The organism is Kineococcus esterisolvens, from assembly GCF_050871405.1.
Taxonomy (GTDB): Bacteria; Actinomycetota; Actinomycetes; order Actinomycetales; family Kineococcaceae; genus Kineococcus.
The window spans coordinates 1-49,397 of the sequence record NZ_JBJLRI010000027.1 but is presented as its reverse complement, the minus strand read 5'-3'; the positions used below and the strand labels follow the sequence as shown (position 1 = coordinate 49,397).

The window sequence follows — 49,397 nt, the reverse complement described above, 5'->3', positions numbered from 1 at the left end:
CCCAGCGCCCGCGTCGCGCGGCGCGCCCCCCGCGGCCCGCGGGGGTGGGGGGCCGGCGAGCGGTGGGTGCGGTGCGGCCGCCGGGGACGGCGCCGCCGCCCGCTCGGCCGCGCCGGCCACCCGCACGGCGGCTCCCACCACGCCGGCGCCCGCGGCCACGCCCGCGGCCACGCCCGCGGCGACGTCCGCGGGGGCCGGAGCTCCCGCCCCGGCGGCGACCGCCCCGGTGACCGCGGCCGCCTCCCCGGCTCCCCGCGCCGGGGAGGCGGCGGTCGTCGCGCCCGTGCCGCTGGGCACCACGGAGGACCTGGAGGTCGCCGTGCGGCTGAGGTCGGACGCCCTCCTGACCGCAGACGTCGCCACGGCGCAGCGGCTGCTGTCGGCGCGCTGCCGGTCCGCCGTGCCCGACGGCGCGTTGCGCGAGGCCGCCGGCGCGGGGTTCGCCGCCGTCACCGCGGTGACCAGCCGCGCCACGGGTGGCACCGCCGAGGTCGACTACTCCTACTCCGTCCCCGGCCGCGACGTCACCGGCGAGCGCTGGAGCGCCGAGGACGGCCAGTGGCGCTGGGACGCCTGCTGAGGCCCTGACTCCGGGAGCCGGGGCGGATCAGCCGTGGTCGCAGACGTACCGGTAGGCCGTCAGGTCGCCGTCCTTGAGCATCGAGGAGAACCCCGGGCGGTGCGCGACGCGGCAGAACCGCTCCGGGGTCAGGTCGTACTCGACGTGCAGCACCGCCTTGCCGGCGTCCACGAACGGCTGCAGCAGGTCGCACTCCTCGTAGCGGGCGCAGGACTCGTTGACGGCGAAGTCGAAGTCGCCGACGAGGTCGCGGACCTGGTCGAGGTCGTTCTTCAGCGCCACGCCCATGCCGCGCTCGTGCGCGGCGGCGGCGAGCCACCGGTTGAAGCGCAGCTGGTCGGCGGCGGTGAGGTCGAAGCCGCTGTCGTTGGCCCAGGCGTCGACGTTGTCGGGTTCGACGGCGTCGAACCCCTTGTCGCGGCACTCGTCGAGGCGGTCCAGCAGGACGGGCCCGATCACGTCCAGGCGCCGCACGTCGAGCCAGCGCTCGTCGGGCCAGTCGGCCAGCGGCCGGCCGACGACCTCGTCGGGGAACCGGCCGGCGTCGTCGCGGTACGACTCCACGGTCCCGGCGCTGACGTAGCAGATGACGCGGCGGCCGTCGGCGTGCAGCCGGTCGACGACCTCCGCGGGGACCTGGTGGTCGACGTCGTACACCGGCACGTCCACGGTGAGGTCCAGGTCGCCGGAGAGCTGCCACTGCCAGGCGGTTCCCTGCTCGGGGCTCCACCAGCCGGACGGTTCCTGCGTGCGGGTCACGGGGTCCTCCTCGTTCGGGGTTCCGGCGGGGGCGGCCGTCCCGCCCGCGGTGGGGCCGGGGGCCGTGCAGCCGGCGGCCAGGGCCAGCAGCAGGGCGGCGGTGCACGTCGCGGCGAGTCGCGGTACCTGCGTGCTCACCCGGCCGCCCCGCCGATGGCCCGGTGGTGGCGGATCACTTCGGCGATGACGAACGCCAGGAACTTCTCGGCGAACACGGGGTCGAGGCCGGAGTCCACGGCCAGCCGGCGCAGGCGCGCGGTCTGCTCCTGCTCCCTGGCCGGGTCCGCGGGCGGCAGCCGGTGCGCGGCCTTGAGGTGACCCACGGCCTCGGTCAGCTTGAACCGCTCGGCCAGCAGGTGGACCAGCGCGGCGTCCAGGTTGTCGATGCTGTGCCGCAGCCGGGACAGTTCCGCCCCGACGTCGGCGTGCTGCGGTTCTCCGGTCACAGCCACCCCCTCCTCTTGAACACCACGTACAGCACGATGCAGCTGCTGAGCATCAGCAGCAGTGCCAGCGGGTACCCGTACGTCCAGTCCAGCTCCGGCATGTGCTCGAAGTTCATCCCGTAGATGCCGCCCACCAGGGTCGGGGCGAAGAGGATCGCCGCCCAGGAGGAGATCTTCTTGACCTCCTCGCTCTGCGCGTAGCTGGCCTCCGTCAGCGAGCGCATCTCCTCGTTCTGCCGCTGCGCCACGAGGGTGGAGTTCACGGTGAGGATGTCGCGCAGCTGGTTGCGGAAGTTCTCGATGCGCTCGGCCGCCACGGTGACGTGGTCGGTGACGTCGCGCAGGTAGCGCTGCAGCTCCTCGTCGACGCGGTACTTCTCGAAGCCGTCGCTGAGGCCGCCCAGCACGGCGGTCAGCGGGACGACGGCGCGCTGGAAGTTCGTCACCTCCCGGGACAGCTCGTAGATGCGCCGCGACACCGACGGGTCGCCGTCGAAGACCTGCACCTCGATCTCGTCGATGTCGTTCTCCAGCCCGCGCAGCACGGGCGCGTACCCGTCGACGACCGCGTCGAGGATCGCGTACAGCACGGCCTCGGTGCCCAGCGCGAGCATCTCGGGGTCCAGCTCCATGCGCCGGCGCACCTGCGCCAGGTCCGGGGACTCGGCGTGCCGCACGGTGATGACGAAGTCCGGGCCGATGAACAGGTGCAGCTCGCCGAAGTCGACCTCCTCGGCCGCGTCGTGGTAGCGCGCCGCGCGCAGCACCACGAACAGCGTGTCGCCGTAGCGCTCCAGCTTGGGCCGCTGGTGGGCCACGATCGCGTCCTCGACGGCCAGCTCGTGCAGGTCGAACTCCCGGGCCAGCGAGCCCAGTTCCGTGGCGGACGGCCGGTACAGCCCGATCCAGGCGATGCGGGACTCGTCCTCGTGCAGGCAGCGGTAGGTGTCCGCCAGCGTGGCGGGGGAGGCGACCCGAACGCCCTGCGCGTACACGCCGGAGTCGACCAGGCTGCTGCGCCCCAGCGGCTCGGTCGGGATGGCGCCGTCCTGCGCGAGGTTGCGGGTGGAGGGGACCGCTCCGCGGCGCCCCAGGGAGGACAGGTGGACGCGGCGCCTGGGCACGGGGCCTCCTCGGGTCTGCGGGGCACGGGCACCCCATCATCCCCCGTGCGCCGGGCTGCGCGGGTGCCGCGTCCCCCGCTCAGCCGCGCTCGAGGTGCGCCCGCACCAGCGTGCCGTCCTCGCTCGTCCAGCCCTGCGCGGTCGCGTGCGCGATCATCGCGGCGAAGCCCTCCAGCCACCGCGGCTCGTCCGTGCCCTGCGCGCGCAGCCACGTCAGCCGCAGCCAGGCGTGGCGGCCCGCCGCGTCCAGGTGGCCCGCGCCCGCGTCGCGCAGCGCGCCGTCGACCGCGTCGGCGGGCGCCGCGGCCGCGGCCCTCGCCGACAGCCTCCCCAGGTCGTCCGTGTCGTGCACCGCGATCCGGGCACCGCCCTGCTGCGCGTGCTGCACCTCGACGTCCACGTGCTCCTCCAGCCCCCGGCGCCGGCCGCCGGTCACCCCCGATCGTCCTCGACGGCCGTGCGAGGGCGCACGGCGACGTCCACGGGGCCGCCGACCCCCCGGTCGGGAGCACCGCGCGCGGACGGCGCCGACCGCTGGCGGGTGGTGCGGTCACCCGGCGCCCGGGCTCGTCGCTCGTGGAGCAGCGGCTGCCCGCCGGCCGCGACGACGCGGCCGTGCGCCCCGGCGGCACCGCGCGCCGGCGCACCGGAGCGCACACCCCGGCCGTCGAGCGGCTGGAGGCGGTCGCCCCGGCTCCTCCGCGGCGACCCCGGGAGGTTCGGCGCGCGGGCCACGGACACGGCTGGGCCCCTCAGCTCCCGGGGCCCTCGGCGATGCGGGCGGTGGCGGCGAGCGTCGCCGGGATGCCCTCGTGCGCCGCGCGGGTGCGGTCGGCGATCTGCTGCGGGGCGTCCTGCCCGTACAGCTCGGCGAACGCCGCCAGGCCCGCGGTCAGGAACTCCCACGACTCGGTCGTGCGCGTCCCGCCGTCGACGGGGGTGGAGGTGAACCCCCAGCGCACCCGGTCCCCACCGACGACGAAGGCGAACTCGCGACCGCGCTCAGCCGCCACCACCCGGCTGCGGGTCTCCCACACCCGCCCGATGACCTCGTTGCGCCCCGTGAACCAGGCACCCACCCGCGCCGACTGCCCCTCGTCCCACCAGCACCCCGTGCACACCGGGCTCCACTGCCCCGTGCGGGTCACGTCGGAGACGAGGTCGTACAGCGCTCCCGGTGAGGAGCGGATCACGGTGGAGCCGGAGAAGCTCGAGCCGGCCACCAGCGGATCACGGCACGTGCGCGGTGACCGGCCCGGGGGCCCCGCCGCGGCGCCCTACCTCGAGGGCACCTGGTCGACGGAGCCCGGCACGGGCTCGGCCGCGTCGCTGCCCAGCGCCACGACCCGGTTCGCCCCGTCCACGTGGACGACGTGCGGCCGGTGCCCGGCGCGCTCGGCCTCGTCGAGCTGCACGTAGGAGATGATGATCACCAGGTCCCCGGGGCGGACGAGGTGCGCGGCGGCGCCGTTGATGCGGACGTCGCCGCTGCCGGCCTCACCGACGATGACGTACGTCTCCAGGCGTGCGCCGTTGGTGACGTCGACGACCTGGACCCGCTCGCCCTCCACCAGGTCCGCGGCCCGGCACAGGTCGGCGTCCAGGGTGATCGAACCGACGTAGTGCAGGTCGGCCTCCGTGACCGTCGCCCGGTGGATCTTCCCGTGCATGACCGTGCGCAGCACAACAGCTCCCGTGATCGCGTCCCGGGGCGGCTCCCGCCCGGGAGCACCAGTGTCCCAGCCCGGCGCGCCGCGGGGACGGCGCACGGCGCCGCTCGCGCTCGACCTGCTGAGCCGCCGCAGCGGGAGCACGCTGGAGGGCGACGGGCCGAGGACGACCCGCGCCCGGTGGCGCACCACCAGCGTTCAGCACTCTCGACGAGGAGACGGGGCGGCGACATGAGGACGAGGAGAGCAGCGAGCGGCACCGCGGGCGCGGCCGAGGACGGCCGGCCGGCGCCGGAGAGCCCGCAGCGGGCCGAGGAGCTCCGGGTCGAGCACCGGGGTGGACCCCCGCCCGGCGGGCGGGACGGTGAGGGCGCCGCCGGGGGCCGGACGCGGTTGCAGGGGGCCGGTCTGCTCCTCGGGCCGCTGCTCGCCGTGCTCGTGCACGTGACGCTGCCGCCCTCCCCGGCGCTCACCCCGGAGGCGCGCGTCACCGCGGCGCTCGCGGTGCTCATCGCCGTCTGGTGGATGACGGAGGCGCTGCCGCTGGCGGCGACCGCGCTCGTGCCCATCGTCGCCTTCCCCCTCGCCGGGGTGGTCGAGCTCGACACGGCCACCGCCGCCTACGGCGACCCCACCGTGTTCCTCTTCCTCGGGGGGTTCGCCATCGCCCTGGCGATGCAGCGGTGGGGGCTGCACCAGCGCATCGCCCTCGGGACCGTCCGCGTCGTCGGCACCCGACCCACCCGGCTCGTGCTGGGCGTGATGATCGCGACGGCGTTCCTGTCGATGTGGGTCAGCAACACCGCCACCACCCTGCTGATGGTGCCGATCGGCGTCAGCGTCCTCGCCCTGGTCGACCGCCGCACGAGCGGCACGCTGCCCGAGCACGAGGTGCAGCGCTTCGGGGCCGGGCTGGTGCTCGCCATCGCCTACGCCGCCACCATCGGTGGACTGGCCACGCTCGTCGGCAGCCCGCCGAACCTCATCCTGGCGGGCGTGGCGGAATCGACCCTCGGCATCGAGATCGGCTTCGCCGCGTGGATGGCCGTCGGCGTGCCCGTGTCCGTCGTGATGCTCGTGATCGCCTGGCTGCTGCTGACGAAGGTCCAGTACCGGCCCCGCATCGGGGAGATCGCCGGGGGCCGGCAGGCGATCTCCGAGGAGCTGCACGCGCTCGGCCGGATGTCGCCCGGCGAGTGGACCGTCGCCGCCGTGTTCGCCTCCACGGCACTGCTGTGGGTGTTCCGCGCGCCGCTGAGCGACTGGGAAGCGCTGACCGAGGCGGTCCCCCTCGTCACGCGGCTGTCCGACGGCGGCATCGCGATCGCCGCGCTGCTCGCCCTCTTCCTCGTCCCGGTGCGGGGGCAGCGCGGCCGCGGCGCGCTGGACTGGTCGACCCTCCAGAAGGGCGTCCCGTGGGGGGTCCTGCTGCTGTTCGGCGGCGGGCTGTCGATGGCCGCCGCGATCCAGGAGAGCGGTCTGGACACCTACATCGGCGAACGCTTCAGCGGCCTCGACGCACTGCCGCTCGTCCTGCTGGTCGCCGCCGTGGCGCTGGGGATCCTGGCCCTCACGGAACTCACCTCGAACACCGCGACCGCGGCGACCTTCCTGCCGGTGCTCGCCGCCGTCGCCGTCGGCATCGGCGCCGAGCCGCTGCTGCTGCTGGTCCCGGCGGCGCTCGCCGCCACCTGCTCGTTCATGATGCCGGTGGGGACGCCGCCGAACGCCATCGCGTACGGCACCGGCCGCGTCACGATCGGGCAGATGGTCAGGTCGGGGGTGTGGCTGAACCTCATCGCCGTGGTTGTGCTCACGGCCGCCGTCTTCGCCATCGGCCCGCTGGTGTTCGGCTTCTCCCTCTGACTCCCCGGGGGCGTCCGCCGCGGAGCACCACCGGCACCACCGGCACCCCCGCACGTCACCGGGGGGACCACCCCCGGCGGTGCAGCCGTTCCACGCCGTCGAGCAGCAGGTCGAGGGCGAACTCGAACTCGAACTGCTCGTCGCAGCCGCGGCCGACGCCGGAGAGGTCGCCGCCGGTCGCCGCCGTCGCGATCTCCAGCACGTGGGGGTAGCGCTCGCCGAGCTCGCTCGCCAGGACCTCGAGCTGCTCGGGGGTCGGTGCGGGAGCACCCGGGGCGGCGGGTTCCTCGAACAGTTCCGGGCTGAAGCCCCAGATGCGGTTGCCGAGCGCGTGCAGGGCGTGGTGGGTCAGGTCGACCGAGAGCCCGCCGGCGCGCAGCGCACCCGCCAGGGAGTCCATGTACCCGAGCACGGCGGGGGTCCTGCGGGTGCGGGACTCGATCGCCCGCCGCGCCCAGGGGTGGCGGAGCACGGCCTGTCGCGCCGAGAGGATCCGCTGCCGGACGGCGGCCTTCCACCCCCGGGCCGGGTCGCCCGGCTCGACCTCGCCGATGACGCGGTCGACCATGCCGTCGACGAGGTCGTCCTTGTCCGAGACGTGCTTGTACAGGGCCATCGGCGCGACACCCAGTTCCTGGGCGACGCGGCGCATGCTGACCGCTTCGAGCCCGGCGGCGTCGGCCACTGCGCAGGCGGCGCTCAGCACCCGTTCCCTGCTCAGGGTCGTCCTCGGCGCACTCCCGTCCCGGCCGGCCATCGGTCCTCCTCCTCGGCGCCCATTGACAGGTGTACACCGTACACCTACCGTCCTCGGCATCAGGTGTACGCCGTACACCGCCAGTGTCGGGAGGACAGCCCCATGAAGCCGTACCGAGGAACCGCCATCGCCACGGGGGTGTTCTTCCTCGTCGCCGCGATCGCCGCGGTCGCCGCGCTGGCGCTCTACCAGCCCGCGCTGGCCGACCCGGAGTACGTCCTCGGCGCCGGCGCCGACACGCGCGTCCTGCTGGGCGGCTTCCTGGAGGTCGTCCTCGCCGCCTCGGTCGTCGGGACCGCGGTCGCGCTCCACCCGGTGCTCCAGCGGCAGAACCCCGGGATCGCGCTCGGCTACGTCTGCGGGCGCCTGCTCGAGGCCGCCGTCATCGTCATCGGGATCGTCAGCGTGCTGGCTCTGGTCACCCTGCGGCGCGAGCGCACCGGCGACGAGGACGGCGCGCTCCTCGCCGTCGCCCGCGCCCTCGTCGCCGTGCACGACTGGACGTTCCTCATCGGCCCCGGCCTGGTCATCGGCGTCAACAGCCTGCTGCTGGCCCACCTGGTGCACCGCGCGCGACTGGCGCCCCGCTGGATCACGGTCCTGGGCCTCGTCGGCGGCCCGCTCGTCCTCGCCTCGTCGACCGCCGTCCTGCTGGGCCTCTACGAGCAGGTCTCCACCTGGGGCTTCCTGGCTGCGCTCCCGGTGGCCGCCTGGGAGGTGAGCTTCGCCGTGCGCCTGCTCGCCAAGGGCTTCACCCCACCCGCCGGCGAACGCACCGCCGCCGCGGACGCCCCGCACGCGGCGGCCGCAGCCGCCCGGGTGCGGTGAGCGCGACGGCGCCGGCGGGGTCGACGCGGACCCGCTCGTGGACCCGTGCTCAGCGCGGCACCGCCAGGTCGTGCGGGTCCGCGTTGCCCCCGCACACCACGACCCCCACCCGCTCGCCCGCTGAGGGGGAGTACGCACCCCGCAGCAGCGCCGCCAGCGCCACCGCACCACCGGGCTCGGCGGTCACCCGCAGGTCCTCCCACAGCAGCCGGCGCGCCGCCCGCACCGCCTCCTCCTCGACGAGCACGGCCGTCACGCCCGCCGCGACGGCGCCGGCGAACCCGTGCACGCCGATCCGCTCCGCGCCCAGCGAGTCGGCCGCCAGACCGCCGACCGCCACGTCCACCGGCCGGCCGGCCGCCAGCGCCGCGTGCATCGTCGGTGCGCCGTGCGTCTCCACGCTCACCACCCGCGTGCCGGTGCCGTACCAGGCGGCGACACCGCCGATCAGCCCACCACCGCCGGTGGCGACCAGCACGGTGTCCAGGTCCGGGGCCTGCTCGGACAGCTCCAGCGCCACCGTGCCCTGCCCGGCGAGCACCGCCGGGTCGTCGTACGCGTGCACCGCCAGCGCACCGGGGGCGCTCGCCCGCTCGGCGCTCGCGGCGGCGGCCTCGGCGTAGGAGGCGCCCGCCAGGGTCACCCGCGCGCCGCGGGCTCGGATGCCCTCGACCTTCACGGCGGGGGCGGACTCGGGCACGAACACCTCCGCCTCGATCCCCAGCGCGCGGGCGGCGTGGGCCACGGCGAGGCCGTGGTTGCCGCCGGAGGCGGCGACGACGAGGCCGGGGCGCTCCGGGGCCGACAGGATCCGGTGGAACGCCCCGCGGGGTTTGAACGACCCCGTGTGCTGCAGCAGTTCCAGCTTCGCGGTGACGGGCACCTCGCGGCCCCCCACCGGCACCGACCACTCGATCACCGGGGTGCGACGGACGCGGCCGGCGATCCGCCCGGCGGCGTCGGCGATCTCCTCGCGGGTGGGCACGGCGGGGGGAGCGGGGCACGTCACGCCGGTGACGCTACCCCGCTCCCGTCGGCCGGTTCCGGCCCGCCCGTTCAGGCCAGCGTGGTGGTGTCCCCCAGGGACCAGTCGCGCACCTCCGGCATGTCCTCCAGGTGCTCCACCACGTACTCCCGGTGGCGCGCCAGCTGCGCCTCGCAGTACGCCATCAGCTCCCCGGCACCCGGGGGCAGGCGGCGGGCGTTGTTCAGGGCGTCCACCACCAGGTGGTAACGCGAGGCGCGGTTCCGCACGGTCATGTCGAAGGGCGTGGTGGTGGTGCCCTCCTCCATGAACCCGCGCACGTGGAAGCGGTCGGCGTCGGGACGACCGTGGACGACCTGGTGGATGGCGCCGGGGAAGCCGTGGAAGGCGAACACCACGTCGACGGAATCGGTGAACAGCTCCCGGAACCGCAGGTCGCTCATGCCGTGCGGGTGGTCCTTGGGGCGTTGCAGCGCCATGAGGTCCACCACGTTGACGACGCGGAACCGCAGCTGCGGCAGACGCTCGCGCAGGATCTGCGCGGCCGCGACCGTCTCCATCGTCACCACGTCCCCGGCGCAGCCCAGGACGACGTCCGGGTCGGCGAGCCCGTCGTCGTTGCCCGCCCACTCCCACACCGACGCACCCCGCCGGCAGTGCTCGACCGCGTCGTCGATCGACAGGTACTGCAGCTGCGGCTGCTTGTCGATGACGATGAGGTTCACGTAGTTCCGGGAGCGCAGGCAGTGGTCGGCCACCGACAGCAGGCAGTTCGCGTCCGGAGGCAGGTAGACGCGGGACACCTCCGGACGCTGGGTGATGGCGACCTGCAGCAGCCCCGGCCCCTGGTGGGAGAAGCCGTTGTGGTCGTTGCGCCACGCCGTGGAGGTCAGCAGGACGTTCAGGCTCGGCACGTCGGCGCGCCACGGCAGCTGCTGCGCCTCCTCCAGCCACTTGGCGTGCTGCACCGTCTGGGAGGCGCTGACCATGGCGAACGCCTCGTAGGTGGCGAACAGCCCGTGCCGACCGGTGAGGGTGTACCCCTCCAGCCACCCGTGGCAGTTGTGCTCGCTGAGCACCTCCATGACGCGCCCGGACCGGCTGATCGACACGTCCTGCGGGTACGTCCGCTCGGCGAACGCCCGGTCGGACACCTCGAACACCGCCCCCAGGCGGTTCGAGTTCGTCTCGTCGGGGGAGAACAGCCGGAACGTGCGGGGGTTGCGGGTGTAGACGTCGCGCAGCAGCTCGCCGAGGCGGCGGGTGGACTCGGCGCGCTCGCAGGCGGGCCGGTCGACCTGCACGGCGTGGTCGCGGAAGTCGGGCAGGTCCAGGTCCTGCGTGAGCAGGCCGCCGTTGGCGTGCGGGGTGGCGCTCATGCGCAGCTCGCCCTCGGGGTTCGCCGAGCGGACCAGTTCGACGGGGGCGCCGGAGTCGTCGAACAGCTCCTCGGGGCGGTACGAGCGCAGCCACTCCTCGAGCAGCCGGAGGTGGTCGGGGTTCTCCCGGACGCCGGACAGCGGCACCTGGTGCGCGCGGAACGTCCCCTCGACCTCGACGCCGTCGACCTCGTGCGGCCCGGTCCAGCCCTTGGGGGTGCGCAGCACGATCAGCGGCCAGCGCGGGCGGGGCGCGTCGGCGGGGGCGCCGTCGGCGCGGGCGGCGGTCTGGATGTCGCGGATGCGGCCCCAGGCGCGGGCCAGGGTGCCCGCGAACCGCTCGTGCATCCCCGGCAGGTCGTCCCCGCCGACCTCGAGGACCTCGTAGCCGTGGCCCTCCAGGAGCGAGCGCACCTCGGCGGGGTCCTTGCGGGCCAGCACGGTGGGCCCGGAGATCTTCGCGCCGTTGAGGTGCAGCACGGGCAGCACGGCCCCGTCGCGCGCGGGGTCGAGGAAGGAGACGCCCTTCCAGGAACCCTCCAGCGGGCCGGTCTCCGCCTCGCCGTCACCCACGACCGCGAGCGCCAGCAGGTCCGGGTTGTCCATGACGGCGCCGAACGCGTGCACGAGCACGTACCCCAGCTCGCCGCCCTCGTGGATCGAACCCGGGGTGGTGACCGACACGTGGCTGGGGATGCCGCCGGGGCTGGAGAACTGCCGGAACAGCCGCCTCATCCCCTCGGCGTCCTGCGTCACGGAGGGGAACTTCTCGGTGTAGGTGCCCTCCAGGTAGGAGGCGGCCACGAGGGCGGGCCCGCCGTGGCCCGGACCGGTGAGGAACAGCGAGGGCTGCCCGGTGCGGCGGATCAGCCGCGACAGGTGCGCGTACACGAACGACAGGCCCGGGCTGGTCCCCCAGTGCCCGAGCAGGCGCGGCTTGATGTGCTCGCTGCTCAGGGGCTCACGCAGCAGGGGGTCGGCGCGCAGGTAGATCTGCCCGACGGTCAGGTAGTTGCAGGCGCGCCACCACGCGTCGAGCGCGGCGACCTCCCGGGGGTCGGGGCGGGCCAGGGCCTCGACGAGCCCGGGCGAGGTGTCCTGCGCGGTGGTCGTGGTGGTGGGGACGCTGGTCGTGGACATGCGTGCTTCCTCCTCGGTGGACGCACCGACCCTCGCGCGCCGCGGCGCTCGGGACCAGGGCCCTTCGACCCTAGGGGGGCGGGGACGGCACGTCACTCCCTCGCGGGCCGGGGGCGGTCACGGTGAACCAGACCGTCTTGCCGCTCGCCCCGCCCGCGCCGCGCTGCTCGACGCCCCAGCTGCTGGAGAGCAGGTCGACCAGGGCCACGCCCCGCCCGCCGGTGGCCTCCGGGCCGACGCTGCGCCGCACCGGAGGCGTGGGCTCGGCGTCGTGGACGGCGACCCGCACGCCCTCGCCGGTGCGCTCCAGGTCCAGCCGCACCGGGGAGCGTCCGTGCAGGACCGCGTTGGCCGTCAGCTCGGCCGTCAGCAGCTCCACGACCGTCACGGCCGCGGCGGGCACCCGCGCCGCCGAGCAGCGCTGCACGATCCAGTGGCGGGCCAGCGGCACCGACGACAGGTGGTGCTCCAGGTCCAGGTGCCAGCGCTGCACGGCGCCGTCGCCGGTGGAGGGGGCCGGCCGGCCCTCGTGGGTCGTGCCCGTGCTCAGGTGCGTGCCGTCGTCCATGGTCCCGCGCGTCGTCCCCCCGCTCCCGCCGCGGTCTCCGTCGTGCTCGGACCCCGCCGTGCTCGCACCAGCTTCCCACCCGCCGTCGCGGGACGTCCGACCGCCCCGGGCGGGGTGCCGGTCCCCGGGCCCGTCGACCACGCCGTCGACCACGCCGTCGACCACGCCGTCGACCACGGCAGCGTCCTGTTCCGCACCGCCGGCGCACCGCGGAGCCCGCGCTGACGGCAGGTCCCGCAGTGGCCACGCTGGGTAGGGTGCGGGGGACCGCCCCCGACGCCGAGGTGCCGCCGTGCCGAAGAAGAAGAAGCCCGTCCGCCGCACCGCCGGGCCCCGGCCCACGCCTGGCCTGTCGCCCCTGCGGGCCGGCGGCCGCGCGCTCGGCGACCTGCAGGTGGAGTACCGCACCTTCCTGGAGACGGAGGAGGACGAAGCGGTCCTGGCCCCCGGCGACCTGGAGGCGCGGCTGATGGAGTCGCTGGGCTGGCTGCTGCTGGACTCCGGCGAGCCCGTCGTGCGGGCCTCCGCCACGCGCTTCGCCCCCGCGGAGCTGCGTGCGCTGTTCACCGAGGTCGTGCCCGCCGTCGCCGAGCACAACGGGCTCGACCCCCAGGAGCTCGTGGACGAGGTCCGGGTCGCCTGGACGACGTACCTGATGTTCCTGGGGGAGTCGGGCGCCTGGCAGGGCGGGCCGGAGGAGCTCGCGGACTGCCTGGACGTCGCCTCCGGCGGCATCGCCGGCGCCGCCTCCGACCAGAGCAGCGTGCTGGACGCGCTGGAGGCCGCGGCCCTGGCCGTCCCCGCCGAGGAGCAGCTGCGCGACCTGCAGGCCGTCCCCGTGGTCGCCGGGGCGCTGCGCGCCCTGGACCTGCTGCGCGCCGGGGTCCCCGTGGGGGAGGAGCCCGTCGTCGACGGCCCCGTGATCGACGCGCTGCGCGGCGAGGTCGGCGAGGTGCTGGACCCGGTGGCGCTGTGGCTGGACTGGAGCGCCACCGGTGTCGTGGAGGTCGTGGGCGGGCGCACCCACGTGCCCGGTCCCGTGGACGCCCTGCACGACGTCGACGCCCGCCGCGACGTCGCCGCCGCCGCGCTGGCCTCGGCCGTCACCACCGTGCTCGCCTCCTCCGCCAACGACGCCGCCGTCGTCGGCGGCCTCAGCGTCGTGACCTCCGCGGTGCTGGGCCCCATGACCACCCAGCAGCTGCAGGCGGTGCTGGAGTCCACCGGTGACGGCGAGGAGCTGGCGGCGGCCCTGGACACGGTGCGTGCGCTCGCCGACCTCGGCGTGCTGTCGCCGGTGGAGCCGTGGACGGCCCGGCCGGGGGTGGCCGGCGCGGTCCACGAGGTGGTGTCGACCTTCTTCGCGCAGGACCGCGACGAGGACGAGGCGGAGGTGGGCGTGCCCGAGCACGCCTGAGGTGCCCGGGCGGCGTCCCGTCCCCGCCCCCCGGGGGCCCCCGGCCCGTTCCGGCGAGGGAGCTCGAGGTGGGGGCTCGCCGTGCCGAAGAGGCGGGGGTGAGGACCGTGGGACCCGTGAGCGTGCGGGAGGTGCTGCGCGGCCCGGGCGTGCGCAGCGTCTTCCAGCCGATCGTCGACCTGGACGGCGGCCACGTCGTCGCCTACGAGGCGCTGGTGCGGGGTCCGGCCGGCCCGCTGGAGCGCCCCGACCGGCTGTTCGCCGCCGCCCGCGCCGAGGGGCTGCTGGCCGAGCTGGACGAGGCCTGCCGCGCCGCCGCGTTCCGCGGCGCGCTGGGGTCCGGGCTGCTCGCCCCCCTGACGCTGTTCGTCAACGTCGAGCCGGAGGTCCTGGACAGCGCCCCCCTGCAGGAGCTGCTCGCCCTCGCCGAGCGAGCACCCGGGCAGCTGCGCGTCGTCGTGGAGATCACCGAGCGGGCCATCGCGGCGCGGCCTGCGGAGCTGCTGCGCACCGTCGCGCGGGTGCGCGAGCTCGGCTGGGGCGTCGCCCTGGACGACGTGGGCGCGGACGCGATGTCGCTGGCCTTCATGCCGCTGCTGGAGCCGGACGTGGTCAAGCTCGACCTGCGGCTGGTGCAGCAGCGCCCCGGCGCCGACGTCGCCGAGATCATGCACGCCGTCAACGCGTACGCCCAGAGCAGCGGTGCCACGGTCCTCGCCGAGGGCATCGAGGACGAGCGGCACCTGAGGACGGCGCGGGCGCTGGGCGCCCACCTGGGGCAGGGCTGGTTGTTCGGCCGCCCCGGTCCCGCCCCCGTGCCGGGCCTGCGCCCCGGCACCCTGCGGCTGCCGGCCCCACCCGTCCCCACCGGGTTCGCGGCACCTCCCTCGTCGGCGTCGTCGGCGCCGTCCCCGTCGCCGTTCGCGCTGCTGCCCGCCGGCACCCCGCTGCGGCGCTCGCCGAAGGCGCTGCTGATCGAGCTGTCCAAGCAGCTGGAGCGCGAGGCGCTGCGCATCGGCCCCACGTGCGTGGTGGCGTCCACGTTCCAGCAGGCGCGGCACTTCACACCCGCCACCCGCAGCCGGTACCGCGACCTGGTGCAGCGCACCGGGTTCGTGTGCGCGCTGGGGGAGGGGCTGCCCGCCGAGCCGGTGCCCGGCCTTCGCGGTGCGGACCTGGCCGAGGACGACCCGGTGCGCGGGGAGTGGGACGTCGTGGTGCTCGGCCCGCACTTCGCCGTGGCGCTGCTGGCCCGCGACCTCGGCGACAGCGGGCCCGACGCCGAGCGCACCTTCGAGTACGCCCTGACGTACGAGCGGGCCACCGCGGTGGCTGCGGCGCAGGCGCTGCTCTCGCGCGTCGCACCGCGCACCGCCGCGCCCGGGGACGCCCCGGCGACCGCACCCGCGCCCGCGCCCGCCGCGACCGGGCCCGCCCACCCCGCCGAGCGCCCCGCGCCGGTGCCGGCCGCGGACGCGCCGGCGTTCAGCCGGCTCGTGCACCGCGTGCTGGGCACCACCTCCCACGGGGTGACGATCTCCGACGTGACCCGCCCCGACCAGCCGCTGGTGTACGTCAACACCGCGTTCGAGGCGCTGTCGGGCCTGCGCGCGGAGGAGGTGCTGGGCCGCAACTGCCGGTTCCTGCAGGGCCCGGACACCGACCCCGTGGCGCTGGCGGAGATCCGCGCGGCCGTCGCCGCGGGCGAGGAGTGGCACGGCGTCCTGCTCAACCACCGCGGCCCCGAGCGCACGCCGTGGTGGAACGAGGTCCGCCTGGCGCCGGTCCTGGACCCCGCCGGGCGCGTGGTGCAGTACGTCGGCCTGCAGGACGACGTCACCGAGCGGGTGCGGGCCCAGCGGGCCCTGGAGGAGGAGCGCGAACGCGCCCGGGAGCTGGCGCACACCGACCCGCTGACCGGCCTGCCGGACCGCCGCCGCACCGCCGAGCAGGTCGAGGCGGCCCTGGCCGCCGACCCGCGCCGCGTGGCGCTGCTGCTGTGCGACCTCGACGGGTTCCGGGCCGTCAACGACCGCTTCGGTCACGCCGCCGGCGACGACCTGCTGGTGGTGGTGGCGCGGCGGCTGCTCCGGGAGCTGCCGCCGGGCGCCTTCGCGGCGCGGCTGGGCGGCGACGAGTTCATCGCCGCGCTGACCGGCCTGGACCCCGCCGAGGCGGTGGCGCGCGCGCACGAGGTCGCCACCCGCCTGGCGCGCGCCGTCGCCGACCCGCTCGCGCTGCGGGGGGTGGAGGTCTCGATCTCCGCCAGCGTGGGCGTCGGCGTGGCCGCCGGTGCGGGGGAGGGGTTCGACGCCCTGCTGCAGCGGGCCGGTGCGGCGGTGCGCGAACGCCGGCGGCGGGTGCGGGGTGAGCGTTCCGCGGCCTCGCGGGGCTGAGGGGGCCGGTGCGGCCGCACGGGTGCCGGAGCGGGTCGTCCACCGACCCTTCCTGACGCTGAGTGACAGCTCGATCGCTCGTGGGCGTCCGTCGTCCCGGCACGGGTCAGCGATCCTCCGAGGAGGTCGCCCGGCGGGTCGCCGATGGGCGACACTCCTGCGGGGGTCCCGCGCGCCCGGCGCCGCGGGAGCACGCACGCACCGCTTCGAGCAGGGGGAGGAACACGCATGGGTAGCCACGTCGTCGTCGCAGGCGGGGGCATCGTCGGCCTGTCCACGGCCTGGGCGCTCAGCCAGCGCGGCCACCGGGTGACCGTCCTGGAGAAGGAGGGCCGGGTCGCCGAGCACCAGACCGGCAACAACTCCGGCGTCATCCACTCGGGCCTGTACTACGCGCCCGGCAGCCTGAAGGCCACACTCGGCACCGTCGGCGCGAAGTCGATGCGCGAGTTCGCCGAGGACCACGGCGTCGCCGTCGACATCTGCGGCAAGCTCGTCGTGGCCACCACCACGCAGCAGGTCCCGGCGCTGCGCCGCCTGCTGGAGCGCGGCCTGGCCAACGGCGTGCCCGTGCGGATGATCTCCCCCGAGCAGGCCCGCGAGTTCGAGCCGCACGTCAGCTGCGTCGCCGCGCTGCGCGTGGAGAGCACCGGCATCGTCGACTACCGCGGTGTGTGCGACACCCTCGCGCAGCTCGTGGAGAAGGACGGCGGCGAGATCCGCTTCGGCTCCGAGATCGTCGGGGTCTCCTCCACGTTCCGCTCCGTCACCGTGCAGACCACCACCGGCGAGGTCACCGGCGACGTGTTCGTCAACTGCGGCGGCCTGCAGTCCGACCGCATCGCCCGCCTGGCGGGCCTGGAGCCCGAGGTGCGGATCGTGCCCTTCCGCGGGGAGTACTTCGAGCTGACCCCGCAGCAGTCGCACCTGGTCAAGGGCCTCATCTACCCGGTGCCGGACCCGACGCTGCCGTTCCTCGGCGTCCACCTGACGAAGATGGTCAACGGGGGCGTGCACGCCGGCCCGAACGCCGTGCTGGCGCTCAAGCGCGAGGGCTACACCTGGCGCGACGTCTCCGCCGGCGACCTGCTCGACACGTTCCGCTGGCCCGGCACGTGGAAGCTGGGGCAGAAGTACTGGCGGACCGGCATCGACGAAGTGCTGCGCTCCGCCTCCCGCAAGCGTTTCCTGGCCAGCCTGCGCGAGCTCGTGCCGGCGCTGGCCGACGACGCCCTCGTGCCCACCCACGCCGGGGTGCGTGCGCAGGCCCTGCACCGCAGCGGCGCGCTGGTGGACGACTTCTACTTCGAGCGCGGCATCCGCCAGGTGCACGTCCTCAACGCCCCCTCGCCCGCGGCGACCGCGGCGCTGGAGATCGGCCGGCGCATCGCCGACGAGATCGACACCGAGGTCTGACGGGCTCAGCAGCACCTCACGAGCGCCCGGTCGCCCCGTCCACGGGGGGCCGGGCGCTCGTGCGCCCGGAGCCCGGTCGCCGGGACGGGCGGGTCGTGGACGCCGCTCGACAGGTGCGCTCCGTGCGCTGCTGATCGCTCCGGGTCGTTGACAGGGGGTGTCGCGCGGCCATAGACAACGCACAGCGGATCCTCGGGAAGCGGTTCCCGAGGTCACCCCCGCCGCACGCGTCCCCGCCCCCTCGGCGCGTCGTCGCCGCCTGCTCCTGGAGCCCCATGCGCACCTCCGCACCCCGTGAGCGCCGCACCGCCCGCTGGCTCACCGGCCTGTCCGTCCTCCCGCTGACCGCGACCGTGGCGCTCGCCGGTGGCCTGCCCGCCACCGCCGCGCCGCTCGACCCGCTGGCGCCGCCGCCGTGCACCACCGAGGTGCGCCAGCTCCCGATCAACGAGTTCACCAGCCACGCCGAGCTCGGCAACGAACTGCGGCGCATCGAGGCCGTCAGCGAAGGGCGGCTCACCGTCTCCGAGATCGGCCGCTCGAACCGGGGCCGGGAGATCTGGGCCGCGACCGTCGGCACCGGCGACAAGGTGATGCTCCTCAACGCGGAGATCCACGGCAACGAGAAGGTCGGCCCCGACGCCGTCCTGCGCGTCCTGGACCGGCTCGCCACCTCCGACGACCCGTCGACCCAGCGGTTGCTGTCCTCGGTCACCGTCGTCGCGGTGCCCAAGCTCAACGTCGACGGCGCCGAGCTGGACCGCCGCGGCAACGACCGCACCTGGGCCGAGGTGGTCGCGCAGTTCCCGCAACTGGCCCCCAGCCAGCCCGCCTGGAACTACATCCAGCGCCTCCAGCAGGGCGACGACTACATCACCCGGCCCGGTTTCGACCTCAACCGCGACTTCCACGCCGACCTCGGTCACGTTCCCGACCCCGCCGACCTGCCGGGTACCCCCCAGGACTTCGGGTGGTTCCTCAACCCCGAGTCGCAGGCGCTGCGCGACCTGTACCTGGACCTGCAGGAGCGCTTCGACGGCGTGGACGGGTTCCTCGACATCCACCACCAGGGTGCCTGCGTCGCCCGCGACGACACGAACGAGCTCATCGACGTCGCCGTCGACTACCCGCCGCTGCCGGACTGGGAGTTCGAGCCCGGCGGCAAGTACGCGGAGTACCAGAACGCGCAGGACTCCTCGCGCCAGCTGGCCCTCTCGGCGTTCAACGGCATCGAGCAGGCCGGTTTCCTGCCCGTGCGGTACTCCCACGCACCCGAGCGCGACCTGCCCGGCCAGGCCCGTTCGGCGTTCGCGCTCAACGGGACCCGCACCGTGCTGTTCGAGATCCGCGGCCAGAGCCAGACCCTCGGGCAGGCCGGCCGCGAGCGGTTCACCCGTGCCACCGTCGCGGGCATCGAGCGGATGCTCACCGACCTGGCGACCGGGGCCGTGGACCGCCTGGACCCGCGCGCCTACGAGACGCTGCCCGACAGCGTCCAGCTCACCCCGGACGGGCAGGTCGTCCCGGACGTGCAGAGCGACGCCGAGGTCGACTGACCCCTCGACCTGACGGTCCCGGGCTGCCGCCCGGCCGGACCCGTCGTACCCTCGCCGGGGTGACGGGCCGGAAGCCGGGCGGCAGCTCCTTCGAGAGCTGGGTCGAGCGGCAGGTGCGCGAGGCCGCCGAGCGCGGCGAGTTCGACGGCCTGCGCGGGGCCGGGCAGCCGCTGCGCCACCTCGACCGGCCGTTCTCCGCGGAGGAGTGGGCCGCCGAGAAGGCCCGCCGGGAGGGTTTCGACGTCTCGGCGATGCTGCCCCCGGCGCTCGCGCTGCGCCGCGAGCGGGAGGAGCTGCTGCGCGACGCCGGGCGACTGCGCTCGGCCGCCGACGTCGACGCGGTCGTGGCCGGCTTCAACGACCGGGTGCGCGAGCTGTACCGGCGCCCCGCCGACGGGCCTCTCGTCGTGGTCGCGCTGCTCGACGCCGCCGAGGTGCGCGAGCGGTGGGAACGGGCTCGCCCCGCTCCGGCCCCCGCCCGGGAACCGCCCGCCGCGGTGGTGCGGCGCCGCCGGTGGTGGCGCCGCGCGCGGTGAGCGCACCGGTGCCGAAAGCCGTAGCGGCGCTCCGGCAGCGCCGCTACGGTCCCCGGCGTGCACGCCGACTTCGACCCCGGTGTCCCGACGACCGGCCGCGTGCGACTGCGCGACGGGCGCGTCCTCGCCCACGCCGAGCACGGCGACCCGGGCGGCCGTCCCGTCCTGCTGGTGCCCGGTGCTGCGTCCGGTGGCCTCGTCACCCCCGGCGAGGGGCCGCTGCGCCACCTCGGCGTCCGGCTGGTCACCGTGGAGCGCCCCGGTCTGGGCGCCTCCGACCCGTGCCCCGGGGCGACGTTCACGAGCGTGGCCGAGGACCTGCGCGAACTCGTCGCCTCCCTCGGGACCGGGCCCGTGCCGTGCCTGGCGCACTCCCAGGGCGCCCCCTTCGGGCTGGCTGCCGCCGCGGCGGGGGTGGTCAGCCGCCTGGTGCTCGTCTCCCCGGCCGACGAGGTCGCCCGCCCGGAGTTCCGCACGGCTCTGCCGCCGGGTTTCGCCGCCCTCGTCGACCTCGCCGCCCGGGACCCCGGGAGGGCCTACGACGCCTTCGCCGGGTTCACCGCGGCCTCGATGTTCGAGCTGGTCCTCGGCCGCGTCGCCCCCGCCGACGCCGCCACCTACGGCCGGGGGGACTTCCGCGCCTGGTTCCGACGGGTCCTCGACGACGGTTTCCGGCAGGGACCGGACGCCTACGCGCGCGACACGGTGCTGGCCGTGCGCGAGTGGGGCCTGCCGCTGGAGGCGATCGCCGTCCCCGTCGAGGTGTGGCACGGCGACCTGGACGGCACCCACTCGCCCGACGTCGGCGCCACCCTGGCCGCGCGGGTCCCCGGCGCCCGGCACCGCGTCGTCGCCGGCGCCGGCGGATCCCTGCTCTGGTCGCACGCCGAGGACGTGTTGCGGGCGGCGCTGGGCCCAGCGGTCGCCCTCGCCGCCGCAGCCGGGGAGACTGGGGGCGCACCCGACCTCGCGGAGGCACCGTGACCCCGGCCCTGTCCGCCGTCGTCCTCAACGACCACGCCCCCGCGCGGTTCACCGCCGCCGTGCGCGAGGTCGAGGCCGCCGGCCTGCGCACCGCCTTCACCTACGACCACCTGTCCTGGCGCGACATGCGCGAGGGCCCGTGGTTCAACGCCGTGCCGCTGCTGGCCGCAGCGGGTGCGGCGACGAGCACCGTGCGGCTGGGCACCCTCGTCGCGTCCCCGAACTTCCGGCACCCGGTGACGTTCGCCTCCGAGGTGATGACGCTGGACCACGTGTGCGGCGGGCGGTTCGAGCTGGGGGTGGGCGCGGGCACGTCGGCGCACGACGCCGCCGTCCTCGGCGCCGGGGCGCTCACGCCCGGGCAGCGCCAGCGCCGCTTCGAGGAGTGGACGGCCCTGCTGGTCCGGCTGCTCTCGCAGCGGGTCACCGACGAGCGGGGCGAGTTCTTCACCGCTCACGACGCGCGCGCCGTCCCCGGGCCGCTGCAGCCGGGCGGGGTGCCCGTGACGATCGCCGCCGCCGGGCCCCGGGGGACGGCCTTCGCCGCCCGTGCCGGGGACGCCTGGGTCACCTACGGCGACCCGTCGGCGGCCGGTGCCGAGGCGGTCACCGCCGGGTACGTCGAGGCGGCCGGGCGGTTCGAGCGCACCCTCCGCGAGGTCGCCCCCGGCCGATCGCCGAGGCGCCTGGCCCTGGTGGGCCGCGACGAGACGGCCGTCTTCGCCCGCTACCGGGAGTTCGCGGAGCGGCTGGCGGCGGCGGGGTTCGACGAGGTCGTCGTGCACTGGCCCCGCCCCGACGGCCGCGGCGTGCCCGCCCGTGCGCTCGCGGGCGTCCTGCGCACCCACGGCCTCGCCGTGCCCCCCACCGCGGCGGTCTGACCGGTCACAGCCGCTCCCACAGCTGCGACCAGACCAGTTCGGCGGCGCCGGTCAGCGGGCCGTCGTCGCCGAGGGCCGCCGGCACCAGGGCGGGCGGGGCGCTGCGGCGCGAGCGCATCAGGCCGTCCTCGCAGGCGCCGCGCACCTCGTCGGGCACGACCGCCAGGAGCCGGGCGGCCAGGCCGCCGAGGGTGACGAGGTCGGCGTCCAGCGCGTTGACGAGGCCGCCGGCGCCGCGCCCGAGCGAGGTGCCGACCGCGCGGGCGGCGTGCAGGGCGTCCTCGTCGCCCGCGGCGGCGCGCTCCAGCGCCCGCCGCGCGTAGGACACGGGGTCCCCGGGCGGGGCCTCGCCGAGGGCGCGGGCGAACGCGGTGCCGTCCAGGGTGGTGCCCCAGCAGCCGTGGGCGCCGCACGGGCAGCGCACGGCGGGGTCGCCGAAGGGCACGTGGCCGAACTCCCCGGCCAGGCCGTGGGCGCCCTCCAGCGGGTGGCCGCCGGTGGTGACGGCACCCCCCAGACCGGCGTCCACGTGCAGGTGCAGGTGCACCGCCGCGCCGGTGGCGGCCCCGCGGCGCGCCTCCCCGACGGCGGCGAGGGTGGCGTCGTTGCCGGCCAGGAAGACCTCCCCCTCGGCGGCCAGGGCGGCGCGCAGGTCCAGGCCGCGCCAGCCGAGGATCGGCGCGTCGAGGAGGTGCCCGTCGTGCACGAGGCCGGGCACGGCCACGCCCAGCCCCCGCACCCGCCCCGGCGCCCTGCGCCGCAGCCGGCCCGCGGCGGCGCGCACGGCACGCAGCACGGCGGTGCCGTCGCCGCCGTCGTGGGTGCCGCGCTCGGTGGCGACCGGTGCGCCGCCGAGCGCGACGGCGCCCACGGCCCAGCCCTCGTGGCTGACGACGGCACCGAGGACGAGCGGTCCCGCCCGGTGGGGGACGAGGTGGCGGGTGGGGCGCCCGCGACCACCGCCGGGGGCGGCGGGGCGCTCGTCGATCAGGTGAGCGGACGTCAGGCGGGCCACGAGGTCCGCGGTCGTCCCTGTGCCCGTGCCCAGGGTCCGGGCGGCTTCGGCCCGGGTGAGGTCCGGTCGCTCGTGGGCCAGGCGCAGCAGCTCCTCGCCCCGGGCCGTCAGCGTGCCCACGGGTACCGCCCCCTTTTGCTCGCTCTCAGAGTATTTTGGTGCGGTGCGCACCGGCGACCAGGCTTCCACGACCACCACCGGCGCCGGCGCGCCCCGCCGGCTCCCCGTGGGCACGCTGGCCCTGCTGTCCGCGGCGGTCGCCGCCGCCGTCAGCACCGAGGTGATGCCCGTCGGGCTCCTGCCCCAGCTCGCCGACGCGTTCGCCGTGCCCGAGGACCGCATCGGGTGGTGGATGTCCGCGTACGCCCTCGTCGTCGCGCTCGGCGCCGTCCCCGTGACCGCCCTGGTCGCGCACCGCTCACCGCGCGGGGTCCTCGTCGCGCTGCTGCTGGTGTACGCCGCGGCCAACGGCCTCGTCGTCGTCGCCGGCACCACCGGCGGCTACCCGCTCGCGCTCACCGCGCGCCTGCTCGGCGGGCTCGCCCACGCCGGGCTGTTCTCCGTCGCGGTCGCCACCGCGGTCGCCGTCTCCCCGCCCGGGCGCTCCGGGCGCGCCGTCGCCCTCGTCAACACCGGCATCACCCTGGCCCTGGCCCTCGGCGTGCCCCTGGGCAGCGCCGCCGGGACGGCCTGGGGCTGGCGCTGGGCCTTCGCCGCGACCACGGGTGCGCTCCTGCTGCTCGCCGCGGCCGCCGCCGTCCTGGTGCCCGCCCGCGCGCCCGGGACCGGCCTGCCCGGTCCGCGCACCGGCGAGCACCCGCGACGCGGCGGGGGCGGCGTGCTGGCGGCGTTGCGCGGGCGCCGCCTGCTCCTCGTCGCCCTCACCACGGCGGTGCTGACCCTGGGGCACTACAGCGCCTACACCTACGTCACGCCGCTGCTGCTGCGCGCCGGCGTCGGCGAGGGGGCGGTGAGCCTGGCGCTGCTCGGCTACGGGCTGGCCAGCTTCGCCGGTCTGCTCCTGGCCGGTGCCACCGCCGACCGCCACCCGCTGGCCGCCCTGCGCGCCGTGGTCGCCGTGGTCGCCGCGTGCCTGCTCGCGCTCGCGCTCGGATCCGGCCACGCCGCCGCGACCGTCGCGGCCGTGGTGGTCTGGGGCGCCGCGTTCGGGGCGCTGCCCTCCCTGCTGCAGACCGCCGCGCTGCGCGCCACCGACGTGCCCGGGGCGGCGCCGGCCGTCGTGAACTCGATGTTCAACGTCGGCATCGCCGCCGGCGCCTGGGTGGGCGGGCGCGTCCTGCTCGGCGCCGGCCCCGTCCCGCTCGCCCTGACGGGGGCGGCGCTGGCCGTCACCGCCCTCGCCGTCGCGTCGCGCCTCGGCCCCGCGCTGGCCCGCTGACCGGAGCGGGCCGGGGACGGCAGGAGGCCCCCGGCCGGGTGGGCCGGGGGCCTCCCGCAGAGGCGTACGAGGTGGCCGGGTCAGCCCTTCAGGCCGGTGCCGGCGACACCCTCGACGATGCGGCGCTGGAAGAGCAGGAACAGGATCACCAGCGGCAGGGCGCCGAGGATGGACGACGCCTGGATGTCGGAGTAGCGCTGGCCGAACGAGCCCTGCACCGTCGCCAGGCCGACCGGGATGGTCATCAGCTCCGGGTTGGAGACCACGAACAGCGGCAGCAGCAGGTTGTTCCAGACGTTGACGAACGCCAGGATCGCCATCGCGGAGACGACCGGCTTGGACAGCGGCATGATGATGGAGCGGTAGATGCGCCAGAAGCCCGCGCCGTCGATGCGGGCGGACTCCTCCAGCTCCTTGGGCAGGCCGTCGAAGAACTGCTTGAAGACGAACACCGCGATGACGTACGGGACCTGCGGGAGGATCACCGCCCAGTAGGTGTTGAGCAACGAGACCGCGTCGAGCATCTGGAAGATCGGCACCACCAGCACCTGGTTGGGGATCATGATGCCGGCGAGCATGAGGATGAAGACCAGGCCGCGCCCGCGGAACTGCAACCTGGAGAGGGCGTATCCGCTCATCGACGCGAACACGACGGTCAGCGCGGTGGTGACCGCGGCGGTGAAGAAGCTCGCCAGGTACCAGTCCCAGATGGCGCCGTCGCGCAGGATGTTGGCGTAGGGCTCGAACGTCACGCCGCCGTGGGCGAGGATCTCCTCGGCGCCGACCGCGGACACGCTGTTCGGCGTCAGCGACGTCTTGATTGCCCACAGGCTGGGGATCAGCCACAGGACCGCGAAGACGCCCAGGACGACGCCGCACACCACGTTGAAGGCGCGGGTGCTGTTCTTCGACGAGTCCGTCACCCGGCGCGGCGGCGGAGCCGCGGCCGAGATCCCGGGGGTGCGGCGCGACGCGCTGCTCGTTCCGGTCGCCATGTCAGGCCCTCCTCTCCTGCGCGCGGTCGATGAGATGCCGCAGCACTGCGATGATCACGATGACGATGAACAGCAGCACCGACGCGGCCGAGGCGGCACCCACGCGGAAGTCCGTGAAGGCCGACGTGGTGATGAGCCCGAGCGCCACCTCCGTCGAGATTCCCGGGCCACCGCCGGTCATGAGGTAGACCTGGTCGAAGATCTTCAGGCTGGCGATGATCTGGAGGAGCACGACGAGCGTCGTCGTGCGGCTGAGCATCGGGATGGTGATCCACTTGATCTGCTGCCACGGTGAGGCGCCGTCCAGGGCGGCCGCCTCGTAGAGCTCGCGCGGGATGTCCTGCAGCCCCGCGAGGTAGAGGATGAAGTTGAACCCGATCGTCCACCAGACCGTGGTGACGGCGATGCCGACCATGGCGATGCTCGGGGTGCCGAGCACGGGCGCCGGGTCACCCACGCCGAACCAGCCCTGGACCACCGCGAGCAGGCCGCTGGCCGGGGTGTAGATGAAGTTCCAGATGAGCGCGATGGCGGCGGACGGCAGGATGAACGGCACGAAGAACGCCAGCCGGAAGAGCGCCTGGCCCCGCCGGACGCGGTTGGCGAGCACGGCGAACACGAAGGAGAGGATCACCAGGGGCGGCGTCGTGTAGAGCGTGAACTGAAGGGTGTGCCACATCGCCGACCAGAACTCCGGCCGGGTGAGCATCTCCTGGTAGTTGCCGAACCCCGCGAAGGAGCCGAAGCCCTCCTGGACGATCGAGGTGTTGAAGAAACTGGCGATGACCATGTAGATCGTCGGCCAGATGAGGAACAGCACGTAGAACAAGGCGAAGGGTGCGATGAACAGCCAGGCGGGCCTGGTGTCGCCCGCGCGCATCCTGTCCTTCTTCAGCGGCTGGGAGGCGGCCACGCCGGGTTGCGTGATGGTCGATGCACTCACGAGCGGCTCTCCTGTCGGCGCGAGCGGGTCTGCGGCGCGGCGGTCATGACAGCGGGTCCGCCGTGTCGGCGTAGGTCTGCAGTTGCGAGCGCATGCTGGCGATGGCCTCCTGCGGGGTGGCGATGCCCTGCATCACCAGGCCGATCTGCGCGCCGACGATGGTCTCGAAGTTCGACCCCGAGCCGGAGTACCAGGCGGGGGAGTCGTACACGGCGTAGTCGGCGGCCTGCACGTAGCCGGACTGCGGGACCAGCTCCTGGTACTCCGAGCTGCGCAGCGCGGGCAGGTACGCCGGGACGTGGCCGCCCTTCGCCCACGCCAGGCTCTGGTCGAGCATCGACTTGACGAAGCCCATCGCCCGCTGCAACTGGTCCGGGCTGCGCTCCATCGTCGGCAGGACGAAGGCGTGGGAGTCGGCCTGGCAGGCCGGCTGGTCGAACAGCTGGGGGACGGGCACCATCCCGAACTCCAGCCCGTCGACGCTCTGGGCCGTGGTGATCTCCCACTCGCCCTGCAGGTAGAAGGCCGACTGCCCGGTGAACATCAGCGTCTGCGACCCGGCGTAGTCGGTCGTCTCCGGCATCAGCCCGCTCTCGGTGAGGCTGCGCAGGTACGCCAGCGTGTCCGCCACCAGTTCCTCGTTGAACGTCAACTCGGTACCGCCCTCGGCCAGGAACGGGGTGCTGCCGGTGCGCTGGGAGTACAGCGTCTGGAAGAAGCGCCAGGGCGTCGCGGTCTCGCTGACCGTCGCCACGCTGGCGCCGTAGGCCCCGGTGACCTCCTTCGCCGCCGTCAGCGCCGCCTCCCACTGCTCGGTGCCCTCGATGGTCACGAGCTGGTCGTCGGCGTCGAGGAGCCCGGCCTCCCGGCACACGCCCTTGTTGTAGAAGAGCACGAACGGGTGGGTGTCCAGCGGGATGGCGTAGGCCCGGCCCTCGACCTGCACCGCCTCCCACACCTTCGGGGTGAAGTCGTCCGGCGACAGGTCCACCAGGGCGAGCACCTCGTCGGTGATCTCGCTCAGCAGGCCGGCGCGGGCGAGGTTCGTCGCCCGCGTCGCGTGGGCGACGGCCACGTCCGGGGGCTTGTCGCCCAGGGTCGCCAGCGAGACCTTCGTGTAGTAGGGGTTGCCCCAGGCGAACGTCGCGGACTGCAGCGAGGACGGGCCGCCGTGCTGCCTCTCGTACTCCTCGAGCATGAGCTGCAGGCGCGCGCCGTCACCGCCGCCGAAGAGGTTCCAGAAGGTCACGGTCCCGGGCGCGAGTTGGGTGCCCGCGACACCGGCCGCGAAGGGCGTGCCGCACCCGGAGGTCGTCGCGGCCAGCCCGAGGCCGCCGGCGGCGAGGCCGCCGTGGAGGAGGGAGCGCCGGGTGAGTGCCCGGCGTCCTGGTGCAGGTGGAGAACTGGTCACGCCGTCCGTCCCTCGACCGGGCGGGGACTCCGATGTCCCCGCTGGTGCTCTCGGACGCTAGCACCTGCCTGCAACGTTGTCAGGGCTCCGGGGAGGTGTTGCCCGAACCGTGACGGCGGCGCCATGCTGCCGGTGATCCACCCCTCGACGAGGAGGCACCCGTGCCCGAGGCCACCGGCCGCTCCGACCACCCCCGCGACGTCCCCCGGCCGGAGCACCCGCGCCCCTCGGTGCGCCGCCCGGACTGGCTGTGCCTGAACGGCCGCTGGGGGTTCGAGGTCGACGCCGGTGACTCCGGCCTGGAGCGCGGTCTGCTGGATCGCCCCCTGGCCGGGGCGATCACCGTGCCGTTCGCGCCGGAGTCGGAGCTGTCGGGGGTGGGGACCACGGACTTCCTGCCCGCGGTCTGGTACCGCCGCGAGGTGGAACTGCCCGGGGAGTGGGCCGGCCGGCGCACGTTGCTGCACTTCGGGGCCGTCGACCACGACGCCACCGTGTGGGTGGACGGCGAGGAACTGGCCCGCCACCGCGGCGGCTTCACCCCGTTCACGGTCGACCTGGGCCACCGCCGCGGCACGGTGACGGTCGTGGTCCGCGCCCGCGACAGCAGGTGGGGTCCTCAGGCGCGCGGCAAGCAGTCCACCCGCTACGCCAACTACGAGTGCTTCTACACCCGCACCACCGGCATCTGGCAGACGGTGTGGCTGGAGCCGGTGCCCGACGTCTCCCTGGCGCGGCCCAGGATCACCCCGGACGTCGCCGGCGCGGCGTTCCACCTGGAGCAGCCGCTGCGCCGCTCGGGAACCGGACGGGCGGGGGAGCGCGCCGGCTGGAGCCTCCGGGTCACGGTGTCCGACGCGGACGGCGAGGTGCTGACCGCCTCCGTGCGCGCCGACCTGGACCTGTCGCCGCGGCTCGCGCTGGCGCTGCCGCAGGGGCGGGTGCGGCTGTGGTCGCCGCAGGACCCGCACCTGTACGACGTGCGGATCGCCCTGCTGGACGCGGGAGGCGCCGAGGTGGACGCGGTGGACACGTACGCGGGCCTGCGCTCGGTCTCGATCGACGGCGAGGCCGTGCTGCTCAACGGCGAGCCGGTGTTCCAGCGCCTCGTGCTCGACCAGGGCTACTGGCCCGACGGGCTGATGACCGCCCCCAGCGACGCGGCGCTGGTGCGCGACATCGAGCTGTCGCTGGCGGCGGGGTTCAACGGCGCCCGGCTGCACCAGAAGGTCTTCGAGGAGCGCTTCCTCTTCCACGCCGACCGCATGGGGTACCTGTGCTGGGGGGAGTTCGGCGACTGGGGCGCCGCCGAGCGCGGCACCGAGCTGGACCGGGAGTTCCAGCGCCCCACCGCGTCCTTCGTCACGCAGTGGCTGGAGGCCCTCGAGCGCGACCACTCGCACCCCGCGCTGATCGGCTGGTGCGGCCTGAACGAGACCTACCAGCGCATCACCGACCGGATCACCGTGCTGGACGACGTCACCCGCGGGATGTTCCTGGCGGCCAAGGCGATGGACACCTCCCGTCCCGTCCTGGACGCCTCCGGGTACTCGCACCGCGTCGCCGAGTCCGACGTGTGGGACTCGCACAACTACACGCAGGACCCCGTCGAGTTCGCGCAGGAGGTCGGTGGGCTGGCGCGGGGCGCGGCGCACACCAACCGGGGCGAGGAGGGGCAGGAGTGGTCGGTGCCCCACGGCGGTCAGCCCTGGTTCTGCAGCGAGTTCGGTGGCATCTGGTGGCGCCCGGACACCGAGGCGAGCGACTCCTCCGTGGACCGCGGCGGGGAGTCCTCCTGGGGGTACGGGCGGGCGCCGCGCAGCGAGGAGGAGTTCCACGAGCGCTTCGCCGGCCTGACCGCAGCCCTGCTCGACGACCCGCTGGTGTTCGGCTACTGCTACACCCAGCTCACCGACGTCTTCCAGGAGCAGAACGGGATCTACTCCTTCGACCGCTCCACCAAGCTGGACGTGGAGCGGGTGCGCGCCGCCCAGCAGCGCCCCGCGGCGATCGAGCAGGCGTGGCGCTCCCGGGCGGACGGGCCGGGGCGCGCGTAGGGTCCGGGCCATGGAGTACCGACGACTCGGACGGTCGGGGCTGCGCGTCTCGACGATCACCATGGGCACGATGACGTTCGGCGGCAGGGGCGCCTTCGCGAACGTGGGGAACACCGACGTGGCGCAGGCCCGCCGCCAGGTGGACCTGGCGCTGGAGGCGGGGGTGAACCTCTTCGACACCGCGGACATCTACTCCGACGGCGTCAGCGAGGAGATCACCGGGGAGGTGCTGCAGGGCCGCCGCGACGACGTCCTCATCGCCACCAAGGCGCGCATGGTCACCGGACCGGGCCCCAACGACGGCGGCGCCTCGCGCTACCACCTCGTGCGCTCGGTGGAGCGCAGCCTGCGCCGCCTGCGCACCGACCACCTGGACCTGTACCAGATCCACGAGTGGGACGGGCAGACCCCGCTGGAGGAGACGCTGGAGGCGCTGGACACGCTCGTGCGCTCCGGCAAGGTCCGCTACGTCGGTGCCTCCAACTACGCCGGCTGGCAGCTGATGAAGGCGCTGGCGGTGGCCGACGCCCGCGGCTACCAGCGCTACGTGTCCCAGCAGATCCACTACACGCTGCAGGCGCGCGACGCCGAGGACGAGCTGGTGCCGCTGACGCTCGACCAGGACCTCGGCATCCTGGTGTGGAGCCCGCTCGCCGGCGGGCTCCTGTCGGGCAAGTACCGCCGCGACCGCAGCGCACCGGAGGGCTCGCGGCACCTGAGCGAGTGGAGCGAGCCCCCCGTGCACGACGAGGGCAAGCTGTTCGACGTCGTCGACGTGCTGGTCGAGGTCGGCGAGGCGCACGGCGTCTCGGCCGCGCAGGTGGCGCTGGCCTGGCTGCTCGGCCGCCCCGGCGTGACGTCCCTGGTGATCGGCGCGCGCACCGAGGAGCAGTTGCGCGACAACCTCGCCGCCGCCGACCTGGAGCTCACCGGCGAGGAGCGCCGCCGCCTGGACGAGGTGAGCGCCGTGCCGCTGCGCTACCCGCACTGGCACCAGGCCGCCACCGCGAAGGACCGGCTGTCCGCCGCCGACCTGTCGCTGCTGGGGCCGCACCTGAGCTGAGCTGAACCCGGGCCGGGGCCCGACCGGCCCCGGCCCGGTCCGGTCGTCACTGTGAGCGACGACTACTATGCGCAGGAGCACCCGGCCCAGACCTCGCCGGGCGTGCACCCGGCGCGGCCGTGCGCCCGGGAGGCGTCGTACGGAGGTCCCACCCCCATGCAGGACAGCGCCCTGGCGCGCGAGCAGCGGCAGGAACCGGCGGCCGAGCAGGAGCGGGAGCTGGAGCGGCTGCGCACCGAGGTCGCGCAGCTGCGCGCGGCCCTGGAGCGCCGCCCGGTCATCGACATGGCCAAGGGGGCCGTGATGGCGGTCGCCCGGTGCGACGAGGGGACCGCCTTCGAGCAGCTGTCGCGGGTCTCGCAGCGGCACAACGTCAAGCTGTTCGACCTCGCCAGCGCCCTGCTGCAGGACCTGCCGGCCGCCGACGTCCCGCCCCGCGAGCAGCTGCCCGTGCCCGCCACCGTGCGCGACGCCCGCGAGCTCGCCGCGCGGCACTGGACGCGCGCCTGAGCGGACGGGGTCCCCGGCTCCACCGGGGACCCCGTCGCGTCAGGTGCCCGGCCCGGCCACGACGGTGGTGTCCCGGCCCGCGCGCTTGCCGCGGTACAGGGCTCCGTCGGCGCGCGCGAGCACCTCGGCCGCCGACGCCCCCGGCGCCCACTGCGCGATCCCGATCGTCGCGCTCTGGCCGTGCGGCACGACCGCGCGGATCCGGTCGGCCACCCGCACCGCCTCCGCGGAGCCGCACCCCGGCAGCGCCAGCACGAACTCCTCACCGCCCCAGCGGGCCAGGGTGTCCACCTCCCGCAGGCACGCGCCGGCCGCCGCGGCGAACTCGCGCAGCAGCACGTCGCCCTCCAGGTGGCCGAAGGTGTCGTTGTAGCGCTTGAAGTGGTCCAGGTCGATCAGGGCGAACGTCAGCGCGGCGCCGGTGCGCTCGGCCCACGCGATCTCCCGGGGCGCCACCTCGTCCCAGCACCGGCGGTTGGCCAGGCCCGTCAGGGCGTCGCGCTCGGCCGCCCGCGCCAGGCGTGCCAGCAGGTCGGCGCGCTCCACGGCGTGCGCGGCCTCGCCGGCGAAGGTGCGCAGCAGCGAGGCCACCGCGGGCGGCAGGGCCGGCAGGGCCCGGTGCCACACCACGCCGAGCACCCCGAGGGGCTCGTCGCCGCGCAGCAGCACCGGCTGCCAGACCGCGGAGGCCGCGCGCACCGACCGCGCGAGCCCCGGGGCGGTACCGGGGTGGGTGGCCAGGTCGGCGGCGAACAGCTGCTCCCCGTCCAGGAACGCCGTCGCCGTCGGGCTGGAGCGGGAGGAGACGTCCACCCGCAGGCGCAGGTGCTCGTCCGCGCCGGTCGACGCGGTGGAGACGAGGGTGTGCGCCGCCTCCGGCTCCAGCAGGTGCACCGCGTCCGCGCCGGTGAGCTCGCGCACCGCCTCGCACACCGCCCGGCGGGGGTCCTCGGCCGTGGCCACCGCCCGCGAGGCGCGCGCCAGCGCCTCCACCTGCTCGGCGTGCTCGGCGAGCTGCGCGTGCGCCTCGGCCAGCGCCGCCTCGCGCCCGCGGGCGGCGGTCACGTCGTGCATCGCCACGACCGCGCCCAGCAGGTTCCCCGTGGCCGTGGACATCGTGCGGGCCGTGCACAGCACGGTGCGCTTCGGGCCCCCGAACGGGACCACGACCACCTCGGCGTCCACGACCTCCTCCCCGCGCAGCGCGCGCTGCAACGGGGAGTCCTGCGCCGTGAGCAGCGTGCGCCCGTCGGGCCGGTACAGGCCGTAGTGGGCGGGCTGGTCCTCCGCGTCGAGGTCGTCGCGGACCGGCTGCCCCAGCCAGCGGATCGCGGTGTCGTTGCCCATCTGCAACCGGCCCTCGGGGTCGGCGACGAGGATGCCCACGTCCACGGTGGCCAGCACCGCCTCGGTCAGCTCCCGGCGGTGCTCCACCTCGGCCATCACCAGCTCGGCCAGGGTGCGCTGCTCCTCGGGGTCCAGGACATCGCGGTGGTCCTCGCCGGCCCGCTGCTCCAGCAGCGGCACCAGCAGCTGCGCCACGTCCTCCAGCCGGGCGAGGGCCAGCGGGCCCGGGTCCGGCACGTGCAGGCACAGCGCGCCCAGCGGCACGCCCCACGCGGTGACCACGGGCACGCGGGCGCACGTGCACGCGGCCCCCGGCTCCAGCGTGCACGGCTCGTCGCCCGTCAGCAGCTCCACGTCGCCCGGGGTCAGGCCGGCGGCGGCCGCCGCCAGGCGCAGGGCGGCCGAGGTCGCGGCGTCGTGCGCACGCGCGGGGGCGCTGCCCGTGCTGGTCGTCACGTGCCCCTCCGTCCCCGTCGCGCACCGGTCCTGCGTCCCTGCTCCATCGGCGCCCGCGGGGGCGGGGTTGAGCGGCGCCACCCGTCCGGGCCCTTCCCGGCCCGTGCACCGGCCGGGCTCAGGCCAGGTCCACCGTGAGCGCCAGGTGGTCCGACAGCGGCAGGCGGCGCGACCCCGCCCCGTCCACCCGCAGCGGGGTGGGGGCGTCACCGCCCACCAGCACGTGGTCGAGCTGGCGCTCGGGCGCGTGCGCGGGGAACGTGTCGGCCCGCACGAGCGGGCGCATCCCGCTGCCGCGGCGCACCGCCTCCGGTTCCAGGTTCAGGTCGCCCATGAGGACCACCGGTGCGGGGGAGCGGTGCAGCGTGCGCGCCAGGCGCCGCAGTTGCCAGGAGTTCCAGCCGGGGACGAACGACAGGTGCGTGCTCGCCACCGTCAGGCAGCGGCCGGTGGCCGGCTCCTCCACGACGGCCACCACGGCCACGCGCGGTTCGTCGCTCACCAGCTGCGGGCGGCGGCGGCCGGGGAAGACCACCGGCACCGTCCAGGGCACCGACGGAAGGCGCACCACCTCCCACGAGCGCACCGGCAGCCGCGACAGCAGGGCGATGCCGTAGGCGGCCTCCTCCGGCTGCTCGCGGCCCGTCGCCGCCATCCACGTGGCACCCGGCGTGCCGGACAGGGCGGCCACGAACCGGTGCTCCCGGGCGCCCAGCGCCTCGGCGGCCACCGCGGTCAGGTCCGCCCGCGCGGACCGCTCCTGCGCGCGGTCCACCTCCTGCAGCGCCACCACGTCCGCGTCGAGCGAGGCGATCGCGGCGGCGTAGCGGTCGACGTCCACCCGGTCGTCCTCGAGCGATCTGCCGTGCAGGATGTTGAAGGTCGCCAGTCGCACCCCCCCAGGGTGCGGCACGAGGGCAGGAGGGGCACGGTGGAGAACACGGGCAGCCACGGCGTCGGTGACGGGGAGGTGGACGCGGGCGTCAACGCGACCGCGACGACGATCGAGCAGCGCCGGACGGCGCTGGTGCGGGTCGCCGCCGAGCTCAAGCGCGCCGAGGTGCCGTTCGCCCTGGCCGGCGGGTACGCGGCGTGGGTGCACGGTGCCCCCGAACCCGTCCACGACGTCGACTTCGACCTGCGCGCGGAGGACGCCGAACGCGTGCGCGAGCACTTCCGCGGTTCCGGGTACGAGGTCCTGGCACCGCCGGAGGACTGGCTGTTCAAGGTCCTCAGCGACGGTGTGGAGGTCGACCTGCTGCACCGCGGTGGCGGGGTCCCGGTCGACGACGAACTGCTCGCGCGCGCCGGGTGGACGGAGGTCCTGTCGGTGGAGATGCCGGTCCTCTCCGCCACCGACGTGGTGGTGCACAAGTTGTGCGCGTTCGACGAGCACACCTGCGACTTCGCGCCGGCGCTGCGGGTGGTGCGCAGCATCCGCGAGGCGGTGGACTGGTGGGCCGTGCGCCAGCGCGTCGAGGGACGGCCGTTCGCACAGGCGTTCGTGCACCTGCTGGAGCTCCTGGAGGTGGTTCCCGCGGCCGGCGGCTGACCCGTGCCGGCTGCGGTTGCCGACCCGGTGCGTCGGTGCTCGACTGTGCCCCGCGGGTGCAGCAGATCGCCTGTTCATCGAGCACGAACTGACGCGGAGGGGTTCCGTGACCGCTCTAGTTCCCGACGTCGGTGCTGTCGTCGCAGCGCCGGCCGACACCACCGGTCCGGCCGTCGAGGATCTCGTCGTGGAGCACTTGGACCTGGCGCGGGGGCTGGCCTCGCGCTACCGCAACCGCGGCGAGTCCTGGGACGACCTGGTGCAGGTCGCGTTCCTCGGCCTGGTCAAGGCCGCCCGGGGTTACCACCCCGGTGAGGGTGCCTCCTTCGCCGCGTACGCCACCCCGACGATCACCGGGGAGATCCGCCGGCACTTCCGCGATCACGGCTGGGACGTCCGTCCCCCGCGCCGCCTGCAGGAACTGCGGTCCCGGCTGCGCTCGGTCGAGCGGGACATGGAGCAGGAGAACGCCGAGGTTCCGGACGAGGACGCGCTCGCCGAGCGGCTGGGAGCCTCCGTCCGGGAGGTCCGCGAGGCGCGGTGCGCCGCGGCGGCCTACTCGGCGGTGTCGCTGGACGCCCGGCTGGGTGCCGACGACGACACGACGATCGGCGACACGCTCGTGGCGTCGGGGGACCCCGTCTCCGTGGTGGACGACCTGGCCTCCCTGGCCCCCGCCCTCGCGGAACTGCCGGACCGGGACCGCCGGATCCTGGCGCTGAGGTTCTTCGCCGACGCCACCCAGTCGCAGATCGCGGCGGAACTCGGCATCAGCCAGATGCAGGTCTCGCGTCTGCTGTCCGCGGTGCTGCGCCGTCTCCGCGAGGCCCTCACCGGGGAACCGGTGGGTTCCCCGGTGAGGGCCGTGCCGGCGCCCGCCGTGCCGGTGAGTCACGTCCCCACCCGGGAACCGGGTTTCGCCGCCGAGCGGCTGCGCAGCGTCGGCGAGGGCGTGCCGGCGTGCTCCCGCATCCCCGCGAGCAGTTCCTCGAGCACGTCGGCCGCCGCGTGACGCGGCTGCCAGCCGAGTTCCGTGCGGGCACGGTTGGTGTCCATGAGGGGAACCGACATGCCGAGGTCGAACCAGCCGGGCTTCACGGGGTGGATGCGTGCGTGGTAGGTGCCGGCCACGGCGGCGCGGGCCAGTCCGCGCGGCATGGGGACGAGCGTCCGGGCGTTCAGCGCCCGGCCCAGGTCGCGACCGCCGAGCACGGGTTCGTCGGCGAGGTTGAACGCCCCACCGGCGCGCTGCTCGACGATCCGCACGAGGCCGTCGGCGAGGTCGTCGGCGTGGATCACCTGGAACCGCACCCCCCGCGGCAGCGGCAGCACCGGTAGCGGCACCCGGCCCAGCGCGCGGGCCGGTACCAGCGCCCCGGCGAAGTACCGGGCGATCTCGCTGGCGGAGTCGTGCTGGAACACCAGTGCCGGGCGCACCCGGGTCACGGTGAGCTGCGGCGCCTGGGGTTCGACGACGTCCAGGTGCGCCTCCAGGGCGGCCTTCTCCCGGGAGTACTGGTGGCTCTGGACACCCGTGGTGGGCCAGCGCTCGTCGACCCGCCGGTCGTCGGCGGGGTGCGGGGCGTAGGCGCCGATCGAGGACAGGTGCACCAGGTGGCCCACACCCTCCTCGCGCACGGCCCGCACGAGGGCACGGCTGCCGCCCAGGTTCACGCGGGCCAGCTCCGCGGGGTCCCGGGCCGGCTGGATCAGCCAGGCCGCGTGCACGACGGCGTCGGCGCCGCGCACCACCCGGCGCAGGTCCTCGTACCGGGCGGGGGCGGCGATGTCCAGGGACGTCCAGGTGGCCGTGTCGTAGGGGGGGCGGTCGGCGGGCGGCAGCCGCCGGCCGATCCCGACGACCTCGTGCCCGGCTCCCTCTGCGTTGCGCTGCGCGAGGCGTCGCAGCAGGGCGGTCCCCACGCTCCCGGCCGCGCCCGTGATGACGATCCGCACGTTCAGTCCTCCTGACCGGTGGCCGGGACGGAACCCGGGGCCACCTCGGTGACGGTGAAACCGCTGGCCGGGCGCGACGGCACCGGCCGGGCCGGCATCCGCAGGTCCTGCGGCGGCACGACGAGTTCCAGCCCCGACAGAACCTCCACCGCCTGGGCGAGCAGGCGCACCGTGGCGGGTTCGCCGGGGCAGCGGTGGCCGGTGCGCGCGTCGCCGCCGCCCTGCGGGACGAAGCCCTGCGAGACCGGGCACACCCCGGCCCCGTCGAAGCGGCCGGGGTCGAACTGCTCCGGGGCGGGCCACGCGGCGGGGTCGCGGTGGGTGCCCACCACGTCCAGCACGAGGCGGTCCCCGGCGCGCAGCCGGTGCCCGGCGACCTCGCCGTCGCGGCGCAGCCGGGTGGCCAGGGCCGGGACGAACGGGTAGCGCCGGCGCACCTCGTGGGCCACGGCCAGGGCCGTGCCCGAGGCGTCGGGTCCACCCGTGCGCGCCTCGGCCACCGCGTGCCGCCAGCGCGGCGACTCGTGCAGGGCCACCGCCGCCTGAGCCACCAGCCACGCCACCGCCACCGTGGGCCGCAGCACGTTCAGCAGTTCCACCGCCGCGGTGCGCTCGTCCAGGAGGCGACCGCCCGGCTCCCGGTGCGCGGCGACGAGCGCCAGCGCGCTGCCCGCGGGTGCGAGCCGGCGGCCCGAGCGCACGTCCCGCACGGCCTGCGCCGCCCAGCGCTCGCAACGGCGCCGCGCCCGCCGCGCCCGCAGGAAACGCGGCCCGGCCGAGCCGAAGCCGTCGACGATCGCGGCCAGCTCGGCGGCGCGAGCGGAGTCGGTCTCCGCGCCGGCGCCCGCCCCGGCCCAGCTCAGCACCGCACGTCCCAGCACGCCGACGGCCTCGTCGAAGACGACGACCCGCTCGCGCCCGGGCCAGCGCCGCACCGCCCGCGCCCACTCCGCGGCGGCGGCGGCCACGAGGCCGTCGACGTGCTCGGGCGCCAGAGCCGCCGTGAACAGGTCCTTGCGCACGCGGTGCTCGGCGTCGTCGAGCCCGTGCACCGCGCCGCGGCCGAACAGGACGTGGCTCAGCGGGGCCGGCACCGCCCCGCGGCGCGCCACCAGGGAGCTGTCGTAGAAGGCGCGCACCCCTTCAGCGCCGCGCACGACCAGGGCCGGGCGGCCCAGCAGGCGCGAGCGGAACGGTTCACCGGTGGGGGAGCCGCGGCGCGGGCGCAGCCGCGGCAGGCCGTCGAAACCCCGGCCCACGAGCGTCAGCAGCAGGTCGGGGGTGCGGGTGCGGACCCGGCCGCCGGCGGCGGGCACGGCCCCGGGCACGGGTGCAGCGCTCGCCGGGGCGTCGCGCAGCGCGCCCGCGGGTGCGGCGGTGGCCGTTGCCGTGGTGGTGCCCATGCCGCCCTGGTACCCACCGGTCCGCGGTCCATGCGCGTCAGGTGGCCGCGCCACCGTCCGGGGCGCCCCCGACGACCTCCCGCGCCACGTCGTGCAGGCGCCGCCGCGCCGTGCGCGCCGTCGCGCGCAGGCGCGTGAACGCCTCCTCGGGGGAGATGCCGTGGCGCTCGGCCAGTACGCCCTTGGCCTGTTCCAGCACCACGCGGCTGTCCAGCGCCCGTTGCAGCTGCTCCTGGACCCGCAGGCCCGCCGCCACCCGCTCCAGCTGCGTGATGCCCACCGCGCCCAGGGACGCCATGGCCCGCAGCACGTCCCGCTCGACCGCGTCCAGCGCGCCCTCGTGCTCGCGGAACACCCCCAGCGCACCGATCGTGCGGCCGGCGACCACGAGCGGCTCGGCGTGCAGCGCGACCACGCCGCGCCGGGCGGCCACCGGCGCCAGGCCCGGCCAGCGGCGCGCCAGGTCCGCCGCGTCGGCGCACTCCACGTGCGCCCCCGTGCGGTGGCTGTCCCGGCACGGGCCCTCGTCCGCCTCCAGCTGGAACAGCTCCAGCTCCTCGGCGGTGCCGCTGGTGCTGGCCAGCAGCTGCAGCCGCTGCCGGGCGTCCTCCACGAGCACCCCCACGGCCCCGGCGCCCAGCAGTTCCCCGCAGCGGTGCACCAGCCCGTCGGCCAGCTCCAGCGGCTCGTCGTGCGCCGCGAGCAGGCCCGCCACCTCGTTCACGGCCGCCGCGACGGCCTGCACCTGGACCGGCACCGCGCCCCCCTCACCCGGCGCCCCCTCGCAGGGGCCGTGACACCTGCCCGAGCGTGCCAGGTGGCCGGTCCGGGCGCGAGGCGCGCGCCCGCGGTTCGGGGTGCCGAGCACCGCCCCGGGGGGTAGGCAGGGGGCATGAGCCTGATCGGCACCCTGTTCGACGCGCCGTCCCGACTGACCGCGCTGGACCCGGTCGCCGCGCGCGCCGGGGCGCTCGCCGACCGCCTGCTGCCCGGCGGGCGGGTGCGCGCCCTGCTGCACGGGCGCCCCTTCGGCCACCCCGCCCACCCGGCGATGGCCATGCTGCCCGTCGGCACGTCGATCTCCGCGCTCCTGCTGGACGCCGCGGCGAGCGCGCTGCCCGGTAGCCGGGGCCTGCACGCACCGGCCCGCGGCCTGGCCGCGGTCGCGCTGGCCTCCGCCGTGCCCACGGCGCTGGCGGGCTGGGCCGACTACACCGGCCTGCACCGCGACCAGCAGCGCACCGCCCTGGTGCACGCCACCGGCAACGCGGTGGCCGTGACCTGCTGGGCGGCGTCGATGCTCGCCGGCCGGCGCGCCGCTCTGCTGCGCACGGCCGGCACCCTGGCCGCCGGCGCCGCCGGCGCCCTCGGCGGTCACCTCTCGTACCGCTGGGCCGCCGGCGCCAACCACGCCGAGCACCTGCCGCACCTGGCCGGCGCCGCGCGGCGGGAGCACGTGGACATCGGCGCGCTGGAGGACCTGCCGGACGGTGAGCTGACCCGTCGGCACGCCGGCGACGCCCCGCTGTGCGTCCTGCGGCGCGGCTCGTCGGTGCGGGCGCTGACCGACACCTGCACGCACCTGGGCGCGGGCCTGCACGGCGGGGAGGTGCGCGAGGGACCCGGTGGCCCGGAGGTCGTCTGCCCGTGGCACGGCAGCGCGTTCCGCTTCGACGACGGCCGCGTCGTGGACGGTCCCGCGACCGCGCCGCAGCCCGCGGTGGACGTGCGGGTCGCCGACGGGCGCGTCCTGGTGCGCGTGGACGGCCCGCCGCAGTCCTGAGGCCGGTCCGGGCCGCCCGGGAGCGGGTCAGCCCAGGAAGATCGCCGGGTCGGGACCGCTGCGGCGCAACCGCACCGCCGCCGGGCGCAGGGCCGCCTCCAGCGAGCGCACCAGCTGCGCGTTGCGCGCCAGTTCCTCCGCGGGGGCGCGGGCGCCGAACAGCGCCAGGCGCTCGGCGTACGCGTCGCGCAGCGCCTCCAGGGAGCCGGGATCGCGCGAGCTGGTGTCGCGCAGGTCGAGGACCGGCCCGCCGGCGAGCGAGCGGTGGGCGGGGAGTGTGCTGAGGGTTTCCACTGGGGGCTCCGGTGTCCGCGCAGGGAGCGGTCCGGCGGGACCGCGTCGGGCCCGGGGGGTGCCCGATCCTCGATGGCACCACGCCCGTTACCGCACGGCAAGGGCGTGCGTGGCGAGCGCCGGGCGGCGGGCGCGCCCCGCGGCCCGGCCGGCCCCGGCCGCGCCCGCGCAGGGCACCGCTGCGGGGGAGGGGTTACGGTCGTGGAGAGGGCGGTGCGGTGCCGTCCGGGGAGAGCGGTGACGTGACGACAGACGGCGTGGCCGGTGCGGTGCGCGCCGGCGGCCGGGCCGCGGGCGGTGCTCTCGCCCGGGTGCGCAGCGCCACCGCGCGGGCCCACGAGGAGCTGGACGGCAGCCTGGACGTGCTGCGCCGCCCGTGGGACGTGGACGTGCACCGTCGGTGGCTGGAGCTCACCCTCGGCCTGCTGGAACCCCTCGAGCGCGACCTGTCCCGGTGGGCCGCGACGGACCCGGCCGCCCTGGACGTCGCCGAGCGCGCCCGCGCCGGGATGGCCCGCGAGGACCTGCGGGCCCTCGGGGCGCAGGAGGAGGAGGTCGCCGCGCTGCCGCTGTGCCCGGACACCCCCGCGATCACCACCCGGGCCCGGGCGCTGGGGGTCTGCTACGTCCTGGACGGCTCCACGCTGGGGGGCAAGCTGATCCGCGGCGCGGTCGTCGCCGCCGGCGTGCCCGAGCGGGCCTGCACCTCGCTCGTGGGACGCCCCGGGGCGGGGCGGCGCTGGCGCGGGACCACCGCCGCCGTCGACGCGCAGGGTGCCGCCGGGGAGCCCGCGGTGGAGGAGGTGGCCGCCGCGGCCGTCGCCACCTTCGACGCCTACCGGCGCTGGCTCGCGCCGCTGGCGCACCGCGTCCCGTGAGCACCCGCCCGGTGCGGCGCGGCTCCGGCGCGGAGCCCGCCACGGGCCCGGCGAGCGGGGCGGAGGTCGCCCCGTACGCGCCCGCCTACGGTCCGGTGGACCTGACGAACTGCGACGTCGAACCCATCCACGTGCCCGGTGCCGTGCAGCCGCACGGGTTCCTGCTGGCGGTCGACCGCGGCACCCACGAGGTCGTCGTCGCCTCGGCCAGCACCGACGCCCTGCTGGGCCGCGAGCCCGGCGACCTGCTGGGGCGGCCGCTGCGCGAGGTGGTCGGCGACCGCCTCGCCGGTGAGGTCCTCGCGCGGGACGCCGCCGACGACGTCGGCGAGCCGTTGCACACCGCGCTCGACCCGGCCGGGGGCCCCTGCACCGACGTGGACGTCGTCCTGCACGTGTCGGGGGAGCGGCTCGTCGTGGAGGTCGAGCCGGTGGGGTCCTCGCCGGGGTTCTCGCCGGTGTCGTACCGGTCGGCGCGCGCGGCGGTGGGCCGGCTCACCGAAGCGCCGTCGGTGGACGCGCTCGTGCAGCAGCTGGCCCGCGAGGTGCGCACCCTGACGGGTTTCGACCGCGTCATGGTGTACCGGTTCGACGCCCGGTGGAACGGCGAGGTCGTCGCCGAGGACCGACGCGACGACCTCAACGCGTTCCGGGGGCTGCGCTACCCGGCCTCCGACATCCCCGCGCAGGCCCGGCGCCTCTACGCGGTGAACTGGACCCGGCTGATCGCGGACGTCGGCTACACCCCCTCACCCCTGCACCCGGTGCTCGACCCGGGCACCGGCGCACCCCTGGACCTGTCGCACTCGGTGCTGCGCAGCGTCTCGCCGATCCACGTCGAGTACCTGCGGAACATGGGCGTCAGCGCCTCCATGTCGGTGTCCCTGGTGCTGGACGGCCGGTTGTGGGGCCTGATCGCGTGCCACCACTACTCCGGTCCGCACCGGCCCAGCTACGACGCCCGCTCGGCAGCGGAGTTCCTGGGGCAGACCGCCTCGCAGCTCATCGCCAGCCGGGAGCGCTCCGACGAGCGCGACGAGGCCCTGCACGCGCAGGAGCTGCTCGCGGCGCTGGTCGCCGACGCCACCGGATCGGGCGGCGACCCCTTCGCCGCCCTCATGGCCGACCAGCGGCTGCTGGACCTGCTCTGCGCGGGCGGCGCGGCGCTCGCCGACGGCGGCCGGCTGGTGACCCTGGGGACGGTCCCGGACACCGCTGCGCTGCGGCGGATCTCCTCGCTGCTGGCCCGCGGCGACGGGGCCCCCACCCTCACCGACCACCTCGCCTCGCTGGACCCGGGGCTGTCGGCGGTCGAGCGGATCGCCTCGGGCGCGCTGCGGGTGGGGCTGGGCGCGGACCGCTGGCTGCTGTGGGTGCGCCCGGAGCAGCAGGAGGTCGTCGACTGGGGTGGGGACCCGCGCAACAAGGAGATCGCCGCGGCCGAGGGCCCGGGTGTGCGGCTCAGCCCGCGCAAGTCGTTCGACAAGTGGCGCGAGGTGGTGCGCGGGCGCAGCGTGCCGTGGCAGCGCTGGCAGGCCGTCGCCGCCGACCGGCTGCGCAGCCAGCTCACCAGCATGGTGCTGGGACGCGTGCGCGACCAGATCGCCGTCGCGGAGTCGCTGCAGCGCGCGGTCGTGCTGGAGGAACCACCGGCGCTGCCCGGTCTGGACGTGCTGGCCCGCTACCGCCCCGCCAGCGGCAGCCAGCTCGGCGGGGACTGGTGGGACGTGCTGGAACTGCCCGGCGGGCGCGTCGCCGTCGTCGTCGGGGACGTCTCCGGCCACGGCGTGCACGCGGCCGCCGCGATGGCGCAGCTGCGCACCGCCTCGCGCGCCTACCTGCTGGAGGGGCACGGTCCCGGGTCCGCGCTGGACCGCCTCGACGCGCTCGTGGCGTCCGTGCTCACCGAGCACACGGCCACCGCCGTCGTGGCGGTGCTGGACCCGGCCACCGGCACCGGCCGGGTGGCCAGCGCCGGGCACCCGCCGCCGCTGCTGCTGGACGGCGGCGCGTCGCTGCTGCCGGTGACGCCGCGGCCGCTGCTGGGGGTGGCCACCGGCAGCGCCCGGGAGGCGCCGGTGCGGCTGCCGGACGGCGGGGTGCTGGTCCTGTACAGCGACGGGCTCGTGGAGCGCCGCGGGGTGTCGCTGGACGAGACGATCGAGCAGCTGCGCGCCGCGGCCGGGCGTTCGGCGCACCTGCCCCTGCCGGAGCTGGCCGACCACCTCATGACGGTCGTGCCGGGCGCGGAGGGCGACGACACCACGCTGGTCCTGGTGCGCTGCGCGCCGGCCACCGGGTAGCGGTCGTGGCGGCGGTGGTGGCCGTGGTGGCGGGGTAGGGTCTTCGGGCGGTGTCCGGTGCGCAGTCCGGTGCGCAGGAGGTCACGTGAGTCGCTCGCCCGAGAGCACGGCGCCCGCCCCGGCCGGCCATGTCGCGGCCGAGGCCGCGCGGCGCCGCACGCTCGCCATCATCAGCCACCCCGACGCGGGCAAGTCCACGCTGACGGAGGCGCTGGCCCTGCACGCCCACGCCATCCGGCAGGCGGGGCACGTCCACGGCAAGGCCGGGCGCGCTGGGGTGGTCTCGGACTGGCAGGACATGGAGCGCCAGCGCGGCATCTCCATCAGCTCGGCGGTGCTGCAGCTGCACCACGACGACCACGTGCTCAACGTGCTGGACACCCCGGGGCACGCGGACTTCTCCGAGGACACCTACCGGGTGCTGGCCGCCGTCGACGTCGCCGTCATGCTCGTCGACGCCGCCAACGGGATGGAGCGCCAGACGCGCAAGCTGTTCGAGGTGTGCCACCACCGGCGCATCCCCGTGGTGACGGTGGTCAACAAGTGGGACCGCCCGGGCCAGGAGGCGCTGGCGCTGCTGGACGACATCGCCGCCGCCACCGGGCTGCGCCCCACGCCGCTGAACTGGCCGGTGGGCCTCGCCGGCGACTTCCGCGGGCTCCTGGAGCGCGGCACCGGGCAGTACGTGCGCTTCGAGAGGACCCCCGGCGGGGCGAGCCTGGCCGGGGAGGAGCGGATGGACGCCGCCGCCGCAGCCGCCCGCGAGGGCGACGCCTGGGAGCAGGCCCGGGAGGAGAGCGACCTGCTGCACGCCCTCGGCGGCGACCACGACCAGGAGGCGTTCCTGGGTCACGAGAGCACCCCGGTCCTGTTCACCGCCGCGGTCGTGAACTTCGGGGTGGGGCAGGTGCTGCAGGCCCTGGCGCAGCTCGCCCCCGCCCCGGCCGCGCCCGTCGGCGTCGACGGGCGCGAACGCCCGCTGGACGCGCCCTTCAGCGCGCAGGTGTTCAAGGTCCAGTCGGGCATGAACCCCGCGCACCGCGACCGGCTGGCCTTCGCCCGGGTCCGCACCGGGTGCTTCCAGCGCGGCATGACGGTGACCGACTCCCGCACCGGGCGGCCCCTGGTCCTCAAGCACGTGCAGACGGTGTTCGGCGCGGACCGCCAGACCGTGGAGAACGCCTGGCCCGGTGACGTCATCGGGATGGTCAACGCCACCCACGTCCACGTCGGCGACACCCTCTACGAGGGTCCCGCGGTGACGTTCCCGCCGATCCCCGCCTTCACCCCGGAGCTGTTCGGCACCGTGCACGCCGTGGACCTCTCCCACGCCAAGCAGTTCCGCCAGGGGCTGGCCGCGCTGGACGCCGAGGGCGTCGTGCAGGTGCTGCACTCCGAGCGACGGGGCCGCGGTGAGCCCGTCGTGGCCGCCGTGGGCCCGCTGCAGTACGAGGTCGCCACCCACCGCATGGCGCAGGAGTTCCGCGTGCCGGTGCGCATCGATCCGCTGCCCTACTCGGTCGTGCGCCTCGTCGCCGCGCGCGACACGGCCGTGGTCGACGCGGACCGCGGCAGCGAGGTCGTCGTGCGCGCCGACGGCCAGGCGCTGGCCCTGTTCACCGACCAGTGGCGCCTGGCGGGTTTCCAGCGGGCCCACCCGGAGGTCGAGCTGGCGCCGGTCATGGCTGCGCCCGGCTGAGCCGGGTGGCGGACCCCGGCGGGCGGGGCGGGCCCGGTGGCCGCCGCCACCCCCGCGGCCGGCCGGGGGCGCTCAGGGACGGGCTGCCCGGCCGTCCGCGGGGGTGGTGGTGAGCACGGCGGCCAGGGCGTCGAGCGCTTCGGGGACGACGGCGTAGTAGGCCCACACGCCGCGCTTGTCGCGGGTGAGCAGCCCCGCCTCGACGAGCACCTTCAGGTGGTGCGAGACGGTGGGCTGGCTGAGCCCCAGCGGCTCGGTGAGGTCGCACGCGCACGCCTCGCCGCCGGCGTGGGCGGCCACGAGCGAGAGCAGCCGCAGCCGTGCGGGGTCGGCGATCGCCTTCAGCGAGCGGGCCAGCACGGCGGCGTCCTCGGCGCTGAGGGGTTCGCGGGTCAGCGGCGCGCAGCACGTGGCACCCGCGACCGGGCGGGCCGGGGGGGCGGCGGGCAGGGTCGAGGTGCTCACCTCCCCAGTGTGGCACCGGGTATTCACCGTTGTCGATATTGACAGTCGTGGATCGCGACTGCCAGAGTCGGCATCGACGAATGTCGATGGAAGGCTGTGCAGCATGAGCGACCTGGTCGCCGAGAACCCCCGCCCCGGAACCGGGACCGACACCCCGGTCCTGGCCCGCCTGTCGGTCCTGGACCGCTTCCTGCCCGTGTGGATCCTCGCCGCCATGGCCCTGGGCCTGGTGCTCGGGCGCTTCGTGCCCGGCATGGACGAGGCCCTCGGCGCCGTCGAGGTCGGCTCGGTCAGCCTGCCCATCGCGATCGGGCTGTTGCTGATGATGTACCCGGTCCTGGCCAAGGTCCGCTACTCCGAGACCGGGCGGATCGCCGCCGACCGGCGCCTGATGGTCGCCTCCCTGGTCCTGAACTGGCTCATCGGGCCGGCGCTGATGTTCGCCCTGGCCTGGCTGCTGCTGCCCGACTCCCCCGAGTACCGCACCGGCCTGGTCATCGTCGGGCTCGCCCGCTGCATCGCCATGGTGCTGATCTGGAACGACCTCTCGTGCGGCGACCGCGAGGCCGCCGCGGTCCTGGTCGCGATCAACTCCGTCTTCCAGATCCTCGCCTTCGCCGCTCTCGGCTGGTTCTACCTGCAGGTCCTGCCCGGCTGGCTGGGCCTGGGGACCACCTCGGCGGAGTTCTCCGTCGGCGCCATCGTCGTCTCGGTGCTGGTCTTCCTGGGCATCCCGCTGCTGGCCGGTTTCCTCACCCGCACGCTGGGCGAGCGCTCGCGCGGACGGGCCTGGTACGAGGAGCGCTTCCTGCCGAGGATCGGGCCGATCGCCCTGTACGGGCTGCTGTTCACCATCGTCATGCTCTTCGCCCTGCAGGGCGACGCCATCACCAGCCGGCCCGGCGACGTCGCGCGCATCGCGCTGCCGCTGCTGGCCTACTTCGTGATCATGTTCGTCGGTTCCTTCGCCCTCGGCAAGGCCATCGGCCTGAGCTACGCGAAGACCTCGACGCTCAGCTTCACCGCCACCGGCAACAACTTCGAGCTGGCCATCGCGGTGGCGATCGGCACCTTCGGCGTCACCTCCGGTCAGGCGCTGGCCGGGGTGGTGGGGCCGCTGATCGAGGTCCCCGTCCTGGTGGCCTTCGTCTACGTGGCGCTGTGGGCCGGGCGGCGCTTCTTCCCCGGCGACGCCACCGTCCCCACCCGCTGAGGCCGAACCCGCCCCCGTGCGCACCCCGGCCCGTGAACCGCTCGACGACCCAGGAGGACCCGTGACCCACCCCACCGGCAAGCCCAGCGTGATCTTCGTCTGCGTGCACAACGCCGGGCGCTCGCAGATGGCCGCGGGTTTCGCGACCGCCCTGTCCGGGGGTGCCGTGGAGGTGCGCTCGGCCGGCTCGCTGCCCGCCGAGCGGATCAACCCCGTCGCGGTGGAGGCGATGCGCGAGGTCGGCATCGACATCACCGGCGAGCAGCCCAAGGTCCTGACCCCCGAGGCGGTGCAGGCCTCGGACGCCGTCATCACCATGGGGTGCGGGGACGCCTGCCCGATCTACCCGGGCAAGCGCTACGAGGACTGGGAGCTGACCGACCCCGCCGGGCAGGGCATCGAGGTCGTGCGGCAGGTGCGCGACGAGGTCCGCACCCGCGTCGAGGCGCTGCTGGCCGACCTGCTGCCCGCCGGCGGCCGCTGAGGCGGTCGCGCCGGCGGGGCCCCGGGCCGCCGCCGGCGAGCGTTCAGGCGGGCGGGGGAGCGGTGGTGGCGCGCACGACGAGCTCGGTCGCCAGCTCGACGTGGTGCGAGTCCAGCTGCTCGCCGGCCGCCATCCGCAGCACCGTCTTCAGCGCCACGCGCCCCATCTCGCGCAGCGGCTGGCGGATCGTCGTCAGCGGCGGGGTGGACACCTCGGCGAGCTCGGTGTCGTCGAAGCCCACCACCGACAGGTCGTCCGGCACCCGCAGGCCCCGTACCCGGGCGGCCTCCATGACGCCCAGGGCGATGGAGTCGCAGCCGGCGACCACCGCGGTGGGCCGGCGCGCGCGGTCCAGGACCCGCTCGCCGGCCCGCCGGCCCGGCTCGTAGGCGAAGTTCTCGGTGTCCATGGCGGCCTCGGGCGCCACCTGCAGCCCGGCGGCCTCCATCGCCGCCCGGAAGCCGTGCTCGCGGGCGCGGTTGCAGGAGGAGCTGCCCGGGCCGCCGACGTAGACGATCTCGCGGTGCCCCAGCTGCAGCAGGTGCTGGGTGGCCGTCATGCCGCCGGTGAAGTTGGTGGAGCCGACGCTCGTGACCTCGCGGCGCGGCAGGTTCAGCGGGTCGATGACCACCAGGGGCAGCCCCGCCTGCCCCAGCGCGTCCACGTGCTCGGCGGTCAGCTCGCCGGTGACGACGATGACCCCCTCGCGCCCCAGCGCGGCGAGCCCCCGGGCCCACGAGTTCGCGGAGGGACCCTGGCTGAGATCGTCGGCGAGGCGGCCCACCGCCACGGACACCTCCGCCTCGTCCGCGCCGCCCAGCACGCCCTCGATCACCTGGGTCGAGTAGGCGCGCAGCTCCCCGTGCACGAAGAACTGCACCACGCGCGAGGGGGGCTGGGGCCGTCGGGCCGAGGGGGGCGCGTAGTCGTGGCGGCGCAGCAGGTCCTCGACCAGGGCGCGGGTGTCCGCCGCGACGTCGTCGCGGCCGTTGACCACCTTGGAGACCGTGGCGATCGACACGCCGGCCGACTGCGCGATGGTCGCGAGCGTGGGGCGCCGCCCGTTCCTGGTGCGCTGGGTGCGTTCGAGCACGGCGGCCCTCCTCGGCTGTCAGTGGTGGGGACTGTAGCGGTGCCGGAGCGGCGCAGCCCGTGTCCACAGCGTTCTATCGAAAACTTTAGCTCCACTGGAGGAGTCCGGAAGCGTTCCGGTCACAGATGGAGCTCGAAAGCGGTGGACGGCTTGACCACCATCCACAGCGGTGCCTATGGTCTCGTCCAGTCGCCGCTGCCGAAAGGTTTCGCCAGTGGCGAGAGGTGAGGGCCCCCTGGGCCCCCGGGGGTGGCAGCCGCCGCTCCCGTTCGAGAGCAGCCGCAGGGACGCGGCTCGGCGCATCGGAGATCACAGTGGATCAGAACCGCACCTCCCGACGGTCCTTCCTGACGCTCGCCATGGCGACCCCGCTGGCCGCGACCGCGCTGGCGTCCTGCGGCGGGTCGTCCGGCCCCGGTCAGGCCGCCGAGGGCGACGCGACCGTCTGGTTCCTGACCGGCGAGCCCAAGGAGGGCATCCGCCGCCAGTCGGTGGAGTCCTTCAACGAGTCCTCCGAGTCCGGTGACATCGCCGTGACCGCCTTCCAGAACGACGCGTACAAGACCAAGATCCGCACCGCCATCGGTGCCGGTCAGGCCCCCACCCTCATCTGGAGCTGGGGCGGTGGCAGCGTCAACGACTGGGCCGAGGCCGGCCAGATCGACGACCTCACCAGCTGGGTCGGGGAGAACCCCGACCTCAAGGACCGCCTGTTCGACGCGGCGTGGATCCCGATCACGTTCGACGGCAAGATCTACGGCGTTCCGCACGAGACGGTGCAGCCGGTCTTCCTGTACTTCAACAAGAAGCTGTTCGACCAGGTCGGTGCCCAGCCGCCGACCACCTGGGACGAGCTGATGGCCCTGGTCCCGGTCTTCAACGACGCCGGCATCGCCCCCATCTCCCTGGCCGGGCAGTCGCGCTGGACCACCATGATGTGGCTGGAGTTCCTCGTCGAGCGGGTCGGTGGGCAGGAGGCCTTCCTGGCCATTAACGAGAGCCAGCCCGACGCGTGGTCCAACCCGGACGTCCTCCAGGCCCTGACCATGGCGCAGGACCTCGTCAAGGCGAACGGGTTCGTCAACGGCTTCAACTCGATCGTGGCCGACCAGAACGCCGACCAGGCCCTCCTCTACACCGACCGCGCCGCCATGCTGCTGCAGGGCAGCTGGTGCTACGGCTCGATCAAGGCCGACGGTGGCGAGTTCGTCAGCAACGGCAACCTCGGCTGGACGACCTTCCCCGTCGTCGCCGGCGGCAAGGGCGACCCGAGCAGCACCGTCGGCAACCCGGCGCAGTACTACTCGATCTCCTCCGACGCCACGGAGGAGCAGAAGACGATCGCCAAGGAGTACCTGCTCAACGGCGTGCTCACCGAGGAGATCGCCGCGGCCTTCATCAACGAGGGCGGCGAGGTCCCGGTCCTCGAGGGCACCGAATCGCTGATCGCCGAGTCGCCGGACGCGGAGTTCCTCAGCTACGTCTACGACCTGGCCAGCAACGCGGCGTTCTTCGGGCAGTCCTGGGACCAGGCCATCAGCCCGACGGCCGCCGAGGAGCTGCTCAACAACATCGCGCAGCTCTTCCAGCTGTCCATCACGCCCCAGCAGTTCGCCGACAACATGAACGCGGTCCAGGCGTCGTGAGCTCCGCCGCCGTCCACGCGGCGGGCCCCGCCGGGTCGGGCGGCCGTGGGGCCCCCCCCCCCCGCCCGGCCCGGCCGGGGGTGGCCGCCCCGGGCCCATTTAACCATTTTGGGTTTATAACCCACATACCCGGCTTATATATTA

General features: G+C 75.5%; 43 protein-coding genes and 2 pseudogenes. 23 read left to right on the top strand and 22 right to left on the bottom strand.

What is annotated here, in order from left to right:
* Positions 1 to 580 (top strand): annotated as a pseudogene (locus tag ACRYR8_RS10755) (hypothetical protein); the annotation flags it as partial.
* Between the two features lie 27 nt (positions 581 to 607).
* On the opposite strand, the gene ACRYR8_RS10750 reads toward ACRYR8_RS10755, so the two are convergent.
* The 6 genes from ACRYR8_RS10750 to panD all read right to left on the bottom strand — a co-directional run bounded on the left by ACRYR8_RS10750 (position 608) and on the right by panD (position 4,594).
* On the bottom strand, positions 608 to 1,477 hold the full coding sequence (locus ACRYR8_RS10750; protein ID WP_432484464.1) for an endo alpha-1,4 polygalactosaminidase: 870 nt from the start codon (positions 1,475 to 1,477) through the stop codon (positions 608 to 610).
* Positions 1,474 to 1,785 carry a chorismate mutase gene (locus ACRYR8_RS10745; protein ID WP_432484463.1) on the bottom strand — a complete coding sequence of 104 codons (312 nt, stop codon included), beginning with the start codon at positions 1,783 to 1,785 and terminating at the stop codon, positions 1,474 to 1,476. The genes ACRYR8_RS10750 and ACRYR8_RS10745 overlap by 4 nt, the downstream gene beginning before the upstream one ends.
* Positions 1,782 to 2,909 carry a magnesium/cobalt transporter CorA gene (corA, locus tag ACRYR8_RS10740; RefSeq protein ID WP_432484462.1) on the bottom strand — a complete coding sequence of 376 codons (1,128 nt, stop codon included), beginning with the start codon at positions 2,907 to 2,909 and terminating at the stop codon, positions 1,782 to 1,784. Before corA ends, ACRYR8_RS10745 begins: the two co-directional genes overlap by 4 nt.
* Before the next feature lie 79 nt (positions 2,910 to 2,988).
* The gene (locus ACRYR8_RS10735) at positions 2,989 to 3,345 is read right to left on the bottom strand and encodes a hypothetical protein (protein WP_432484461.1); all 357 of its coding nucleotides are present in this window, start codon (positions 3,343 to 3,345) and stop codon (positions 2,989 to 2,991) included.
* Between the two features lie 316 nt (positions 3,346 to 3,661).
* A complete protein-coding gene (locus ACRYR8_RS10730; RefSeq protein ID WP_432484460.1) occupies positions 3,662 to 4,132 on the bottom strand; it encodes an SRPBCC family protein in 471 nt (156 codons plus the stop codon).
* 54 nt (positions 4,133 to 4,186) lie between these two features.
* A complete protein-coding gene (gene panD / locus ACRYR8_RS10725) occupies positions 4,187 to 4,594 on the bottom strand; it encodes an aspartate 1-decarboxylase (RefSeq protein WP_432484459.1) in 408 nt (135 codons plus the stop codon).
* A 216-nt stretch (positions 4,595 to 4,810) separates the two neighbouring features.
* Between panD and ACRYR8_RS10720 the strand changes: the two genes are divergently transcribed.
* Positions 4,811 to 6,445, top strand: a complete 1,635-nt coding sequence (locus ACRYR8_RS10720; protein WP_432484458.1) for an SLC13 family permease — start codon at positions 4,811 to 4,813, stop codon at positions 6,443 to 6,445.
* Positions 6,446 to 6,500: 55 nt separating this feature from the next.
* Here ACRYR8_RS10720 and ACRYR8_RS10715 read toward each other — a convergent pair whose 3' ends face one another.
* A complete protein-coding gene (locus tag ACRYR8_RS10715; protein WP_432484457.1) occupies positions 6,501 to 7,202 on the bottom strand; it encodes a TetR/AcrR family transcriptional regulator in 702 nt (233 codons plus the stop codon).
* Positions 7,203 to 7,304: 102 nt separating this feature from the next.
* On the opposite strand from ACRYR8_RS10715, the gene ACRYR8_RS10710 reads away from it, so the two are divergent.
* Positions 7,305 to 8,030, top strand: coding sequence for a DUF4386 domain-containing protein (locus ACRYR8_RS10710; protein ID WP_432484456.1), 726 nt, complete (start codon positions 7,305 to 7,307; stop codon positions 8,028 to 8,030).
* A 49-nt stretch (positions 8,031 to 8,079) separates the two neighbouring features.
* On the opposite strand, the gene ACRYR8_RS10705 is transcribed toward ACRYR8_RS10710, so the two are convergent.
* The 3 genes from ACRYR8_RS10705 to ACRYR8_RS10695 form a co-directional block, all read right to left on the bottom strand.
* The gene (locus tag ACRYR8_RS10705; RefSeq protein WP_432484455.1) at positions 8,080 to 9,039 is read right to left on the bottom strand and encodes a serine/threonine dehydratase; all 960 of its coding nucleotides are present in this window, start codon (positions 9,037 to 9,039) and stop codon (positions 8,080 to 8,082) included.
* Between the two features lie 47 nt (positions 9,040 to 9,086).
* Positions 9,087 to 11,534, bottom strand: coding sequence for a phosphoketolase family protein (locus ACRYR8_RS10700; protein WP_432484454.1), 2,448 nt, complete (start codon positions 11,532 to 11,534; stop codon positions 9,087 to 9,089).
* Between the two features lie 70 nt (positions 11,535 to 11,604).
* A complete protein-coding gene (locus ACRYR8_RS10695) occupies positions 11,605 to 12,102 on the bottom strand; it encodes an ATP-binding protein (protein ID WP_432484453.1) in 498 nt (165 codons plus the stop codon).
* A gap of 292 nt (positions 12,103 to 12,394) precedes the next feature.
* On the opposite strand from ACRYR8_RS10695, the gene ACRYR8_RS10690 reads away from it, so the two are divergent.
* From ACRYR8_RS10690 to ACRYR8_RS10660, 7 genes are all read left to right on the top strand, one after another.
* Entirely contained in the window at positions 12,395 to 13,519 is a 1,125-nt protein-coding gene (locus ACRYR8_RS10690; protein WP_432484452.1) for a hypothetical protein, read from the top strand.
* A 116-nt stretch (positions 13,520 to 13,635) separates the two neighbouring features.
* Positions 13,636 to 15,915 (top strand): EAL domain-containing protein, encoded by a 2,280-nt coding sequence (locus tag ACRYR8_RS10685; RefSeq protein WP_432484451.1) that lies wholly within the window; start codon positions 13,636 to 13,638, stop codon positions 15,913 to 15,915.
* A 228-nt stretch (positions 15,916 to 16,143) separates the two neighbouring features.
* On the top strand, positions 16,144 to 17,331 hold the full coding sequence (lhgO, locus tag ACRYR8_RS10680) for an L-2-hydroxyglutarate dehydrogenase (protein ID WP_432484450.1): 1,188 nt from the start codon (positions 16,144 to 16,146) through the stop codon (positions 17,329 to 17,331).
* 275 nt (positions 17,332 to 17,606) lie between these two features.
* Complete coding sequence (locus tag ACRYR8_RS10675; protein ID WP_432484449.1) at positions 17,607 to 18,887, top strand: M14 family zinc carboxypeptidase; 1,281 nt, start codon at positions 17,607 to 17,609, stop codon at positions 18,885 to 18,887.
* A 59-nt stretch (positions 18,888 to 18,946) separates the two neighbouring features.
* On the top strand, positions 18,947 to 19,423 hold the full coding sequence (locus tag ACRYR8_RS10670) for a DnaJ family domain-containing protein (protein WP_242125544.1): 477 nt from the start codon (positions 18,947 to 18,949) through the stop codon (positions 19,421 to 19,423).
* A gap of 57 nt (positions 19,424 to 19,480) precedes the next feature.
* Positions 19,481 to 20,407 carry an alpha/beta fold hydrolase gene (locus ACRYR8_RS10665; RefSeq protein WP_432484448.1) on the top strand — a complete coding sequence of 309 codons (927 nt, stop codon included), beginning with the start codon at positions 19,481 to 19,483 and terminating at the stop codon, positions 20,405 to 20,407.
* Positions 20,404 to 21,288 (top strand): LLM class flavin-dependent oxidoreductase, encoded by an 885-nt coding sequence (locus tag ACRYR8_RS10660; RefSeq protein WP_432484447.1) that lies wholly within the window; start codon positions 20,404 to 20,406, stop codon positions 21,286 to 21,288. The genes ACRYR8_RS10665 and ACRYR8_RS10660 overlap by 4 nt, the downstream gene beginning before the upstream one ends.
* A gap of 4 nt (positions 21,289 to 21,292) precedes the next feature.
* On the opposite strand, the gene ACRYR8_RS10655 is transcribed toward ACRYR8_RS10660, so the two are convergent.
* A complete protein-coding gene (locus tag ACRYR8_RS10655; protein WP_432484446.1) occupies positions 21,293 to 22,423 on the bottom strand; it encodes an ROK family protein in 1,131 nt (376 codons plus the stop codon).
* Between the two features lie 43 nt (positions 22,424 to 22,466).
* On the opposite strand from ACRYR8_RS10655, the gene ACRYR8_RS10650 reads away from it, so the two are divergent.
* Positions 22,467 to 23,702: an MFS transporter gene (locus ACRYR8_RS10650; RefSeq protein WP_432484445.1), complete on the top strand. Its 1,236-nt coding sequence runs from the start codon at positions 22,467 to 22,469 to the stop codon at positions 23,700 to 23,702.
* An 80-nt stretch (positions 23,703 to 23,782) separates the two neighbouring features.
* On the opposite strand, the gene ACRYR8_RS10645 is transcribed toward ACRYR8_RS10650, so the two are convergent.
* The 3 genes from ACRYR8_RS10645 to ACRYR8_RS10635 are packed head-to-tail and all read right to left on the bottom strand — an operon-like array spanning position 23,783 to position 27,051.
* A complete protein-coding gene (locus tag ACRYR8_RS10645) occupies positions 23,783 to 24,697 on the bottom strand; it encodes a carbohydrate ABC transporter permease (RefSeq protein WP_432484444.1) in 915 nt (304 codons plus the stop codon).
* Between the two features lies 1 nt (position 24,698).
* On the bottom strand, positions 24,699 to 25,640 hold the full coding sequence (locus tag ACRYR8_RS10640; protein ID WP_432484443.1) for a carbohydrate ABC transporter permease: 942 nt from the start codon (positions 25,638 to 25,640) through the stop codon (positions 24,699 to 24,701).
* A gap of 43 nt (positions 25,641 to 25,683) precedes the next feature.
* The gene (locus ACRYR8_RS10635; protein ID WP_432484442.1) at positions 25,684 to 27,051 is read right to left on the bottom strand and encodes an extracellular solute-binding protein; all 1,368 of its coding nucleotides are present in this window, start codon (positions 27,049 to 27,051) and stop codon (positions 25,684 to 25,686) included.
* A 161-nt stretch (positions 27,052 to 27,212) separates the two neighbouring features.
* Here ACRYR8_RS10635 and ACRYR8_RS10630 point away from each other — a divergent pair, with 161 nt between their 5' ends.
* From ACRYR8_RS10630 to ACRYR8_RS10620, 3 genes are read left to right on the top strand one after another with little or no spacing between them, the layout of a single operon-like run.
* The gene (locus ACRYR8_RS10630) at positions 27,213 to 29,108 is read left to right on the top strand and encodes a glycoside hydrolase family 2 protein (protein ID WP_432484441.1); all 1,896 of its coding nucleotides are present in this window, start codon (positions 27,213 to 27,215) and stop codon (positions 29,106 to 29,108) included.
* A gap of 10 nt (positions 29,109 to 29,118) precedes the next feature.
* Complete coding sequence (locus ACRYR8_RS10625) at positions 29,119 to 30,171, top strand: aldo/keto reductase (RefSeq protein ID WP_432484440.1); 1,053 nt, start codon at positions 29,119 to 29,121, stop codon at positions 30,169 to 30,171.
* A gap of 51 nt (positions 30,172 to 30,222) precedes the next feature.
* Entirely contained in the window at positions 30,223 to 30,681 is a 459-nt protein-coding gene (locus ACRYR8_RS10620) for an ANTAR domain-containing protein (protein WP_432484438.1), read from the top strand.
* A gap of 39 nt (positions 30,682 to 30,720) precedes the next feature.
* Here the strand turns inward: ACRYR8_RS10620 and ACRYR8_RS10615 are convergent, their stop codons facing one another.
* Complete coding sequence (locus ACRYR8_RS10615; protein WP_432484437.1) at positions 30,721 to 32,484, bottom strand: diguanylate cyclase domain-containing protein; 1,764 nt, start codon at positions 32,482 to 32,484, stop codon at positions 30,721 to 30,723.
* A gap of 118 nt (positions 32,485 to 32,602) precedes the next feature.
* Positions 32,603 to 33,379, bottom strand: coding sequence for an endonuclease/exonuclease/phosphatase family protein (locus tag ACRYR8_RS10610; RefSeq protein ID WP_432484436.1), 777 nt, complete (start codon positions 33,377 to 33,379; stop codon positions 32,603 to 32,605).
* 36 nt (positions 33,380 to 33,415) lie between these two features.
* Between ACRYR8_RS10610 and ACRYR8_RS10605 the strand changes: the two genes are divergently transcribed.
* Together ACRYR8_RS10605 and ACRYR8_RS10600 are read left to right on the top strand one after the other, a co-directional pair.
* Positions 33,416 to 34,036, top strand: a complete 621-nt coding sequence (locus ACRYR8_RS10605; protein WP_432484435.1) for a nucleotidyltransferase — start codon at positions 33,416 to 33,418, stop codon at positions 34,034 to 34,036.
* A gap of 106 nt (positions 34,037 to 34,142) precedes the next feature.
* Positions 34,143 to 34,856: pseudogene (locus ACRYR8_RS10600) on the top strand (sigma-70 family RNA polymerase sigma factor); the annotation flags it as partial.
* Between the two features lie 71 nt (positions 34,857 to 34,927).
* On the opposite strand, the gene ACRYR8_RS10595 reads toward ACRYR8_RS10600, so the two are convergent.
* The 3 genes from ACRYR8_RS10595 to ACRYR8_RS10585 are packed head-to-tail and all read right to left on the bottom strand — an operon-like array spanning position 34,928 to position 38,152.
* Positions 34,928 to 35,992, bottom strand: a complete 1,065-nt coding sequence (locus ACRYR8_RS10595; RefSeq protein ID WP_432484434.1) for an NAD-dependent epimerase/dehydratase family protein — start codon at positions 35,990 to 35,992, stop codon at positions 34,928 to 34,930.
* Between the two features lie 2 nt (positions 35,993 to 35,994).
* A complete protein-coding gene (locus ACRYR8_RS10590; RefSeq protein WP_432484433.1) occupies positions 35,995 to 37,395 on the bottom strand; it encodes a cytochrome P450 in 1,401 nt (466 codons plus the stop codon).
* A 37-nt stretch (positions 37,396 to 37,432) separates the two neighbouring features.
* The gene (locus ACRYR8_RS10585; RefSeq protein WP_432484432.1) at positions 37,433 to 38,152 is read right to left on the bottom strand and encodes a GAF and ANTAR domain-containing protein; all 720 of its coding nucleotides are present in this window, start codon (positions 38,150 to 38,152) and stop codon (positions 37,433 to 37,435) included.
* Between the two features lie 135 nt (positions 38,153 to 38,287).
* On the opposite strand from ACRYR8_RS10585, the gene ACRYR8_RS10580 reads away from it, so the two are divergent.
* Positions 38,288 to 39,178 carry a Rieske (2Fe-2S) protein gene (locus ACRYR8_RS10580; protein ID WP_432484431.1) on the top strand — a complete coding sequence of 297 codons (891 nt, stop codon included), beginning with the start codon at positions 38,288 to 38,290 and terminating at the stop codon, positions 39,176 to 39,178.
* A gap of 27 nt (positions 39,179 to 39,205) precedes the next feature.
* On the opposite strand, the gene ACRYR8_RS10575 is transcribed toward ACRYR8_RS10580, so the two are convergent.
* Positions 39,206 to 39,472: a hypothetical protein gene (locus tag ACRYR8_RS10575; RefSeq protein WP_432484430.1), complete on the bottom strand. Its 267-nt coding sequence runs from the start codon at positions 39,470 to 39,472 to the stop codon at positions 39,206 to 39,208.
* Between the two features lie 242 nt (positions 39,473 to 39,714).
* Here ACRYR8_RS10575 and ACRYR8_RS10570 point away from each other — a divergent pair, with 242 nt between their 5' ends.
* From ACRYR8_RS10570 to ACRYR8_RS10560, 3 genes are all read left to right on the top strand, one after another.
* Complete coding sequence (locus tag ACRYR8_RS10570; RefSeq protein ID WP_432484429.1) at positions 39,715 to 40,350, top strand: biliverdin-producing heme oxygenase; 636 nt, start codon at positions 39,715 to 39,717, stop codon at positions 40,348 to 40,350.
* Complete coding sequence (locus ACRYR8_RS10565) at positions 40,347 to 42,653, top strand: SpoIIE family protein phosphatase (RefSeq protein WP_432484428.1); 2,307 nt, start codon at positions 40,347 to 40,349, stop codon at positions 42,651 to 42,653. The genes ACRYR8_RS10570 and ACRYR8_RS10565 overlap by 4 nt, the downstream gene beginning before the upstream one ends.
* A gap of 85 nt (positions 42,654 to 42,738) precedes the next feature.
* A complete protein-coding gene (locus ACRYR8_RS10560) occupies positions 42,739 to 44,352 on the top strand; it encodes a peptide chain release factor 3 (RefSeq protein WP_432484427.1) in 1,614 nt (537 codons plus the stop codon).
* A gap of 72 nt (positions 44,353 to 44,424) precedes the next feature.
* On the opposite strand, the gene ACRYR8_RS10555 is transcribed toward ACRYR8_RS10560, so the two are convergent.
* A complete protein-coding gene (locus tag ACRYR8_RS10555; protein ID WP_432484425.1) occupies positions 44,425 to 44,817 on the bottom strand; it encodes a metalloregulator ArsR/SmtB family transcription factor in 393 nt (130 codons plus the stop codon).
* 103 nt (positions 44,818 to 44,920) lie between these two features.
* On the opposite strand from ACRYR8_RS10555, the gene arsB reads away from it, so the two are divergent.
* Both arsB and ACRYR8_RS10545 read left to right on the top strand, forming a co-directional pair.
* Positions 44,921 to 46,030, top strand: coding sequence for an ACR3 family arsenite efflux transporter (arsB, locus tag ACRYR8_RS10550; protein WP_432484423.1), 1,110 nt, complete (start codon positions 44,921 to 44,923; stop codon positions 46,028 to 46,030).
* Positions 46,031 to 46,091: 61 nt separating this feature from the next.
* Positions 46,092 to 46,514, top strand: coding sequence for an arsenate reductase ArsC (locus ACRYR8_RS10545; RefSeq protein WP_432484421.1), 423 nt, complete (start codon positions 46,092 to 46,094; stop codon positions 46,512 to 46,514).
* A gap of 43 nt (positions 46,515 to 46,557) precedes the next feature.
* On the opposite strand, the gene ACRYR8_RS10540 is transcribed toward ACRYR8_RS10545, so the two are convergent.
* Positions 46,558 to 47,607: a LacI family DNA-binding transcriptional regulator gene (locus ACRYR8_RS10540; protein WP_432484419.1), complete on the bottom strand. Its 1,050-nt coding sequence runs from the start codon at positions 47,605 to 47,607 to the stop codon at positions 46,558 to 46,560.
* 359 nt (positions 47,608 to 47,966) lie between these two features.
* Between ACRYR8_RS10540 and ACRYR8_RS10535 the strand changes: the two genes are divergently transcribed.
* Positions 47,967 to 49,253, top strand: coding sequence for an extracellular solute-binding protein (locus ACRYR8_RS10535; RefSeq protein ID WP_432484465.1), 1,287 nt, complete (start codon positions 47,967 to 47,969; stop codon positions 49,251 to 49,253).
* Positions 49,254 to 49,397: the final 144 nt, after the last annotated feature.

Excerpts from the sequence above, each read along its gene's own strand:
- ACRYR8_RS10720 (WP_432484458.1), top strand. The coding sequence starts at position 4,811 with ATGAGGACGAGGAGAGCAGCGAGCGGCACCGCGGGCGCGGCCGAGGAC.
- ACRYR8_RS10715 (WP_432484457.1), bottom strand. The coding sequence starts at position 7,202 with ATGGCCGGCCGGGACGGGAGTGCGCCGAGGACGACCCTGAGCAGGGAA.
- ACRYR8_RS10710 (WP_432484456.1), top strand. The coding sequence starts at position 7,305 with ATGAAGCCGTACCGAGGAACCGCCATCGCCACGGGGGTGTTCTTCCTC.
- ACRYR8_RS10700 (WP_432484454.1), bottom strand. The coding sequence starts at position 11,534 with ATGTCCACGACCAGCGTCCCCACCACCACGACCACCGCGCAGGACACC.
- ACRYR8_RS10695 (WP_432484453.1), bottom strand. The coding sequence starts at position 12,102 with ATGGACGACGGCACGCACCTGAGCACGGGCACGACCCACGAGGGCCGG.
- lhgO (WP_432484450.1), top strand. The coding sequence starts at position 16,144 with ATGGGTAGCCACGTCGTCGTCGCAGGCGGGGGCATCGTCGGCCTGTCC.
- ACRYR8_RS10675 (WP_432484449.1), top strand. The coding sequence starts at position 17,607 with ATGCGCACCTCCGCACCCCGTGAGCGCCGCACCGCCCGCTGGCTCACC.
- ACRYR8_RS10645 (WP_432484444.1), bottom strand. The coding sequence starts at position 24,697 with ATGGCGACCGGAACGAGCAGCGCGTCGCGCCGCACCCCCGGGATCTCG.
- ACRYR8_RS10625 (WP_432484440.1), top strand. The coding sequence starts at position 29,119 with ATGGAGTACCGACGACTCGGACGGTCGGGGCTGCGCGTCTCGACGATC.
- ACRYR8_RS10590 (WP_432484433.1), bottom strand. The coding sequence starts at position 37,395 with ATGGGCACCACCACGGCAACGGCCACCGCCGCACCCGCGGGCGCGCTG.
- ACRYR8_RS10580 (WP_432484431.1), top strand. The coding sequence starts at position 38,288 with ATGAGCCTGATCGGCACCCTGTTCGACGCGCCGTCCCGACTGACCGCG.
- arsB (WP_432484423.1), top strand. The coding sequence starts at position 44,921 with ATGAGCGACCTGGTCGCCGAGAACCCCCGCCCCGGAACCGGGACCGAC.
- ACRYR8_RS10535 (WP_432484465.1), top strand. The coding sequence starts at position 47,967 with ATGGCGACCCCGCTGGCCGCGACCGCGCTGGCGTCCTGCGGCGGGTCG.